Raw genomic sequence first — 57,671 nt, 5'->3', positions numbered from 1 at the left:
CTTTCGGCGCCAACGCCGGCTTGCTGGTCTGGTCGATCGTGCCGATCGCGCTCGCCTATCACATCGCGCATTACCTTGCCGTGCTTCTGGTCGACGGTCAGTACGCGCTGGTCGCCCTCTCCGATCCCTTCGCACTAGGCTGGAACCTGTTCGGCACCGCCAATAGGATGGTCGAAGCGGGGGTCGTCGCCGGCGCACGGTCGGCCTGGTGGCTGTGGAACGTGCAGGCCGGCGTCATCATCGCCGGCCATGTGCTGGCGGTGCTTGTCGCCCATGGCCTTGCTTGGCGTCTCCACAAACAGCCGTCGCGCGCAACGCTCAGTCAATTGCCGCTTACATTGCTTATGATCGCCTACACGATCTTCGGCCTTTGGTTGCTTGCCACGCCGACCGCCGGATGACACAAGAGCGTGCCAATAATGCCGTCGGGTAAAGCTCGCTTGCCAGGCCAAAGCTTTGGTGATTTAGTTTGTACACATGCAATTTTTCCATCCTTCGGAACGGGATGGATTAGCCGCCTTATCGCTGGTCAAGACTGAAAAAACAGGGGAACGGACATGGCTGACAAGAACGGATTTTTCGACCTCTCCAAGACGACGCTTTCGCGCCGCACCGCGCTGAAGGGCATTGCCGCCGGGGCGGGCCTGGCGCTGGCGCCCGGCTTCGTCCGCTACAGCCAGGCGCAGAGCTCGGCGCCGATCAGAATAGGTTTCCAGTCCCACCGCACCGGCATCGGCGCCGCCTATGGCCGCTGGTACGAGAAGACGAGCGCCGCCGCCGTCAAGGCGATCAACGACGCTGGCGGCATCGCCGGCCGCAAGGTCGAATTGGTCATCGAGGACGACGGCACAGATCCGGCGCGCGGCGCCGAGGTTGTCAACAAATTCGCCAAGCAGCACAAGACCGACATCGTCTTCGGCACCTTGTTCTCGCATGTCGTGATCGGCTCGGCGCCGGCCGCCGGCGAGAACAAGATCCCCTATTTCGTGGTCAGCGAAGGCCATCACGTCGCCTCCACCAAACTCAACCGCTACGTCTTCCAGCCCGGCATCACCGACGTGAAGAGCCAGATCCAGTCGATGGCGCCGTGGATCGCGGCGAACGCTGGCAAGAAGGTGACGCAGATCTTCCCCGACTTCGCCTTCGGCTACGACCATCGTGACTACCTGCCGCCGGCGCTGAAGGCGCAAGGCGCCGACGTCATCGCCCAGATCGCCATCCCGCCGACGGAAAGCTCCTTCACAAAATACTTCCCGCAGATCCCGGCCGAGACCGAGGTGATTTACCACGTCATGGTCGGCCCGGCCGTGCTCACCTTCGTGAAGGAGCTCGGCGAGTTCTACGGTTCGCAGCGACCGCAGCTCTTCGGCTTCATGGATTCGCTCGAGGCTACCGACATCAACAGCCCGGGCCTCGAATTCCTCGACGGCAGCCATTTCTGGGAGGGTTCGCCGCGCTACGCGCAGCCCGACGATTCCGCCGCGCAAAAAGCCTACCGCGCCGCCGTCGGCATCGATGACAACGGCGCCGCCGTAGGCGATCCCAAGGACGTCTCCACCGCCTCGCACATGTTCGGCTGCTGGGAAACGCTCTATGTCGTCAAGAAGGCGATGGAAGATGCCGGCTACAAGGGACCCGAAGACCGCGCCAAGCTGGTCGAGGCGACCGAGGCGCTGAAGGAATTCGCCGAAGGGCCGGAGCATCCGCAGGGCCCGAAAACCTTCAACGGCAAGATCCACCAGTGTTTTGGTATTCAGAACATCTCGAAGGTCGAAGGCGGCAAGCTCAAGGTCGTCCACAAGACCAAGATCGAGGACGGCCTCTACGAGCCGGAAGGCGATTACACGACGCAGGCGCTGTAGGCGCCTTACCCTCCCCCTTTGTAGGGAGGGTCGGCGAACTGGCTTCGCATTTCGCGAAGCCAGTGAGACGGGAAGGGGGCCGCGATGGCCCTTGCCCCACCCCCCACCCGACCGCTACGCGGTCACCCTCCCCACGAGGGGAGGGCAAGGGCGCCCTGAATGCATTTCGGACCCCACCTTCTCCTCGCCGCCCTCGAAGGCCTCGTCACCTCCGCCGTGCTGGCGCTGACGGCGCTTGGCCTGTCGCTGGTGTTCGGCGTCATGCGCATCGTCAATGTCGCCCATGGCGAATTCTTCATGCTGGGCGCGGTGCTCGCCTGGGCGATCTCGACGGCGATTTCCGGCCATCCGGCGATCGGCTTCGCGGCAGCGCTGGTGATCGCGCCTTTGCTCGTCGGGCTGGTCGCGTTTCTCGCCGAATGGCTGGTGTTGCGGCGGCTGAACTACAACCCCGAAAGCACCATCGTCGCCACCATCGGCATGCTCTACATCATCCAGCAACTGGCGCTGACCTTCTATGGCCCCGAGGCGCGCCCGGTTGAGCCGCCCTTCAGCTATCGTATCCTTCTGCCGTGGTTCGGCTATTCCGGTTACAAGCTGTCGGTGGTCGCCGCTTCGGCCATTTTGCTCGTCATCACCTGGCTTGTGCTGACCCGCACGAAGATCGGCATGATCATGCGCGCCACGCAATATGACCGCGAGACGGCGCAGGCCTTCGGTATCCCGGTCGAGCGCGTCTATGCCGGCGTTTTCGCGGTCGGCGCCATGCTGGCCGCGATCGCCGCGGTGCTGATCGTGCCGATCAGCCAGGCACATTATTTGATGGGGCAGGACCCGCTGCTTCTGTCCTTCATCGTCGTCATCATCGGCGGCTTGGGCTCGCTGCGCGGCACCGTCGTCGCGGCTGTCCTGATCGGCCTCTCCGACGGCATCATCTCGATGTTCTTCTCGCCGACGCTCGCCAAGATCATCGCCACGCTGGTGGTCGCCATGGTGCTGGTGTTCCGCCCGCAAGGCCTGTTCGGAACCGCGCCGCGATGAGGGATGCTTCGCCGGCAAAGACCTACGCCCTGCATATCGGCGTCATCGCGCTCCTGTTCGCGCTGAACTTCGTCCTGCCGGATTACCATCAGGGCCTGTTTGCCCGCATCATGGCGCTGGCGGTCTTCGCCATGGGCTACAACCTGCTCTTCGGCTATGTCGGCCTGCTCAGCCTCGGCCACGCCATGTTCTTCTCGGCCGGCCTCTACGGCGCGGGCCTGACCGTCTACCACCTCGGCTGGGGTGTGCCGGAAGCCTTCCTTGCCGGCGTCATTTGCGGCGCGCTGCTCGCTTTGGTCGTCGGCCTGCTGGCGCTGCGCACCTCGGGCGTGGCCTTCATGATCGTCACCATGATGTTCGCCCAGGTCTTCTATCTGCTCATTCTCTATTTCGCCGCCTGGACCGGCGGCGACCAGGGCCTGGTCATCCAGCAGGCATCGCGGGTGTTTTCGATCGGCGGCGCTTCGTTCGATCTGACCGATCCGATCGTGCGCTACATGAGCGCGCTGTCGCTGTTCGCGATCGTGCTGCTCGTCACACTTGCCGTGGTCCGCTCTCGCTTCGGCCGCGTGCTGGTCGCCATCCGCGAGAATGAGGAGCGGACAAAGATGCTCGGTTATGACACGGTCGCCAACAAGCTTGCCGCCGTCGTCGCCTCCGGCGCCATCTGCGCGGCTTCCGGTGCGGCCTATGCCTTGCTGTTCGGCTATGTCGGCTCGAATTTCGCGTCGATCCAGTATTCGATCCTGCCGCTGCTCTGGGTGCTGCTCGGGGGTGCTGCGACCACGCTCGGGCCGCTCATCGGCACGCTGTTCATGTATTATGTCACCGACATCACCAGCGGCTTCACCTCCGCTTATCTGCTGATCGTCGGCGTCGCGCTCATCCTGCTCGTCCTGTTTGCCCCGAAGGGCATCATGGGCAGCATTCGCCAGCGCTGGCTGGGATGGCTGCCATGACGCCGCTGCTCACCACCAAGGGCCTGTCTCGCCAGTTCGGCGGGCTGCGCGCCGTCGACGGCGTCGACTTCGCGCTGATGCCGGGCGAGATTCGCGCCGTCATCGGCCCGAACGGTGCCGGCAAGACGACTTTCGTCAGCCTGCTCAGCGGCCGCATCCGGCCATCATCGGGTGCCGTTGTCTTCGACGGCGTCGACATCACCGCCATGCCGGCCTACCAACGGGTCAGGCTCGGCGTCGCCTACACGTTCCAGATCACCAGCGTCTTCGCCAACCTCACGGTCTTCGACAATGTCGCGCTGCCGGTGCAACGCACGCTGACGGACGGCCGCACCAAGGGGCAGGTCAGGACCGGCGTGATGGCGGCGCTCGAACGCACCGGCCTTGCCGACCGCGCCGGCACGCTGGCCGCGCATCTTTCCTACGGCCATCAGCGTCTGCTCGAAGTGGCGATGGGCCTGGCGCTGAAGCCGCGCCTGCTAATCCTCGATGAGCCGACACAGGGCCTGGCCGACAGCGAGATCGACAATTTCATCACGCTGGTGCGCGGGATCGCCAGGGACGCAACGGTTCTTCTGATCGAGCACAACATGCCGGTCGTCATGGGACTCGCCGACCGTATCACCGTCTTCAATTCGGGAAGGATCCTCGCCGAAGGCACGCCGGGCGAGATCCGCGCCAACACGCAAGTCCAGGACGCCTATCTCGGAGCGACCCATGGCTGATACGGGATTGCTCACCGTTGCGGGCCTCGACTGCTACTATGGCGAAGTGCAGGTGCTCTACGGTCTCGACCTCGTCCTCAACAAGGGCGAGGTGCTGTGCCTGTTCGGCCGCAATGGCGCCGGCAAGACGACGACGCTGAAGGCGATCATGGGCCTGGTGCCTGCGGCGGCCGGCTCGATCAAGCTGGACGGCAAGGAACTGACCGGGCTCGCCGCGCATGACGTGCCGAAGGCCGGCGTCGCCTATGTGCCGCAGGGCCGGCGCCTGTTCGCCGAGATGAGCGTGGCGGAAAACATCGAGATCGGCCTGATGGCGCGCGGCAAGGGCAAAGAGACGCGCGACAACGTCCTCGATCTCTTCCCGCTGCTGCGCGAACGGCTGAAGCAGCGTTCCGGCACGCTCTCCGGTGGCGAGCAGCAGATGCTGGCCATGGCGCGCGCGCTCTGCCTCGAACCCCAGGTGCTGCTGCTCGACGAGCCGACCGAAGGGCTGATGCCGTCGATGCTTGCTAGGATCCGGGAGACGGTGGCCAAGCTGCGTGAGCTCGGCGTCTCGACCATCCTGGTCGAGCAGCGCGTCGACGCCGTGCTGTCGGTTGCCGACCGGGTCTCCTTTATCGAGAACGGCCGCAACCGCGAGACGGTCGATGTCGAGGCGCTGCGCGCCGACCCGTCGGCGGTGCGAAGATATGTTGGGGTGGGATAGAGCGCTCGATTCGCCATCCGAGCCAAGGCATCCGACCCGTCGCGCCGCCCCTCATTGCCCTGCCGGGCATTTCTCCCCGTAAACGGGGAGAAAGATGCTGGCCGCGGGCCTCGGCGCTCATTCTGCAACGTTGAAAATTGGCGAAATCGGCCATGACAGCCCCTTCTCCCCGCTCACGGGGAGAAGATGGCGGCAGCCAGATGAGGGGCGGCGCCGACGGTAGAAAATTGAGTAGCTCAGCTCATCGAAAAAAGAGAAACCCCGCGATCAAAAAAGTCGGGATCAGCACCAGGCCCGACCAAGCCATGTAGCCGAAGAAGCCCGGCATCTTGAAGCCGCGGTGCCTGGCGATGGCGAAGACCATGAAGTTGGGCGCGTTGCCGATATAGGTGTTGGCGCCCATGAACACGGCGCCGGCCGAGATCGCCGCAAGCGTCGAGGCGGCCTCGGTCATCAGGTGCTGGGCGTCGCCGCCGGCAAGCTCGAAGAACACCAGATAGGTCGGCGCGTTGTCGAGGAAGGAAGACAGTGCCCCGGTCAGCCAGAAATAGGCGAGGTCGTTGGGCTGACCGTCGGCGGATGTGACCAGTGCCACCAGCGGCGCCAGCGCGCCGTCGTGACCGGCCCTGAGAATGGCGATGACCGGCACGATGCAGATGAAGATGCCGGCAAACAATTTCGCCACCTCGGCGATCGGCCCCCAGGTGAAGCCGTTCGCTTCGCGGTGGCTCTTGTACGAGACTTTTAAGGACAGGAAGGCGAGCGTCAGGATGATGGCGTCGCGCACCAGGTTCTGCAATTCGAGGCCGACGCCGAGGATCGGGATGCTTACACCCGGCTTCCAGCTCGCCGAAAGCAGGATCGCGCCGATCACGCCGGCGAGCAACGGCAGGTTGGCCAGCCCGCGCAGGCGCACCTTTGTGTCGGGTGTCGGATCCTTGATCTTGGGCATGCCGGCCTCGCGGCGATGCAGGAAGATGTCGATCGCGAGAAAGATAGCCAACACCAGGCCACCGACGAAAAGCGTGTCGGGCAGGATGTGCACCGTCGTCCAGAAGAAATCGACGCCGCGCAGGAAGCCGACGAACAAGGGCGGATCGCCGAGCGGCGTCAGCGAGCCGCCGATGTTGGAGACCAGGAAGATGAAGAAGATCACCACATGCGCATTGAACGGCCGGTTGTCGTTGGCGCGCAGCATCGGCCGGATCAGGATCATCGAGGCGCCGGTCGTGCCGATGACCGAGGCGAGCAGCGCGCCGATCAAAAGCAGCCCGGCATTGACGAGTGGGGTGCCATGGATGTTGCCGGCAAGCAGGATGCCGCCCGAGATCGTGTAGAGCGCGAACAACAGGATGATGAAGGACATGTATTCGGTCAGCAGCGTGTGCAGCACCGCTTCGCCCGCGGTCGCGATGCCGAAGGCGACTGCCAGCGGGATGACCACCAGCGCCGCCCAGCCAGCGGCAATCTTGCCGTAGTGATGTTCCCAAAGATGCGGGAAAAGCAGTGGCCCCGTCGCGATCGACAACAGCAGGCCGGCAAAGGGGAGCGCCCACCAGAACGACATGGCGGCACCGGGCAGTTCGTGGATTTCGGCGGCGAGCGCCTGCGCTGGGAACAGCACCGCGATGGCAAGCAAAGCGAATGAGACAAACCCCTTCGACCGGCCGCCGCGCGCCTTCCCCTTCTCCCCTTGTGGGAGAAGGTGGATCGGCGCGTAGCGCCGAGACGGATGAGGGGTGCTCCAGCGGAGCGAGACGCTGGCTTTCCCTGGAACACCCCTCATCCGTCGCCTTCGGCGACACCTTCCCCCACAAGGGGGGAAGGGGGAACCCGCATTCCGGCGCTGCAAACTAGCCATCTCCTCTCCCCTCGGGGAGAGGTCGGATTGCCCCGAATTGCATTTCGCAATTCGGTCGGCAATCCGGGTGAGGGGGCCCTTCCCCACAATCCGGTCAGTCCGCCGAATGGTCTTCAAGCGTCACGCCGGCGTCGCGCATGCGCTTCAGCATCGCCTCGACCGAGCCGTTGAGGTCGATGCCGCGGCAGGCGTCGAGCCTAACCGTCGTCCTGAAACCCTGCTTCACCGCGTCGAGCGCCGAAAAGGCCACGCAGAAATCGGTGGCGAGCCCAACCAGCGTGATCGTGTCGATGCCGCGTTCCTTCAGGTAGCCGCCAAGGCCGGTTGGCGTGGTGTGGTCGTTCTCGAAGAACGCCGAATAGGAGTCGATCGCGGTGCGGAATCCTTTGCGGATCACCAACTCGGCCTTGGTCCAGGCGAGCCCGGAATGGAAATCGGAACCGAGGCTGCCCTGGATGCAATGATCCGGCCACAAGGTCTGCGGCCCATAGGGCATCTCTATGGTTTCGAAGGGCTGTTTGCCCGGATGGCTGGAGGCGAAGCTCGAATGTCCGGCGGGGTGCCAGTCCTGCGTCAGGATTACATGGTCGGTCCGCCGGATCAGGTCGTTGACCAAAGGCACGATCTCGTCGCCGCCGGCAACCGCCAGCGCGCCGCCGGGGCAAAAATCGTTCTGCAGGTCGATGACGATGAGCGCTTCGTCGGCCATGCGGTTCCCTCTCGTTTGGGCCCCCTCGTATCGGCTTGAGGCTCCAGTCCAAAAGCCGCTGACGCGACCGGACACGGAACCTTGACCAGATGGCCGGCGCCGTCAACCTCCAAGGCCATAACAATTGCGTTCAGGCCGGCACGCCGCCGCGGCGGCACGAACTCTTGCTTTGACAATTCCAGTCCGCCTGATATCATTTGCATACGAATGAATTTGACCGGTGTGAAACCGGCAGAAAGCCCGAAGCCAGATGCTTTGGGAGGGCCAAGTGGGAATGGTCCGTTTCTGGGAAGGTTCTGGAAGGCAGAGCGTGATCCGTTACGCGAAACCCACCACGGTCGACGAGGCGCTCGCTCTGCTTGGCGAGGATCGCTGGCGCATTCTCGCCGGCGGCACGGATTTCTATCCAGCGCAGGGCGCGAAACCTTTCCGCGACAACATCCTCGACATTAATGGTCTAGCGGAACTGCGCGGCATCGCCGAGACCGGCGAGCATTGGCGCATTGGCGCCCGCACCACCTGGACCGATATCGTCCGCCACAAGCTGCCGTCGGCATTCGACTCGCTGAAGGCCGCCGCGCGCGAGGTGGGTTCCGTACAGATACAGAATGTCGCCTCGGTCGCCGGCAATCTCTGCAACGCCTCGCCCGCCGCCGACGGCGTGCCCGCCCTATTGACGCTCGACGCCGATGTCGAGCTGCGTTCGGCGAAAGCCACCCGTCATCTGCCGCTCGGGGCGTTCATTCTCGGCAATCGCCGCACGGCTTTGCAGCCGGGCGAGATGGTCACCGCCATCCGCGTCCCGAAGCATTCCGCTGTCGGCACCTCGGCCTTCGTCAAGCTCGGCGCCCGTCGTTATCTCGTCATCTCGATCGCCATGGCCGCGGCGCGGCTGGTGGTCGAGGATGGCGTGATCGCCGAAGCGGCGATCGCGGTCGGCTCCTGCTCGGCAGTCGCCCGCCGCCTCGCCGGCGTCGAGGCGGCCCTGCGCGAGCGTCCGATCGATGAGGCGCTTGCCGACGCGGTGCTGTCGGCGCCGTTCGATGAATTGTCGCCGATCGCCGATGTGCGCGGCAGCGCCGAGTACCGGGAGCAAGCGGCGCGCGAAATCGTCGTCCGCGCCGTGCGCTCTGCAACTGGCCTCGACCAAGCCAAGGTGGCCGCATGAACATGGCCCAATCCGGCATGGCCCAGTCCGGCATGGAACGCGCCGACATTGCCTTTGAAGTCAACGGCGCGGCTGTCAGCGTCTCCGTGCCGCCGGTGCGGCGCCTGTCGCAGGTGTTGCGCGACGAGTTGCGGCTCACCGGCACCAAGGTCGGCTGCGACGCCGGCGATTGCGGCGCCTGCACGGTTCTGGTCGACGGCAATCCGGTCTGCGCCTGCCTTGTGCCGGCGGCGTCCGTCACCGGCGCTTGCGTGACCACCGTCGAAGGCCTTGCCAATGGCAGGCTTTCGGCCCTCCAGACCTCCTTCCTCGAACATGGCGCCGCGCAATGCGGCATCTGCACGCCCGGCCTGCTGGTCGCGGCCACCGCGCTTTTGGAGCGCAACCCGACACCCAGCGAGGCCGAGACACAGGACGCACTGGGCGGCGTGCTCTGCCGCTGCACCGGCTACCGCAAGATCATTGCGGCTGTCATGGATGCCGCTCGGTGCGAATCATCGACGGATGGCGCCGCCCCTCATCCGCCTACCGGCACCTTCTCCCCGTATAGTGACGGGGAGAAGGGAGAAGCTCCGGCGCCGGCGACCCCCTCTCCCCGTTTTTCACGGGGAGAGGGTAAGGGTGAGGGGCAGCGCCAGCCTCACGGGCTGTATCTCGACCTTGACCGTAGAATGCCGATCTCCGGCCACGCCGTCGGCGCCTCGCCGATCCGCCTCGACGGCCTGCCGAAGGTCAATGGCACCGAGAAATTCGGCGGCGATTCCTTCCCGGCTGACGCCTTGTCGGTGCTGGTGGTCCGCTCGCCGCACTATCATGCCGGCTTCAGCTTCGGCGATCTCGACGCGTGGACAAGCGCGCGCCCGGGCATTGTCGGTGTTTTCACCGCCGCCGACATTCCGGGCAAGAACTGCTTCGGCGTCATTGGTCCCTTTGCCGACCAGCCTGCGCTCGCCGAAGGCACTGCCCGCTTGCGTGGCGAGGCAGTGGCGCTGGTGGCGGGAGAGCGCGAGGCGATCCTCGATCTCGACCTGACGGATTTTCCGATCGCCTGGACCGAGTTGCCGCACGTGCTGCAGCCGCACGAGGCGAAGGCTGAAGGTGCCGAGCTGATTCACAGCCACCGCCCGGCGAACCTTTTGACCTCCGGCTATGTCGAGCGGGGCGATCCCGAGGGCGCGCTTGCCCGCGCAGCCGTCACAGCGTCCGGTTCCATCGAAACCTCCTTCGTCGAGCACGCCTATATCGAGCCGGAAGCCGGCTATGCTTACATGGATGGCGATACGCTGGTCGTCGTCGCCTGCACCCAGGCGCCCTATATGGACCGCGACGACACGGCCAAGGTGCTCGGCCTTCCGGTCGACAAGGTCCGCATCGTGCCGACCGCCACCGGCGGCGGCTTCGGCTCGAAACTCGATGTCTCGCTGCAGCCTCTCATCGGCCTCGTCGCGATGAAGACTGGGCGGCCGGCGGCACTTGCCTACACGCGCAACGAATCGATGATGTCGACCACCAAGCGCCACCCCGCCGAGATGAAGGCGACGATCGGCGCCGATGCCGAAGGCCGGATCACCGGCATGGTCTTCGAGGGCGACTTCAACACCGGCGCATATGCCAGCTGGGGTCCGACGGTCGCGAACCGCGTGCCGGTGCACGCCTCCGGCCCCTATGCCACGCCGAACTACCGCGCGACCGGCTACGCCATCCACACCAACGGCCCGATCGCCGGCGCCTTCCGCGGCTTCGGCGTGCCGCAGGCCACCATCATGCAGGAAACCCTCTATGACGAGCTCGCCGGCAAGCTCGGCATGGATAGGCTCGATTTCCGCCTGAAGAACTGCCTACGCGACGGCTGCGAGACGGTCACCGGCCAGCGCCTGGACTCGGGCGTCGGCATTGGCGAATGCCTGGAGCAGCTTCAGCCGCACTGGGCGCGCGCGCTGGCCGAGGCGGAAGTTTTTAACGCCACCAACACGGCAAGCAAGCGCGGCGTCGGTGTCGCCTCCTGCTGGTATGGTTGCGGCAACACCTCGCTGCCCAATCCCTCGACCATCAAGGTCGGCATCTCGGCCTCGGGCGACGTTGTCCTGCACCAGGGCGCCGTCGATATCGGCCAGGGCTCCAACACGGTCATCACCCAGATTTGCGCCGACGCGCTCGGCCTGCCGCTGGAAAGATTCCGGTTGAAGAGCGCCGACACCGCCATCACGCCCGATGCCGGCAAAACATCCGCTTCGCGGCAGACCTTTGTCACCGGCAAGGCAGCCGAAAAAGCCGGCCGCGCATTGCGCGAAAAGATCCTGCGCTACGCCAATGTCTCTGGCGAAGCGACGATCGCGCTCGACGGCGCGAACCTTTCCATCCGCGAGGGCGACGCGGCGCGGCGCATCGATCTGTCCGAGCTTGAGGCCAATGCCGACGGCCTCGTCTTCGTCGCCGAGGAAACCTACGATCCGCCGACGCTGCCGCTCGACGCCAAGGGGCAAGGCAAACCCTACGCCGTCTATGGCTATGGCGCGCAGATCGCCGAGCTCGAAGTCGATCTCAAGCTCGGCACCATCAAGCTGATCAAGATCACCGCCGCGCACGATGTCGGCAAGGCGATTAATCCGGTGCTGGTCGAGGGCCAGATCGAGGGCGGCATCGCGCAAGGCATCGGCATGGCGCTGATGGAGGAATACATCCCCGGCCGCACCGAGAATTTGCACGACTATCTCATCCCGACGATCGGCGACGTGCCGCCGGTCGAGCACATTCTGGTCGAGGTTCCGGACCCGGAAGGACCGTTCGGCGCCAAGGGCCTGGGTGAGCATGTGCTGATCCCCACCGCGCCGGCGATCCTCAATGCCATTCGCCACGCCACGGGCGTCCTGGTCACCAAGGTGCCGGCGACGCCGAGCCGCATCCTGGCGGCGATCCGCGAGAAGGAGGCACGCCGATGAGCGAGCTTGCCGAACGTTTCGAAACCCATGATCCCGGCGAGAAGCAGGTGGCGGAGAAGATCCGCTGCGATGCCTGTCCGGTCATGTGCTACATCGCCGACGGCCGCACGGGCGCCTGCGACCGCTACGGCAATATCGGCGGCCGCATCGTTCGCATGGACCCGCTGACCATTCTCGACCACGCGGCCGAGACCGGTGGCGCAGTCGTGCCTTTTGTCGCCGAGGGCGAGGCCTGGAATGGCGAGCTCGTCAACACCGGCCGACGCTTCGTCACCGCGATCGGCGCCGGCACGACGTATCCGGATTACAAGCCGGCGCCCTTCATTGTCAGCCAGGAGGTCGAGGGCGTCGACCTCGTCACCGTCGTCACCGAAGGCATCTTCTCCTACTGCGGCGTCAAGGTGAAGATCGACACCGACCGCCATATCGGCGACGAGACGGCGACGGTGCGCTCGCAAGGCGAGGCGATCGGCCATGTGACGACGGGCGAATATGGCTCGCAGATGCTGTCGCTTGGCGGCGTCCATCACCTCACCGGCGGCTCCAAGCAGGAAGGCCGCGCCACCTGCGACGCGCTGCTCAATCTGTGCAATCGCAAGCCCGTCGAGCTCGCCATCGACGGCGGCGCGACGGTTATCGTCGAAGCCGGCAAACCGCCGGTTATCGACGGCAAGGTCGAACACCGTATGCGCGTCGGCTGCGGTTCGGCCACCATCGGCATGTTCGCCACGCAGTGGCGCGGCCTCGTCGACGAGGTGGTGGTGGTCGACGACCACATCACCGGTGTCGTCTCGGAGCACCAGGCCGGCAAGGTGCTGGGCTGGGAAGACACCGGCATAAAGATCATCGGCCGCCGTTCGACGCCCGGCCGCTACTTCAAGGTATCGGAGCCCGGCCTCGGCTGGGGCGGCACGACGATTTCCGATCCGCTGTCGATCCTCGGCGACTGGAACGCCAAGAAGGGCGCGCGTCCCGGCCTGTCGCTGCTGATGGTGTCGACCACTGGCGAGCAGTTCGCCTATTACGAGCTGGACGACGCGTTGAAGCCGGTCCAGAAGCCATTTCCCGATCGGCTGCAAAAGTCCGTCGGCCTGATCGAGGACAATTGCGAGCCGGCTCTCTGCACCGTTCTCTTCATCGGCGGCGCCGGCGGTTCACTGCGCGCCGGCGTCACCGAAAACCCCGTCAACCTCACCCGCTCGGTTCAGGGTCTGAGGACCTACGTGACGGTGGGCGGCGCGCCGGTCTATGTCTGGCCGGGCGGCGGCATCACGCTGATGGTCGACGTCACCCGGGTGCCGGAAGGCGCCTTCGGCTATGTGCCGACCCCGGCTTTGGTCGCGCCGATCGAGTTCACCATGCGCCGCGACTACTATGTCCGGCTCGGCGGCTACGAGAACGAGATCCGCAGCGTCGAGGATATCCTCGCCAAGGGCGGCGAATATCTCAACCCGCGCCGCGGCACCGGCGCGCCGGCCAACAATCCCTGGCCGCCGCTGGCGCAGCTGCGGCGCGCCGCGGCGAATGGTGCCGGGTGATGAACGGCCCGCAGGCGCATTGGCTGGCCGATGGCCGGCGGCTCCATCTCAACCATGGGCCGATCGACCTCATCGTCGAAGCCTTTGGCTCTGACGACGAACGTCGCGCCGCCTACGAGCAGGCTGTCGCGCGCTTCCAGACGATCCTGATCGAGCTGGTCGAGGAGCTTCCCGAGTTGCGCCTGCCCGCCTTCTTCCTGGCGCCGCGCGATTTCGCCGGCCCGACGGCGCGCCGCATGGAGGCGGCCGTCATGCCGCTGGCGGAATGCTTCATCACGCCGATGGCGGCGGTTGCCGGTTCGGTAGCCGACGAAATTCTTGCCGCGATGCTCTCCGACCGCAGGCTCGACCGTGCTTACGTCAACAATGGCGGCGATTGCGCCCTCTATCTCGGCAGGGACCAGTCGATGACGGTGGCGATTGCCGGTACCGGCAATGGCATGGCCGATCGCGTCGGCATCCGCGCCGAGGATGGCGTGCGCGGTGTTGCCACCAGCGGCTGGCGCGGCCGGTCGTTTTCCTTCGGCATCGCCGATGCCGTCACCGTTCTCGCGCCGACCGGCGCCGAGGCCGATGCGGCGGCAACGCTGATTGCCAACGCGGTCGACCTGCCCGGTCACCCTGCCATCGCGCGCGTTCCGGCGCGCGACCTGGCGCCCGACAGCGATCTCGGAGAGCAACTGGTGACGCAGAGCGTCGGCGCGCTTTCGCCGGGCGAAGTTGCCCGGGCGCTGGACAAGGGCCTCGCCGTCGCCGAAGATTTTCGCCGGCGCGGCCTGATTGCCGCTTCGGCGCTGTTTCTGGCGGGCGAAGCCCGCGTCAGTGGTTCCGTGGCGCTCGCCGCGCCCAACAAGCATCAAGCGAAGGAAACTGCCCATGCCTGACTTTCCGATCCGCAAGGTCGCGGTCCTGACCGAAGAGATTTTCCATGACGGCGGGCCCGTGGCGAAAGAGCCGCGCCTGCGCGCCGCCGCGCTCGCCGTGGTCAAGAACCCGTTTGCCGGCCGCTATGTCGAAGATTTGCAGGGCGCGATGGAAGATTTGAAGCCGCTTGGGCTTCTGCTTTCCGACAGGCTTGTCGCGGCGCTCGGCGGCGACGTGAAGAAGATCGACGGCTACGGCAAGGGCGCCATCGTCGGCTCCGCCGGCGAGCTGGAGCACGGCGCGCTTTGGCATGTGCCGGGCGGCTATGCCATGCGCGAGCGCCTCGGCGACGCCAAGGCGATCGTGCCGTCGGCCAAGAAGGTCGGCGCTTTCGGCTCGAAGCTCGACGTGCCGCTCGGCCACATCAACGCCGCCTATGTGCGCAGCCATTTCGACGCCATGGAGGTCGGCATCAGCGACGGCCCGCGTCCCGACGAAATCCTGTTCTGCCTTGCCATGACCTGCGGCCCGCGCGTCCACAACCGCATGGGCGGCCTGGCGGCCGAGGATATCAAGGCATGGGACGGCCTCAGATGAGCGGCGAGGACAATCTGCTGCGGCTGGTCGAGGCCGAAGAGCCGGACGAAAACAGCTACCACCTGCAGGACCAGGTCGGCTTCATCCTGCGCAAGGCGCATCAGCGCCATGTCTCGATCTTCGCCTCGCATATCGCCGACCTGACGCCGCCGCAATTCGCCGCCTTGGCCAAGCTCTACGATATCGGCGAGACCTCCCAGAACCAGTTGGGAACACTGATCGCCATGGACGCCGCCACCGTGAAGGGCGTCATCGACCGGCTGAAGGCGCGCGGCCTTGTCGAGGTATCCAAGCACGAGGTCGACAAAAGGCGTCTGCTGGTCAATCTGACGCCGGCAGGCCGCGAGGCGATCGAGCGCCTGATCCCGCTTGCGCGGGCCATCACCGACGAGACGTTGGCGCCGCTCACCGCCAAGGAGGCCGCGACATTCCTGCGGCTGCTGGCGAAGCTGGCGTAGAAGGTGCTTTCGATAGGGTGGACATCCTTAGACGCTGGAGAGACAGCACCCCCCTCTGGCCTACCGGCCATCTCCCCCGCTAGGGGGAGATTAGATGTCACCCCGGCCTTCGCCAATCTCCGGCGTTGAAGAAAGAGCGCCAAGGCGGAAGCTGCCAATCTCCCCCCTTGCGGGGGAGATGCCCGGCAGGGCAGAGGGGGGTTGGCGGGAACTCGACCTAGGCGTTTGGCCTATCCGCCACGTCGATCAGCTACAAGTCCACCCCAAACATCCCCCTGGCCTGCTCTGCCGTATAGTACCCCAGCCGGACATCCTCGGCGACCTGCTTCGGATCGCGCTGGCTGGGATCGCCATAGCCCCCGCCGCCCGGCGTGCCGACGCGCACGCGGTCGCCGGCCTTGAGCGCGATGTCCTGCTCCTTGGAAAGATGCGGCGGCACATGCGCCTCGCCGCCCCGGAACACGGTCACGCTGTTTGGCGCGCCGTCCTTGCCGCCGAGCGCGCCTTGCGGGCCGAAGCGGCCGTGATCCATGACGAAGGACGCGCGCGCCTCGCCGCGCAGGATCTCGACCTCATAGGCAAGCCCGAAGCCGCCCCGGTGCTTGCCTGCGCCGCCGGACCCTTCGCGCAGCGCGTAGTGCCGGTAGAGCACCGGAAAAGCCTGCTCCATGATCTCGACCGGCGGCGATTTCGAGATGCCGATGGTCGAGCAGCCATTGCTCAAGCCGTCATGGCCGGCATTGCCGCCATAGCCGCCGCCGGAGATCTGGTACATGACATAGTCGCGGCCGCGCGCCGGGTCGTTGCCGCCGAGCGCGAAATTGCCGCTGGAGCCGGCGGGCGCCGCCGTCACCTTCTCAGGCAATGCCTGCACCATCGCGGCGAACACGGCTTCCGCGATGCGCTGCGATACTTCGGCAGCGCAGCCAGAGACCGGGCGCGGGTATTTGGCGTCGAGGAACGTGCCCTCCGGCCGCTTGACGTTGAGCGGCTCGAATGCGCCGGCGCTGATCGGCACTTCCGGAAAGATGTGGCGCATGGCGAGGTAGACGGACGACAAGGTCGTCGCCAGCACGCTGTTCATCGGCCCGGCGCAGGGTTTTGACGAGCCGGCAAAGTCGAAGGTCAGCGTGTCGCCCTTTTTCTCGACGGCGAGATTGATGGTGAGCGGCTCGTTCACCACGCCGTCGGAATCGACGAAGGCCTGCGAGCGGTAGACGCCGTCCGGTATGACGGCGATCGACGCACGCATCTGCTCGGCGGCGCGGCGACGCAGTTCGGCGATCGCTTCCACGACGGTTTCGTCGCCGTAACGATCGAGGATTTCATTGAGCCTGTCCTGGCCGATCAGCAATGCGGCGGCCTGCGCGCGGATATCGCCGATGCGCTGGTCGGCGACCCGGATGTTCGAGCAGATGATGGCGTAGATCTCGGGATCGAGCACGCCCTTCTTGAACAGTTTCACCGGCGGCAGCCGCAGGCCCTCCTGCTCGACGGCGGTGGCCGAGGCGGAAAAACCGCCCGGCACCGAGCCGCCGATATCCGGCCAGTGCCCGGTGTTGGACAGCCAGCAAAAGATCTTGCCGCCGCGATAGACCGGCATGACGAAGCGCACATCCATCAGATGCGTGCCGCCGAGATAGGGATCGTTGACGATGTAGATGTCGCCCGGTTCCGGCGCCAGGCAACGACCGTCGGCGATCATCTCGATCACCGTCTTCGTCGAGTATTGCATGACGCCGACGAAGACCGGCAGGCCCTGGCTGCCTTGCGCGATCAGCGAGCCGTCGACGGCCGAATAGATGCCGTCCGAGCGGTCATTGGCTTCCGCAATGACCGGCGAGAAGGCCGCTCGCGAGAAAGTCAGGTCCATCTCGTCGCAGACCTGCTGCAAGGCCGCCTGCAGCACCGAAAGCGTGATCGTGTCGAGCTTCGCCATTTCAAGCCTCGCCGATGTCGATGATGATGTTGCCGTCCGCGTCCGAGCGCGCCCGGTCGCCGGGTTCGAGCACGGTGGTGGCGTCCATTTGTTCCAGGATCGCCGGCCCTTCGATCACGGCATCGAGCGGCAGCTTTTCGCGGGCATAGACCGGCGTGTCGTGCCAGGCGCCGTGATACCAGACCGGCCGGATCTCGCGCCGCGCCTCGTCGAGCGTCGCCGCGCGGCCCGCAGGGTCGATCAGTCGCGACAGGTCGATCTGCGGCCGTACGCCGGTGACCGAGGTGTTGAGGTTGACCAGGTTGGCGCGGATTTCCGGCAGCTCGACCTTGAAGCGGGCGAAATAGGCTTTCTCGAACAATTGCTGCAGCGTTTCTCGTGAAACCGAGGATGACGGCAGCGGCACGTTGATGATGTGTGTCTGGCCAACGAACTGCATGTCTGCGGAATGCGTGACGCGGATCGCGTCCGGCTTCACCGCTTCCTTGGCGATCAGCGCCTCGCCTTCGCTACGGTGCCGTTCCAATAACTCGTGAAGCGAAGCTTCATCGAGCAGCCTCACAGGCTGGTTGATCGTGTTGACGAAGTCATGCCGCAGATCGGCGACGACGCAGCCGAGCGCATTGGTGATGCCGGGGCGCGCCGGCACCAGCACGCGGGGCAGGCCGAGCTCGCGGGCAAGCGCCGTCGCATGCAGTGGGCCGGCGCCGCCAAAGGCGAACAGCGCGAAATCGCGCGGGTCATGGCCGCGCGACACCGAGACCATGCGGATCGCGCCCGCCATCTTCATGTTGCCGAGCCTGAGCACGGCGCCCGCGGCCTCGACGCCGGAAAGGCCGGTGCGCTTGCCGATCTTCTCCTCGAAAATGCCGGTCACGCGCTCGACGGTGACCGGATTGTCGACCGCCAATAACTTCTTCGGCGCCAGGCGGCCGAGCACCAGATTGGCGTCGGTGATGGTCGGTTCCGCACCGCCGCGCCCGTAGCAGATCGGGCCTGGATTGGCGCCGGCGCTTTCCGGGCCGATCTGGATCAGCCCGGCCGCATCGACGCGCGCGATCGAGCCGCCGCCGGCCCCCACGGTGTGCACCGCCACCATCGGCACATGGATCGGCATAGCATATTCGATCTCGATCTCGTTCGACACGGCGGGCTCTGCATTGCGGATCAGCGCCACGTCGGTCGAGGTGCCGCCCATGTCGTAGGTGACGAGATTGCCGAAGCCGGCGCGCTTGCCCGTATAGGCGGCGGCGATGACGCCCGAGGCCGGGCCGGACATCACGGTCTTTGCCGATTCCAGCGTGACGAAACGGGCCGAGATCATGCCGCCATTGCCGTTCATGATCAGGAAGTCGCGGGCATAGCCCTTGGACGCCAGCTCCTTGCGCAACCGCTCGACATAGCGTTCGAGGATCGGCTGCACCGAGGCGTTGACCGCCGCGGTCACGCCGCGCTCGAACTCGCGCGCTTCCGACAGCAGCGCATGTCCGGTGGTGATGTGGCCGTTGGGCCAAAGTTCCGCCGCGATCTCGGCCGCGCGCCGCTCGTGCGACGGGTTGGCGTAGGAATGCAGGAAATGGATGACGAGGGATTCGCAGCCCGCGTCGAGCAGCTTCTTCACGGCATCGCGCATCTCGGCTTCATCCAGCGGAATGCGCACGGCGCCGGACGCCTCGACCCGTTCCGACACTTCGAGCCGGAGGTCGCGGGGAATGACGGGGACAAAAGTGCCCGTCATGCCATAGGCCTGCGGCCTTGTGCGGCGGCCGAGTTCGATCACGTCGCGAAAGCCGCGCGTGGTGATCATGCCGGTTCGTGCCAGCCGGCGTTCCAGCACGGCGTTGGTGGTGGTCGTCGTGCCGTGCACGATCAGGTCGATGCCGTCTATCGGAAAGCCGGTCGCGCCAAGCGCGGCGACCACGCCGAACGCCTGGTTTTCCACCGTGGTCGGCGTCTTGGCGATATGGACCTTGCCGCCTGCCTTGCCGTCGATCAGCAGCAGGTCGGTGAAAGTCCCGCCGACGTCGATACCTGCTACGACGCTTCCCGCGGACGCCGAAAATTTCTCAATCATTGCCGAAACCCGAAATAGCAGGACTACGGATATGCCTTGGTTTGGAAAGGCATTTTACGTCGCCATCTTGACCTCAAGATCATTTGTATACTAATAAGTTTCGGACACAAGAGCTTACCGCTTGGCAATGTGTAGCGGGCACGTCGGAACCTGACCGTTCGGCGCGCAGGAGAAAGTTTGGCGCCCAGTGCGTTTGTCTGGGCCGGAAAGTTGGGTTTGATGAACACGACATCCGCGTTGAACACCGCCGGCGCAAGGCCGCTTCAGTTCCCGATCCCGGCCAATGTCTACGCCGAGACCGTGGTGTCGGTGAAGCATTACACCGACCGGCTGTTCTCCTTCCGCATCACCCGCCCGCAGTCGCTGCGCTTCCGCTCCGGCGAATTCGTCATGATCGGCCTGCCCAATGCCGAGAAGCCGATCTTCCGCGCCTATTCGGTTGCCAGCCCCGCCTGGGACGATGAGCTCGAATTCTTCTCGATCAAGGTGCCGGATGGCCCGCTGACCTCCGAGCTGCAGAAGATCCAGGTCGGTGACACCGTCATCATGCGCCAGAAGGCGACCGGCACGCTGGTGCTCGACGCGCTGACGCCCGCCAAGCGCGTGTTCATGATCTCGACCGGCACCGGCATCGCGCCCTTCGCCAGCCTGCTGCGCGATCCCGACACCTATGAGAAGTTCGACCAGGTCATCCTCACCCACACCTGCCGCGACAATGCCGAGCTGATCTACGGCCAGGAACTGGTGGCGGCGCTCGAGAACGATCCTCTGATCGGCGAGCTGACCGCCGGCCGCGTCACGCTCTACAATTCGACGACCCGCGAGGAATCGGCGCGCATGGGTCGCATCACCGCGCTGATTGGCTCCGGAAAATTCTATTCCGACCTCGGCATCGACAAGCTCAATCCCGAGACCGACCGCATCATGATCTGCGGCTCGATGCATATGCTGAAGGACGTCAAGGAGCTCGCCGAAAGCCTCGGCTTCCAGGAGGGTTCCTTGAGCCACCCGGCTAGCTTCGTCGTCGAGCGCGCTTTCGTCGGCTGAGGCTCGCCGCAGTCCGCGAACATCGGTGCTTTGACCATACGGTCAAAAATCTGCTGCCTGAGCTGCCTTTTTCCGCTATGACGCTTTGAAAGACTCGTGAAGCATCGCTTCGCGGGCTATCTTCGTGCCTGTCGGCCAACGACGCGCATGCAGGTATGAAGCGCAACCGCGCTGAAACGAAAGGGCAGGAGATGAGCAGCACGATCCGCGAAGCAGGCACCGGAGCGTCCAAGGTGATGCCGCTGCCGGCGCGCGCCGCCGCCAACACGCCGCTGCCGCTTGAACATGGCATCGCCCGCAACCCCGGCATGAAGCTCGATCTCGGCTTTCTGGAATCCGTGCGCAGCGTCAACCGTTCGGCGCTGGAGCGCCGTGTGGCGACCCTGACCAAGCGGCGCTCGATCAAGGCCGACAACCAGGCCGCCTGGCTGTTGCGCGCCATTGCCTGCATGGACCTCACCACCCTCAACTCCAACGACACCGACGAGCGCGTGCGCCGGCTCTGCGCCAAGGCGATCAACCCGCTGCGCAAGGACATCGTCGAGGGCCTCGGCATATCGGGTGAAACCATCCGGCCGGCCGCGGTCTGCGTCTATCATCCCTTCGTCGCCACCGCGGTCGATGCATTGCGCGGCACAGGCATCCATGTCGCCGCGGTCTCCACCGCCTTCCCGCACGGCCTGGCGCCGCTGTCGACCCGCCTGCAGGAGATCGAGGCCTCGGTGAAGGACGGCGCCGACGAGATCGACGTCGTCATCCCGCGCGGGCTGGTCTACGGCGCCAAATGGCGCGAGCTGTTCAACGAGATCGTCGCTATGCGCGCCGCCTGCGGCGAGGCGCATCTGAAAGTCATTCTCGGCACCGGCGACCTCGCCACTTTGCGCAATGTGATGCTGGCTTCCATGGTAGCGATGATGGCCGGCGCGGATTTCATCAAGACCTCGACCGGCAAGGAGAGCGTCAACGCCACGCTGCCCGTCGGCCTTGCCATGGTGCGCGCCATCCGCGCCTATTTCGAGGAGACCGGCTATCTCATTGGCTTCAAGCCGGCCGGCGGCATCTCCACCGCCAAGGTTTCGCTCGACTGGCTGGTGCTGATGAAGGAAGAGCTCGGACGGCCCTGGCTCGAACCGGAGCTGTTCCGTTTCGGCGCGTCCAGCCTGCTCACCGACATCGAACGCCAGCTCGAGCATCATCTGACCGGTCACTATTCGGCCAACCATCGCCACGCGATGGCGTGAGGCACCCACCCTCCCCCTTGTGGGGGGGCGCCGCAATGCGGCGGGGTGGGGGTCGTAAACCAGAATCTGCCTGTCCAATGAACAGAACCATCAGCAACTTACCCCCACCCGGATCGGCTCTGCCGATCGACCCTCCCCACAAGGGGGAGGGTAAAGGAGGCGCCCCATGAACATCCTCGAACGCTATCACGCCATGGAATACGGCCCGGCGCCGGAAGCCCGCAACGAGGCCGATGCCTGGTTGGCCTCGCGCGATTTCTCCAAGGCGCTGTTCATCGACGGCGCCTGGAAAGCGGCGGCCGGCGGCAAGACGTTCGAGACCAGCGAGCCGTCCTCCGGCAAGCTGCTTGCCAAGGTCTCGGATGCCGGCGCCGCCGACATCGATGCCGCAGTCCAGGCCGCCGCCAAGGCGCTGCCGAAATGGTCGGCTTCCTCCGGCTACGCCCGCGCAAAAATCCTCTACGCCATCGGCCGCGCCATGCAGCGCCACCAGCGCCTGTTCGCCGTGCTGGAATCGATCGACAACGGCAAGCCGATCCGCGAAAGCCGCGACATCGACGTGCCGCTGGCGATCCGCCATTTCATCCATCATGCCGGCTGGGCGCAGACGGTTGCGAAGGATTTTCCCGACCACAAGCCGGTCGGCGTCGTCGGCCAGGTCATCCCGTGGAATTTCCCGCTGCTGATGCTGGCCTGGAAGATCGCGCCGGCGCTGGCCGCCGGCTGCACGGTGGTGCTGAAGCCGGCCGAATTCACACCGCTCACCGCCATATTGTTCGCCGAGATCTGCGAGCGCGCCGGCGTGCCGAAGGGCGTCGTCAACATCGTCCAGGGCGGGCCCGAGGCGGGCGCCGCGATCGTCAATCATCCGGGCGTCCAGAAGATCGCCTTCACCGGCTCTTCGGAAGTCGGCAAGATCATCCGCAAGGCCACCGCCGGTTCGGGCAAAAAACTGTCGCTGGAACTCGGCGGCAAGTCGGCCTTCATCGTCTTCGAGGATGCCGATCTCGACAGCGCCGTGGAGGGTCTGGTCGACGGCATCTGGTTCAACCAGGGCCAGGTCTGCTGCGCCGGCTCGCGCCTGCTGGTGCAGGAAGGCATCGCGGAAGCTTTTATTGCCAAGGTCAAGGTCAGGATGAGCCGGCTGCGCGTAGGCAGCCCGCTTGACAAGAACACCGATATCGGCCCGCTGGTTGACCGCACCCAGCTCGACCGCGTCAAGGGCCTGATCGCCGAAGGCGCCAAGCAGGGCGCCGTCTGCTGGCAGCCGGACGCCGCTTTACCGTCCTCCGGCCACTATCACCTGCCGACACTGGCGACGGGCGTTTCGCCGGCTAACATTCTGGCGCAAGAAGAAGTGTTCGGCCCGGTGCTGGCGACCATGACCTTCCGCAACACCGAGGAAGCGATCGAGCTTGCCAACAACACGCGCTATGGCCTTGCAGCCTCGGTGTGGAGCGAGAACGTCAACCTTGCGCTGCATGTCGCGCCGCAATTGAAGGCCGGCGTGGTGTGGGTCAACGGCACCAACATGTTCGACGCCGCCTGCGGCTTTGGCGGCTATCGCGAAAGCGGCTTCGGCCGTGAAGGCGGCCGTGAGGGCATGTTCGAATATCTGGCGGCAAAGCTCCCCGTTGGCCCGGCCATCAAACCGGCTGCGGCCGGCTCGGCCCAGCCGGTCGAGCAGGCCGACGGCACGGCGATCGACCGCACGGCAAAATTGTTCATCGGTGGCAAGCAGGTCCGGCCGGACGGCAATTATTCGCTCGCCGTCGCTGGCGCCAAGGGCAAGCTGGCCGGCGAAGTCGGCCTCGGCAACCGCAAGGACATCCGCGACGCCGTCGCCGCTGCCCGCGCCTGCAAGGCCTGGCCGGACGCAACCGCGTATAACCGCAGCCAGGTCCTCTACTATTTCGCCGAAAACCTTTCGGGCCGCGCCGACGAATTCGCCGCGCGCCTTGTTCAGCTGACCGGCGTGACGGCCAAGGCCGCGCGCGAGGAGGTCGAGCAGTCGATCGAACGGTTGTTCCTCTATGCCGGCCTCGCCGACAAGTTCGAGGGCCGTGTCCATCAGCCACCGGCCCGCGTCGTGACATTGGCGCTGCATGAGCCCGTCGGCGTCATCGGCATCGTCGCGCCGGACAACCAGCCGCTGCTCAACTTCATCTCGCTGGTAGCGCCGGCGCTCGCCATGGGCAACACCGTGGTCGCCGTTCCGTCGGAGCGGCATCCGCTTTTGGCCACCGACCTCTACCAGGTGATCGAATATTCCGACTTGCCTGCCGGCGCCATCAACATCGTCACCGGCCGCAGCGCCGAGCTTGCCGGCGTGCTGGCCAAGCATGACGATGTCGACGGGCTCTGGCTGTTCGCCGATGCCGACACCTGCGCCAAGGCGGAGGCTGACTCCGTCGGCAACCTCAAGCGTGTCTGGACCGGCAATGGCCGCACGCTCGACTGGGCGTCGGGGGAGGCCGCCGGCGAGCCCTTCCTGCGCCGCGCCATTGAGGTCAAGAACGTCTGGGTGCCTTACGGCGACTGATGCCTCTCGTGTGAACCACGCTGCGCGAAGTCATTGCGGCCGCTGTCGCGAAGGTGATGGCGTTCGGGCTTGACGCTCGTGCGCGTGCTCTTTAACGAGAAAAAACATCTTTATCTGTGAAGCGGAAGCCTGACCGCACGATGCCGGCTGTCTGGCACACGACACCGGGGCCGGCCATCGATTAGAGGCGGACGCTCCAGGCAAGCGAGGAGAAGAAACATGGCGGATCTGGCGGGTAAGGTGGTTGTCGTCACCGCGGCGGCGCAAGGTATCGGCCGGGCGAGCGCGCTGGCTTTCGCCAAGGCGGGCGCGACCGTTCACGCCACCGATATCAACGAACCGCTGCTGGCCGAACTGGGCAAGACGCCCGGCATCCAGACCCGCAAGCTCGATGTGCTGAACGACGCGGCCGTCGCCTCCGCCTTCGCCGAGATCGGCCGGGTCGACGTCCTGTTCAACTGCGCGGGTTTCGTCCATGGCGGCTCCATTCTGGAGATGAAGGACGAGGATCTCGACTTCGCGATCAACCTCAATGTCCGTTCGATGATCCGTACCATCCGCGCCGTGCTGCCCGGCATGCTGGAGCGCGGCGACGGCTCGATCATCAACATGGCGTCGCTGGCAAGCTCGCAGAAAGGCGTGCCGAACCGCTTCGTCTACGGTCTGACCAAGGCGGCCGTGGTCGGCCTGACCAAGGCGGTCGCCGCCGACTATGTCGCCAAGGGCATCCGCTGCAACGCCATCTGCCCCGGCACGGTCGAAAGCCCGTCGCTGCAGGACCGCATGCATGCGCAGGGCGACTATGAGGCAGCGCGCGCGGCCTTCATCGCCCGCCAGCCGATGGGCCGGCTTGGCACACCGGAGGAGATCGCCGATCTCGCCGTCTACCTTGCCGGCGCAACCTACACGTCGGGGCAGGCCTACAACATCGACGGCGGCTGGTCGATCTGACGAAAGGCGCGGATGTCGGCGGGGCTATCGGATCGAAACGTCTGAAAATCTCGACGATTTGGCCGGCATCGCAGCAGGCTCGCTTGCCGCCGGTGTGGTCGGCGACTACGGTCCGCTGGCTTTGATGGGAATTTGCAAAACCGGCCTTTGGCCGCAAGGTGGAGAACGTTGAGATGAAGTTGTTGCGCTATGGCGAAGCTGGCAGCGAGAAGCCCGGCCTGCTTGATGCGGATGGGAATATCCGCGACCTTTCCGCTCATGTCGCCGATATCGCCGGCACGGCGCTTCATCCGGCCTCGCTGGAGATGCTCTCCAAGCTCGATCCCAAGTCGCTGCCGGTGGTCTCCGGCAAGCCGCGCCTGGGCGCCTGCGTCGCCGGCACCGGCAAGTTCATCTGCATCGGTCTCAACTATTCCGATCACGCCGCCGAGACCGGCGCCACCGTGCCGCCGGAGCCGATCATCTTCATGAAGGCAAGCTCGGCGATCGTCGGGCCCGATGACGACGTGCTGATCCCGCGCGGCTCGGAAAAGACCGACTGGGAAGTCGAGCTCGCCGTCATCATCGGCAAAACGGCGAAATATGTCTCGGAGGACGACGCGCTGGATTATGTCGCCGGCTACGCCGTCGCGCATGACGTTTCCGAGCGCGCCTTCCAGGCCGAGCGCCAGGGTCAGTGGACCAAGGGCAAGTCCTGCGACACCTTCGGCCCGACCGGCCCGTGGCTGGTGACCAAGGACGAGGTCACCGACCCGCAGAACCTGAAGATGTGGCTGACCGTCAACGGCAAGACCATGCAGAACGGCTCGACCAAAACCATGGTCTATGGCGTGAAGTATCTGGTGTCGTACCTTAGCCAGTTCATGTCGCTGCATCCCGGCGACATCATCTCCACCGGCACCCCGCCCGGCGTCGGGCTGGGCATGAAGCCGCCGGTGTTCCTGAAGGCCGGCGACGTCGTGGAGCTCGGCATCGAAGGGCTCGGCCAGCAGAAGCAGACGTTCAAGGCGGATGAGTAAGCGCCAGCTTACCTTATCTCCTTGTTTGGGGGAAGGCGGATTGGCGCGCAGCGCCGAGACGGATGAGGGGTGTTGGAAGAAATGAGGCGCGCGGAGATAAGGCGCTTTAAGCACCTATTCTGCGGCTCCGAGATCCTTCCAACACCCCTCATCCGGCCGCGTCGCGGCCACCTTCTCCCGCAAGCGGACAAGGAGAAGTCGCACCACCTACCTCAACACCTTCCCATCCGCGCCAAACCGATACGTCTTCGCCGCATCCGGCGTCGCGTAGAGCGTCGCGCCCGGCTCGGCATTGTACACGCCAAAAATGCGCACAGTGATCAGACCGGCCTTCTCGCAGTCGAGATAGAGGTTGGTGTCAGCGCCCAGATGCTCGGCATGCACCACCGTGCCTTTCCAGGCGCCGGACTTCGTATCGACCGTCAGATGCTCCGGCCGCACGCCAATGGTCTTCGCCGTTTCGCCGAGCCGCGCGCCGTCGATGAAGTTCATCTTCGGCGAGCCGATGAAGCCGGCGACGAACTCGTTGGCCGGCGCATTGTAGAGCTCCATCGGGCTGCCGATCTGCTCGATCCGGCCGGCGTTGAGCACGACGATCTTGTCGGCCAGCGTCATCGCTTCGACCTGGTCGTGGGTGACGTAGATCATCGTCGCCTTTAGCCGCCGGTGCAGCTGCGCGATCTCCAGCCTTGTGTTGACGCGCAGGGCCGCGTCGAGGTTCGACAGCGGTTCGTCGAACAGAAAAAGCTTCGGCTCGCGGACCACGGCGCGGCCGATGGCGACGCGCTGGCGCTGGCCGCCTGACAGCTCCGCCGGCCGCCGCTCGAGATAGGGCTCGAGCGACAGCATGGCGGACGCGATCTTGATGCGGCGCTCGATCTCGGCCGCCGGCGTGCCGGCCTGCTTGAGGCCCAGCGCCATGTTGTTCTTCACCGTCAGATGCGGGTAGAGCGCGTAGGTCTGGAACACCATGGCGATGCCGCGTTTCGCCGGCGGCGTGACGGAAACGTCCGCCCCGTCGATCAGCACGCGACCGGAGGTCGAATCCTCCAGTCCGGCGATGACGCGCAGCAGCGTCGATTTTCCGCAGCCGGACGGGCCGACGAAAACGACGAATTCGCCGTCATTGACCTGAAGGTCGATACCCTTCAGCACCTCGACCGGCCCGAAAGCCTTCTTCACATTCTCGATCTTCAGCGAGCCCACGGCTTCGTTCCTGTTCTAGAGTTTGACGGCGTTGCCGCTGCGCACGCTCTCGTCGGCGGCAAGGCAGACGGCGAGCGACTTCACGGCATCGTCCATGTGGCGGGTGAGGTCGATATTGTCGCGGATGGCCTTGAGCAGGAAGGCCTGCTCCAGGTCGCAGAGTTCCTGGTGGCCCGGCTCGCCCTCCATCGACAGCAGCTGGTCTTCCTTGGCGAAGCTGCCGTCCGGCCCGGTCGCGGCGCTGTGCAGGCGGATGGTCGAAGTCTTGGTGTGGGTGTCGATGTCGTCGGACTTCACGCCCTCCTTGATGACGATCGACACGCAGCCCCTGGGCGACATCACGTCCTTCACGAAGAAGGCGGTCTCCGAGATCATCGGCCCCCAGCCGGCTTCGTACCAGCCGACCGAGCCGTCCTCGAACAGCACCTGCAGGTGGCCGTAATTGTACATCGACAGCGCCACCTCGTCGGTCAGGCGCACGCCCATGCCGCGCACCTCGACAGGCCTCGCATCGGTGATCTGAAGCATCACGTCGAGATAATGCACGCCGCAATCGACGATCGGCGAGGTCGTCTGCATCAGTTGCTTGTGCGTCTCCCAGGTATGGCCGGAGGACTGCTGGTTGAGGTTCATGCGAAAGACATATGGACCGCCGAGCTTGCGCGCCTCGGCGATCAGCCGGATCCAGGACGGGTGGTGGCGCAATATATAGCCGATCACCAGCTTCCTGCCGTTGGCCTTGGCGGCGTCGACGACACGCTTGGCGTCGGCCACGGTCGTTGCCAAAGGCTTTTCGACGAAGACATGGCAACCGGCCTCGAAGGCTCTAACCGCGTAATCGGCATGGCTGTCGGAATAGGTGGCGATCGCAGCCACATCCGGCTTCTCGTCGCGCAGCGCATCCTCGAAGGAGCGCCTGATGCCGTAGCCGCCAAGCCCGTCCGGCAGCGGCACGTCGGAGCGGTTGACCAGCGCGGCGATCTCGAAGCCTGGATTGGTGTGATAGGCCAGCGCATGGCTGCGGCCCATATTGCCGAGACCGGCGACGACAACGCGAAGGGGTTTATCGCTCACAGACTGCTCCACTTTCTCTTGAGACGGTGTCACCCCGCCCGGCGCTTCGCGCCGACCTCCCCATCAAGGGGAGGTAGGGCGTCGGCGCGAACGTACCCATCGTCGAGGGAGCTGCTCCGAACTCAAGCCAGCGGCTGTCGAAAATAGAGCGGCGACCTCCTACCTCCCCTCGATGGGGAGGTCGGCGCGCAGCGCCGGGTGGGGTGAAGCGCTGACCTAGTAGGAATTGCACCCCCTCGCTCACTTCACCGCTCCCGAGGTGATGCCGCGGATCAGCTGCCGCGAGAAGATGACATAGAGGATGAGCACCGGCAGGATCGCCAGCGAGAGCGCCGCCAGGATCGCGTTCCAGTTGGTGACGAACTGGCCGAGGAAGAGCTGCGCGCCGAGCGTCACCGTCTTGGTCTGTTCCGAAGGCGCCAAAATCAGTGGGAACCACAGATCGTTCCAGATAGGGATCATGGTGAAGACGGCGACCGTCGCCATCGCCGGGCGCACCAGCGGCAGCACCAGCCTGAAGAAGATCGTGTATTCCGAAAGCCCGTCTATGCGGCCTGCATTCTTCAGATCGTCGGACACCTGCTTCATGAATTCCGACAGGATGAAGATCGCCAGCGGCAGGCCTTGCGCGGTGTAGACAAGGATCAGCGCCGCCAGTGTGTTGACCAGCCCCGTCGCCACCATCAGCTGCAGGATGGCAACGGTGCCGAGGCGGATCGGGATCATGATGCCGAGCGCCAGGTAGAGCCCCATCAGCGTGTTGCCGCGGAAGCGGTATTCCGACAGCGCGAAGGCGGCCATGGCGCCGAACAAAAGCACGAAGAACAGCGACAGCACGGTGACGACGAGGCTGTTCTGGAAATAGTGGAAGAAATCGCCCTGACCGAACACGGTTGTGTAGCCGATCAGGTCGAAGGTCTTGGGCGTCGGCGGCGTCAGCGGCGCGCCGAAGATGCCCGCGCGTGACTTGAACGAATTCATCACCACCAGGATCACCGGGAACAGCGCGATCACCGTGTAGGTGATAAGGATCGCGTGGGCGCCGATGGTGCGGGGAAGCGAACGGGTGGCTGTGCTCATGACGCGCCTCAGAACTGGTAGCGACGCAGGCGCGTCTGCACGAGGAACAGGTAGACGCAGACGCCGGCCAGGATGATCAGGAACATGATCGTGGCGATCGCGGCACCCATGTTGGGATCGCCGACCTGCAGCTGGAAACCGAAGAAGGCGCGGTAGAGGAAGGTGCCGAGAATGTCGGTCGAATAGTTCGGTCCGGCGAGCGCGCCCTGCGCGGTGTAGATCAGGTCGAAGGCGTTGAAATTGCCGACGAAGGTCAGGATCGAGATGATGCCGATGGATGGCAGGATCAGCGGCAGCTTGATCTTCCAGAACTGCGCCATGCCGGTGACGCCGTCGCACTCCGCCGCCTCGATCACCTCGTCGGGAATCGACAGCAGGGCTGCGTAGATCAGCATCATAGGGATGCCGACGAATTGCCAGACCGAAACCAGGCTGAGCGCGGTGAGCGCATATTGCTCCTTGCCGAGCCAGGGCGTGAAGAAGCTCTTCAGTCCGACGAAATCCATCAGATGCGGCGCCACGCCCCAGATCGGCGACAGGATCAGCTTCCAGGCGAAGCCGACGATGACGAAGGACAGGATCGTCGGCACGAAAATGGCCGTACGGTAGAAGGCTGTGAAGCGCAGTTTCGGGCTGGAGAGAAGCGCGGCCAGAAGGATGCCGATCGGGTTCTGCACCAGCATGTGGATGATGAAGAACCAGACATTGTTGCGCAGCGCATTCCAGAAATTCACCGACCAGTTCGGATCGCCGAACAGCGTGCGGAAATTGCCAAACCCGACAAAGACCTGTGACTGTTCGATGTTGCGGAACAAGGACAACTGGAGCGTGCCGAACAGCGGCAGGATCATGAAAGCCGTGTAGACCAGCACTGCCGGCGCCAGGAAGACGCCGACATGCCAGCGGATCGGTCTTTTCGCTCGCGTTTCTTCAGCCATGGTTTCGGTGTCCATGAGTTCGGGTTCCCCGCCGTCTCTGGGTTCCAGTTCGGTGATGCTAGCTGATGCCTCGATGCACGGCCTGACTGTCCCCTCCGGGGCAAGACAAGGCCAGCGACAGATCGGCTCCGTCTTCCCCGCGAGATCGAGGGTAGGACCGGGAGGCTGCGCCGACAATCGCTATCTGGACCTGTTTGAACGCCGGCCGGGCCTGGGCCCGGCCGGCATCGCAATCAATGCTCTTACTTCGCCGGCTTGTACCAGCTGTCGAGACCGTCCTGCAGCTTCTTGGCCGCGGCTTCCGGCGTATCGGTGCCGTTGATCACATTGGCCGATTCAACCCAGGTCTCGTTCTCGAGGTTCGGCGTGCCGCGCGACAGGATCTGGTAGGTCGAGCGGATCGTCGACTTGCACTTGCCGCGCCAGGAGACGAATTCCTGCGCCAGCGGGTCTTCCATCTTCACCGGCGTCGAGTTCAGGCTGAAGAAGCCCGGCAGTGCGTTGGCATAGATGGTGGCGAAATCCGGCGAAGCGACCCAGGACAGGAACTTCTTGGCCTCTTCCGGATGCTTCGACGCCGCGTTCAGGCCCATGCCGATATCGGTATGGTCGGAGATGTAGCAGGTGTCGCCGGCCTTCTCGACCGGCGGCGGGAAGGCGCCCATCTTGAACTGCGCCTGCGTGTTGAACAGGCCGATCTCCCATGAGCCGGCCGGGTAGATCGCGGCGCGGCCAAGCGTGAACAGGTTCTGGCTATCCGGATAGGTCTGCGCTTCGAAGCCATCGCCCAGATAGGGCTTCCACTTGGCCAGTTCCTTATAGGGCTCGACCCACTGCGGATCGGTCAGCTTCTGCTCGCCCTTGATCAGGGCCGAGCGGCCTTCCTCGCCCTTCCAGTAGTTCGGGCCGATATTCTGGTAGCCCATGGTCGCAGCTTCCCAGAGATCCTTGGTGCCCATCGCCATCGGGATGTAGGTGCCGTCGGCTTTGATCTTGTCGAGCACGGCGAAGAACTCGTCGCGGGTCGTCGGCACCTTGAGGCCGAGCTTGTCGAACGCGTCCTTGTTGTAGATGAAGCCGTGGATGACCGAAGCCATCGGCACGCAGAAGCTCGACTTGCCGTCGTCGGTCTGCCAGGCGGCCTTGGCGACGGGCGAGAAGTTCTCCATGCCGGGCAGCGAGGAGATGTCGGCAAGGTTGCCCTTCTTGAACAGCTCGAGCGACTTGTCGAAGGGGCGGCAGGTGATGAGGTCGCCCGCCGAGCCGGCGGCGAGCTTGGCGCCCAGTGCTGCGTCATATTCGGTCGGGGCCGAAGGCGCGAACACCACCTTGATGCCGGGGTTCTTGGCTTCGAAGGCCGGGATCAGCTTGTCCTTCCAGATGGTCAGGTCGTCGCCGCGCCAGCTTTCGATGTTGAGCGTCACGTCCTCGGCCAGTGCCATCCCGGTGGTGCCGAGGATGCTTGTGCCGAGCAGAAGGGCCGTCAGTAGTTTGGTCTTCATCGTCAGTCTCCCTGTTGACCTTTTTCAGGTTCGGTTTTGATGAGAACAGAGGCTCAGCGCCCCTTGCTCCCCTCGCAAGCCCGTTTCAGCCCGATGGAAATCGGGATGAAACAGGCCCTACTTCTTTGTTAGGGCATGATCTTTTCCGAAAAGCGGGTTCCACTTTTCGGGATCATGCCCCAGCGCGGAAAGCGCCGGCCGAAGCTTCTGGCCGGTTCCTTCCAGTATCTTCTCGGCCGCGTCGGCGCTGGCGGCGCCCGCGGCGAGCAGAATGGCGGTCTTGACCACGCCGCCGCTCTCCTCGAGCAGGCGGATGGCGTCGTCGCGGCTCTTGCCGCTGATGGCGGCGACCATGCGCACGGCGCGGTCGCGCAGCTTGATGTTGTCGGCGCTGAGATTGACCATGTAGCCGTCATGGACATGACCGAGATGGATGGCGGTCAGCGTCGACAGCATGTTGAGCGCGATCTTCTGCGCGGTGCCCGCGCCCATGCGCGTCGAGCCGGCGATCAGCTCGGGAGGCGTTTCGAGCAGGATGGCGACGTCGGCCTGCTTGAACAGCGCCGCGCCCCGGTTGTTGGCAATGGCGATGGTCGCCGCGCCCCGGCTGCGCGCGTCCTGCAGCGCCTGGACCGCGTAAGGGGTCGAGCCGCTGGCGGAGATGGCGATCAGGCAGTCGCCGGTGCCTATATCGGCGGCGGCAACGGCCGCCGAGGCTTCCCCGGTGTCGTCCTCCGGCCCGCCGGCCAGCGTGCGGAAGGCATCGTCGCCGCCGGCAATCAGTATGGCGATGCGGTCGCGCGCAATGCCGAACGTGCCGGGCAGTTCCAGCGCGTCAGCCACTGCCATCAGGCCGGAGCTGCCGGCCGCCGCATAGGCAAGCCTGCCGCCGCTCTTCAACTGCTTCGCGATGAGTTCGGCTGCAACGGCGATCGCCGGAATGGCCCCGTGCACGGCCTTGGCGGCCTCGATCTGGGCATTGGCCAGGAACGCCAGAATGGCTTCCGGGGCCTGGACATCCAGCCCCTCGGCATTCTGGTGGAGCGCTTCCGTGCGCGTCTCGGCCATCCATTTTCCTCCGACCTGAACAAACAATACCAAAAAAATACCACTTGTCCACACGCATTAACGAATTTCAGCCGGCACGCCTCGACTGCCGGCAAATTAGCGTGGTTTTTCAATAAAGTACGGCTTAATCTTTTTTGAACAGAAATTAACCCTTGGCTATTGGTATTTTATTGGTATTATCCGACCCCGAGGAGAAATCGCGTGAAATTCGTGCTTGGCATCGATGGCGGCGGCACCAGCTGCAGGGCGGCCCTTGCGACCGTCGACGGCACAGTCGTCGGCCGCGCCAAGAGCGGCGCCGCCAACATCCGCACTGATCTGACCGGCGCCCGCGCCAACATCGTCGAGGCGGCAAGGCAAGCTTTCCTCGCGGCCGGCGCGGACCCGCAGCTGATCCCGCACACGCCGGCCATTCTTGGCCTGGCGGGCGCCAATGTCGGCACCTACCGGCAGCAGCTCGAAACGATCCTGCCTTTCAGCCGGAGTCGGGTCGAGACCGATGCCGAGATCGCGCTCGAGGGCGCTGTCGGTTCCGGTGATGGCGCCATGGCGATTCTGGGCACCGGCACCGCCTATATGGCGCGCAAGGGCGGAAAATCGCGCGCCATCGGCGGCTGGGGTTTCCAGGTCGGCGACCAGGGCAGCGGCGCCCGCATCGGCCGCGACCTGCTGGAGCAGACGCTGCTCGCCTATGACGGCATCCGTCCGGGCTCGCCGCTGACCGATGCCATGCTCGCCGTCTTCCGCAACAATCCGGAAGACGTGGTCGAATTCACCACCAACGCCAAGCCCGGCGATTTTGGCGGCTTCGCGCCAAAGGTCTTCGAACATGCCGAAAAGGGCGACCTCGTCGCCAACTTCATCCTCACCAAGGCAGTGGCCGATGTCGAGGCTTCGCTCGGCGCGCTCGATCTCGCCGACGCCGCTCCGCTCTGCCTGCTCGGCGGCCTGGCGCCGCTTTACGCGCCGCGCCTTTCGGCACGCTACCAGGCGCTGCTGAAAGCGCCGCTCGACGATGCGCTGGGCGGCGCCGTGCAGATGGCCGTGCGCCTGTTCGCAGGTGGCTCGGAGGCGCCGCGATGAGCGCCGCCGACCAGATCTTCGCCATGTTGCCGGAGGCGCGGCAATGAGCGCCGCCGACCAGATCTTCGCCATGTTGCCGGAGGCGCCGCGATGAGCGCCGCCGACCAGATCTTCGCCATGTTGAAAGAATCCTCGCAAAGCGGCGCGCCGCTTTACCTGCAGCTCAGGCGCAGCATCGAGGAAGCGGTCAATCGCGGCCTGATCGGCCCGGGCGACGCGCTGCCGTCCGAGCGCGACATCGCCAGCAAGGCCGATATCTCGCGCGTCACCGTGCGCAAGGCAGTGCAGGACCTGGTCAAGGGCGGCATCCTGGTCCAGCGCCACGGCTCGGGCACTTTCGTGGCGCCGCGCATGGAGCGCGTCGAGCAGTCGCTGTCGCGGCTCACTTCCTTCACCGAGGACATGGCGCGCCGCGGCATGACGGTGCGCTCGGTCTGGCTCGACCGCGGCCTCTATGCGCCGTCACCGGACGAGATGATGGTGCTTGGCCTGTCCTCGACCGAGCTGGTGGCGCGCGTCGCGCGCCTGCGTATCGCCAACGACACGCCGCTGGCGATCGAGCGCGCGGCGCTTTCGGCCAGCGTCCTGCCCGATCCCGAAGCGATAGGCTCCTCGCTCTATGCCGCGCTTGGCACGACCGGCAATCGCCCGGTGCGCGCCGTGCAGCGCATCTCGGCCACCAATCTCGGCGATGCCGATGCGCGCCTCCTGGAGGTGCCGCCGGGGGTTGCCGGGCTGCAGATCGAGCGCATTTCCTATCTGGCGAGCGGCAAGGTGATCGAGTTCACCCGCTCGGTCTACAGGGGCGACGCCTATGATTTCGTCGCGGAACTCCGGCTGACCGGGCCGGGAGAGGAGATTCGGCCATGAGCGCCAACACCACCCATATGCGGCGCGAGATCGACGAGATCCCGGAAGCCGCCGCCCGCCTGCTCGACGGCTCGGCTTCGGCTTTGGCCGAGGCCGGTCGCGGCCTGCGCGAGCGTGACCCGCATTTCGTCGTCACCGTGGCGCGCGGCTCATCCGACCATGCCGCCACCTTCATGAAATATGCCGTCGAGCTGACGGCCGGCCTTGCGGTCGCTTCCGTCGGGCCGTCGATTGCTTCCATCTACGGTGCAAAGCTCAGGCTGCGCGGCTCCGCCTGTCTGGCGATCTCGCAGTCCGGCAAGAGCCCGGACATCGTCGCCATGGCCGAAACGGCGCGGGCCGGCGGCGCGCTCACCGTCGCCATCACCAACACCGCCGACTCGCCGCTCGCGCGGGCTTCCGATTACGCCATCGATATCCTCGCCGGCCCGGAACGCTCCGTCGCGGCCACCAAGACCTTCGTCAATTCGGCCGTCGCCGGCCTCGCGCTGATGGCGCATGCCACCGACGACCAGGCGCTGCTCAGCGCGCTCGCCGGCCTGCCCGGCCATTTCGAAAAGGCGATCGCCTGCGACTGGATGGCGCTCGCCGGCGCTTTGGAGAACCCGCAGTCGCTGTTCATCCTCGGCCGTGGCCCATCCTTCGCGATCGCCAGCGAAGCGGCACTGAAATTCAAGGAAACCTGCGCCATGCATGCCGAGGCCTACAGTGCCGCCGAGGTCATGCATGGTCCGCTGGCGCTGGTCGGACCGGGTTTTCCTGTGCTGGCGCTTGCCGCGCGGGATGCATCGGAACCCTCGGTCGCCGAGGCGGCTGATGGTCTGACGGCCAAGGGCGCCGCCGCCTTCATCACCTCCGACAAGGCCAAGGCCGCGAGGCTTCTACCCCATGTCGCCACCGGCCATCCGCTGACCGATCCGCTGCCGCTGATCGTGTCCTTCTATGGCTTCGTCGAGGCCTTCGCGCGTCATCGCGGCCTTGACCCCGATACGCCGCGCAATTTGCGCAAGGTGACGGAAACCGTATGAGCGACCGTTTCGCACTCACCGGCGCCCGCATCTTCGACGGCGCCGACTGGCATGACAACGCCGCCCTTGTCGTCAAGGGCGACGTGGTCGAGGCCATCCTGCCCGCCGGCGCCATTCCGACCGGCGTTCCGGCGGTCGAGACAGGCGGTGGCCTGCTGGTGCCCGGCTTCGTCGACATCCAGGTCAATGGCGGCGGCGGCGTCATGCTCAACGACCATCCCGACGTCGCTTCGATCGAGACCATATGCCGGGCGCATGCGCCCTTCGGCACCACGGCGCTGCTGGTGACGCTGATCACCGATACGCCGGCGATCACCGCCGCGGCGGTCGCTGCCGGCGCCGAGGCGGCCCGGGAAAAGGTGCCGGGTTTCCTCGGCCTGCACCTGGAAGGGCCGCATCTTTCCCTGGCCCGCAAGGGCGCGCATGATCCGGCGCTGATCCGGCCGATGACCGACGCGGACCAGGCAGCGCTCATCGCCGCGCGCCAGGACCTGCCGGTTCTGCTCACCACGATCGCGCCGGAATCGGTCGAACCGGTCCGTGTCACCGCGCTGGCCAGGGCCGGCGTTATCGTGAGCCTCGGCCACACCGACACAAATTACGCGACAGCCAGCGCCTACGCCGCCGCCGGCGCCACGGTGGTCACGCATCTGTTCAACGCCATGAGCCAGATCGGCAACCGCGAGCCTGGCCTTGCGGGCGCGGCGATCGACACCGGCGGCTTGTATGCCGGCATCATCGCCGACGGCATCCATGTCCATCCGACAACGATGACCCTCGCCCTGCGCGGCAAGCAGGGACCGGGCAAGATCGTATTGGTCACCGACGCCATGGCGACGATCGGTACCGACATGCCGTCGTTCACCCTTAACGGCCGCACCATCTACCGCAAGGACGGCAGCCTCAGGCTCGCCGACGGCACGCTTGCCGGCGCCGACCTCGACATGATCTCCGCGATCCGCTTCGTCCATCGCGTTATCGGGCTCGATCTCGACGAGGCCCTGCGCATGGCCTCGCTCTATCCCGCCGAGGCGATCGGCCAGGCCCATCGCCTCGGTCGCTTCGCCAACGGCACCGCCGCCGACATTGTCGGGCTGTCGGATGGGCTGGACGTGAAGAATGTCTGGATCGACGGCAAGAAGGTTTTTGGCGCGTAGGCACTCGATCCACCCGCTGATCGGGAAACCAATGCAAACGTCCGTGATTGGCCGGAGCCCCTCGCGCGTCGTCATCCTCGGGCTTGACCCGAGGATCCATTCCGTGGCCTGTGGCGAAGGGTGCAGCGGTGCAGAATTCTACAACGTTAGCAATACCTTAGCGTCACGGCATGGATCCTAGGGTCTGCGCGCGTCGCTTCGCTCCTTGCTCCGCCCTAGGATGACGAACGCGCGATAGGGTTTGGCTAACGTCCAAGGTCCGCGATCCTTCCCCGGGCAAGCCAGCCGAGGTTCGGCCAACCGGTTAGCCGGCTTTAGCGTAGATATCCCTATACGCCTCGCGCAGCACGTTCTTCTGCACCTTGCCCATCGTATTGCGCGGCAACTCCTCGACGAAGATCACCTGCTTCGGATGCTTGTATTTCGCCAGGCGGCCGGCGATGGCGCCGGCAATGTCGGCGGCGCTGATCGCGGATCCCGGCTTGCGCACCACGACCGCCGTGACGCCTTCGCCGAAATCAGGATGCGCGACGCCGATCACCGCGCTTTCGGCCACGCCGTCGAGCGCGTCGATCTCGCTCTCGATTTCCTTCGGATAGACATTGTAGCCGCCCGAGATGATCAAGTCCTTGCCGCGCCCGACGATGTGGACATAGCCGTCGGCATCGATCAGCCCGAGGTCGCCGGTGATGAAGAAGCCGTCATCCCGGAACTCGGCCTTTGTCTTCTCGGGCATGCGCCAATAGCCGGCAAACACGTTCGGTCCCTTGACCTCGATCATGCCGATCTCGCCCTGGGCGAGTGGCCTTCCATCCTCGGGATCGGTGATGCGCAGCGAAACGCCAGGCAGGGGAAATCCGACCGTGCCGGCGCGCCGCTCGCCGTCATAGGGGTTGGATGTGTTCATGTTGGTCTCGGTCATGCCGTAGCGCTCGAGAATGGCGTGGCCGGTGCGCTCGCGCCAGGCTTTGTGCGTCTCGGCCAAGAGCGGCGCCGAGCCGGAGATGAACACCCGGATGGTCTTTGCCGCCTCGCGCGTCAGGCCCTCCTGCTGCAACAGCCGCACATAGAAGGTCGGCACGCCCATCAAGGCCGTCGCGCGCGGCATCAGCGACAGGATGCGCGCCGGGTCGAATCTCTGCTCGAACAACATTGTCGCGCCGGCCATCAGGATGACGTTGGTGGCGACGAACAAGCCGTGCGTGTGGAAGATCGGCAGCGCGTGGATCAGCACATCATCGGCGCCGAAGCGCCATTGCTCGACCAGCACGCGGGCATTGGACGCAAGGTTCTCGTGGCTGAGCATCGCGCCCTTGGAACGGCCGGTCGTGCCGGAGGTGTAGAGGATGGCGGCAAGATCGTCCGGTCCCCGCGCGACATCGCTGAAGTCCGTCGCCTGCCGCGAAGCCTGGCTGGCCAGCGTTCCTTGTCCGTCGCGGCCGAGCGTGAGCACCGTGGCGCCGAGCGACGCGGCAAGCGGCTCGACGCCGGAAAGCCGGTCCGGATCGCACACGATCAGCTTCGGCTCGGCGTCACGGAAGAAATAGTCGAGCTCGGGCAGCGTGTAGGCCGTGTTGAGCGGCAGGAAGACCGCGCCGGCGCGCAACGAGGCAAGATAGAGCAGCGCCGCCTCCGGGCTCTTCTCGACCTGGACGGCGACGCGATCGCCGGGCTCGACGCCCGCCTGCGCCAGTGTATGCGCCAGCTGCGCCGACTTTGCCAGCATGTCGCCGTAGGTGATCGAACGGCCGTCATCCGTCTCCATCAGCAGCCGGCTAGGCGCCGGCATGCGGGAACGGAACGCATCGAAAAGATGATTGGTCATGCAATGTTCCTCACGAGCCGACGCCGCATGGCACATGCGTTGCGCTCGCCTGAGCGAATACCAGATTTGGCGGCCGGAGCAAAAACTGCGGGATGGTTGTCAGTCGCTATCTGCGGCGCGCCTTGGCACCGGCCCTCGGGGCATAGCCCTGGGCGAAGCGTTCCATGCACATCGCGGCAGTGAGGCGGTAGTGGTTGAGAAGCGCTTCGACCGCGCCGTCGGCGTCCCCATCCAAGGTGCGCTCGGCGATGATGCGGTGCTCGCCAAGATCGTCGCGCCCCATCCCGGGCGCACTCTGCGAGATCAGCCGGTAGCGCGAGGCCTGGTCGGAAAGCTGGTCGCAGAAGCCGATCAGCCAATGCGAGCGACATGCCGCGATCAGCGCGCGATGAAAAGCGCGATGCAGCTTCTCCCATTCCGGGTTGTTGGTTGCCGGGTCGTCGGGCAACCGACGCTCGGCGCGGGCCAGGCGGTGGAGGGCCAGCACGAGCTGTTCTTCCCATTCGGCTGTGCGGTGAGCAATGGATTCGCGGAGCGCCCGTTCTTCCAACCAGCACCGCGTCCGCGTCAGTTCCTCCAGTTCCGCGGCGCTGACGGGCATGAGGAAGAAGCCGCGCTGGTCATGCCGCCCGAGCAGGCCTTCGGCGGCAAGGCGGTTGAGGGCCTCGCGCACCGGTGACGCGCCCGCCCCATAGCGGGAAACGACCCACTCGACACGCAGCTTGCTCTCGGCCTCCAGCGCGCCGCGCAAGAGATCATCGCGGAGCTGTTGGTACACTGAACTGGCCAGGGTGCTCTTGGCGCCCTTGCCGTCGCCCGGATCGGCAGTTCCGTGTGTCAAATGAACTCCTATTGCTTGCCCAGTTTTGTCAGGGCCCCTCGGTCAAGCAATTTCCCGTACATGTATCATACAGCCGGGCAAGGGGGGCTCAAGCGGAAGACGATGATATTCGACTTTAATACAAGGCGGTTGGTTTGTTGAATGTGTGAAGTAGAATCTCGATAAAGAAACCGCTATTGCTGCAATGCATCATATACTGAACAGTCGTTCAATGAGCGCTGCGGCTTTGCAGCTCTCGCGAGAGGCGGGACGGTTGTGTGTACTTAGCTGGAGGCCTTGTCGGCGGCCGCGCGAATTGCTTCGATATTTGCCCTATAGGCTTCGACGCTGCCGCCCTTGAAGACGGCGGCGCCCGCCACCAGCACATTGGCGCCGGCCGCGGTCACCAGGGGCGCCGTCTCGGCCGAGACGCCGCCGTCGATCTCGATATGGATCGGACGGCTGCCGATCAACGCCTTCACCCGCTTCACCTTGTCGACGATCGACGGGATGAAGGCCTGCCCGCCGAAACCCGGATTGACGGTCATGATCAGGATCAGGTCCAGCCGGTCGAGCACATATTCGATCGCCGTCTCCGGCGTCGCCGGATTCAGCGAAACACCGGCCTTCTTGCCGAGGCTCTTGATGGTCTGCAACGAGCGGTCGAGATGCGGCCCGGCTTCGGCGTGCACAGTCATGCCGTCGCAGCCGGCCTCGGCGAAGGCCGCCAGGTAGGGATCGGCCGGCGCGATCATCAGATGGCAGTCGAAGAAAGCCTTGGTGCGGTTTCGGATCGCCTTGATCACCGGCGGGCCGAAGGTGATGTTGGGCACGAAATGGCCGTCCATCACATCGAGATGGATCCAGTCGGCGCCGGCCGCCGCGACGGCCTCGACCTCATCGCCCAGCTTCGAAAAATCCGATGCCAGCACCGAAGGCGCGATCAGGGTTTTTTTGCTCATGGGTCGGGCTCGTTTTTGTTGCAGACGCGAATGTCAGGACTGCCGAATGCATGTCGCCCAAAAGTGTCCTCGGTTTTGGGAAGACGACATGCATAAAAATCAAGACCTAAAGCGCGTCGCATGAATCCGGTTCAATGCGACGCGCTTTAGAGCATTTTGCGGTCAAGTGGACAAGAAAAACCCGCCGGATCGCTCCGGCGGGTGTTCGTCTTCAGCTGACAAGCATCACGGCTTGAAGTTCTGGATGTTGGCGCCGCTCGGGTCCTGAATGATCCGTCGCGGCTGGCGCTGCGGCACCAGTTGCTGCAGCACGTTCGGATTGAGCAGGATGCCGGGGTTGATCTCAATGCCCGGCCGCCTGCGGATCGGCGTGCAGTCAGGGAACCGTCCGGTCGTGCCGACCGGGCAGCGCTGCCGGGTGAAGACCGGCTGGCACTGTCCGTCGATGAACTCCGCACCCGGCGCGCATTCCGCTTGCAGCTTGCGGCAGGCGCCGTTGCGGATTTCGGTCCCGCGCGGGCAGACGCAATCGCCCCGCTTGTTGTGGACCTGGCCGCGGATGGTGCACTGCTCCTGGCTCGGCTTCGGCCGCTGGCAGGCCTTGCCGCGCACTTCCAGGCCGTCCGGGCAGGCGCAATTGCCGTTGGCGTCGCGCAGCTGGCCGCGGATCGGGCATTGCCTCGACACGATCGGCCGGCAGGCGCCGTCGCGCAACTCCGTGCCGTTCGGGCAGACGCAATCGCCGTCACCGTTGCGGACCTGACCGCGGATGCGGCACTGGGCAGGCGGCTGCCTGTCAGGCACGCAAGCCTTGGCCGCGCGGTCCACATGCGTGCCGTCCGGACAGGTGCAGCCGTTCGATGTCGGCACCGCGCCACGGATCGTGCACTTCGGCGGGACGACCTGGCACACGCCGTTCACCAGCTCGCCGCGGCGGCACACGCAATTGCCATCCTGGTCGCGGTACTGGCCTGGACGCAGCGTGCATTGCGGCTCCTGCGGCTCTCCGCCCTTAACGCATTTGCCGTTCTCCAGATCGGTACCGCGCGGGCAGACACAGCGTCCATCCTCGGTTCGGATCTGGCCCTGCAGCAGGACGCAGCGCGGCGGTGGCGGCAGCGGCAGGAGCTTGGTGCCACTACTCGAGCATTGGCCGTCACGGAAGGTGGTGCCTTCCGGACAGACACAGCGGCCGGCCGAGTTCAGCACCATTCCATACAAGCACTGGTTCTTCACTTCGTGCCGGATGGTGAAGGGATGGCACGCATAAGCCTTGCCGCGATCGCCCTGGACGTTGGTCAGGTCGCGCGACAGCGTGTCGCCGCCGCCTTGTACCGGCGTGTTCGGAGGAAGCACGCCGACGCAGTTCTGCCCGTTGACCGTGCCCTGCAGAGCAGCGAGACGCCCATCCTCCGGAAGGATTACGGTGACGTGGTGGCTGTGGCTTTCGCCGGCGCCCAGCGTCAGGTCAGCGATGCAGGATGCCGGCAGCGTCGTCGGTTCCGGCGAGCAGCCGAAAGGCGGATCGATCGAGGTGATCTGAACGCCTTCCAGCCGGCCGAGACCCTCCACGCCGATCGCATCGCCGATGCGGACCGGACCGGAGAAGGGATTCGACCCGTCATTCGTGATGGTGATCTCGAATGAGCAGGGTTGTCCCGGCTGGCACTCGGCATCGCCGGTCTTCTCGACACGGATGGTGGAGGCGCCGCCGCCCTTCGCGCAGGCCTGGCCGATCGGGTAGACGATGTCGTCGCCCGGCGCCGGCCCGAAGCTGCCGCGCGCGCAGTTTTCGAACGCGCCATTGCCGCTCACCGTCACGTCGAAGTGCCGGCTGGTTCCGGGCGCCAAGACGGCGCCGGGAATCTGGCACGACAGCGTGTTGGCCGGCACCGGACCGCAGGTCCACTCCGCGCCGTCAGGGGCGACGGTCTGGATCTGGACGGGCGCTCCGCCCGACACCAGCACGGCGGCATCGCTGACCCGTACCGGGCCAGTCGGGGCGGCAGTGCCGGCATTGGTGACGGTGATCCGGCAGGAAACAGCCGCGCCACCGGCCAGCGAACCGTCGCAGGTCTTGCTGATGCGTAGGCCGGGCTGGCCGCCATTCGGATGGCGGATGCGCTCGGTTGCGCAGGCCTTGTTGTTGGCGAGGTCGACCTCGCCGGGAATGCCTTCCACCTCGGCGCAGTTCTCGACCGTGTCGGGCCGGTAGCTTGCCGGCATCACCGCCTTGACGACGATCGGCGTCGAGGCGCCCGGGGGCAGCGAGATGCCGGCATTGTCGCAGCGGAACTGGCCGGGGCCGCTCGGTCCGCAAGCCCATGGCGGGCTCGGCCCGAAGGTCGACGAGGTCGGCGCGCCGCCCGGATAGGTGTCGATCACCGTCAGCGGCCCGCTATAGGTGCCGGTGCCGTTGTTGATGATGTCGATCACGAAAGTGCAGACGCCGTCCGGCGTGCAGACCGGGGCGCGGGCGCGCTTCTTCAGGATCAGATCGACCTTCTTCTCGACCGGGGGATTGCACTGCCGATCGCGATCGCCAGGGCGGCAGATCGGGATCGAGGCGCAGCCGCGGTCGTTCTGCTGGCTGCCGAACAGCGGCTTGCCGCTGGCCTGGTAGTCATAAGCGGCGCAGTTGCGCAGCGCGCCGCCCTGCCAGCCGCCAGCCGGCTTGAAGCCGAGCTTGAGATTGACCGAGGCGCCGGGGTTGAGCGTCGTTACCGGATAGGTGCAGGTCATCGGCGTCGTGCCGGGCACGCAGACCCAGGGCGCATTCGGCCCCGAGGTCAGCACCGAGCCCGCCGGCAGCGTCACCTCGTCGAGCACGATCTTGCCGTTATAAGGCGCGTCGCCGACATTGGTGACGGTGATGGTGAAGTCGCAGCCGCCGGCCATCGTGCAGCGCGGCACGTCGGCATGTTTCTCGACTTTGAGGTCCGGCTCCTTATCCTTCGGCGGGCATCTCAGATCACGCGGGATGACGATGTCGATGACCTGCGTGCAGCAGAGCCCCCAACCCTCCTTCGGCCCGGCATAGGTCTCGATGCCGGTGACGATGAGGTGAATGGCCTCGCCGGGCGAGGCGCCGATGATCTTCCAGTTCAGCACGCCGCCGCCGACCGGCACTTTCTGCGTGTCGGGAACGATGGTGACGCCGGGAGTGGTCGTCGACACCTGCACCCATTTGCCGCCCATCTCGGGTCCGACCGGCATGTGGTAGATGAAGGCGCCGCCGCCGGGCACGCAATCGACCGTGCCGTGCTCGACCTTGAAGCATTCCTTGCTCGGAGGCGGAGGCGGCGGGTTGCATTTGGTCGGATCGATCCTGATCGAGGTTTTCACCCCGGTGAGGAAATCGCCGTCGTCGGGCTTGTCCGGATCCTGCGAGGGGATGGGCGTTGCCGGCCCGCCCCGCAGCGAAACCTTGATCTCTCCCTGGTTGTCGACCGTCACCGGCACGGGAAAGGTCGCATGGTCTATCTTGGCGGTGATGCGGAAGGTTATGACGCGCTCGTTCGCAGCACCCGTGCCATCGAGGTCGGCGGCGCTGATGCGGAAGTTGGAAACACCCGCCGTGTCGTTCGGGTCGGCCGACGCGCTGATTGAAGCAGCCGGCAGCGGTCCGCCGGAGGCGCCGATGCCGTCGCCGGCGACATCGACGCTGACGATCCGCAGGCCGTGCGGCAGTTGGTCCCTGAAATCGAGCCTTGTCGCTTTGAGCAAGGCAGCCACGCTTGGCCTGTCGAAGTCCTGCGGGTCGCCATGGATGCCGAAGCTCAGGACATATTCGACCGTATCGCAGCTTCTCTGGCCGCCCTTCTTGGTGAAGAAGGGCACGATCCGCGGAAGCTCCGCGTTGATGCCGCGTGATGCCGGGTTGGCGGCCTGGCTGGTCGCGGCCGGAGCCTGATCCTGGGCGAGCGCCGGCAGAGCCGGCATCATGGCGACCGCGACACCGGCCGCCATCAGCCAGCGCGCGCCGCGCCTGGCATATGACAGGGGTTTCACGATCGTCTCCATGACGGTTATGCGCGGGGCGAAGCGGGAATGAACGAGATCGCTCATCTTTCCCTCCTCGGCGCTTCGCAGTCGACGGCTGGCGTTCTGAGCGGCAGCGTCATCTTGCAGCAAGGATAGTAGCCACCCTTGTCCTGGTCGGACTTGCGGTAGAAGCAGAGCCCGACATTGACGGTGTCGCCAGGATCATGGCCGGTGATGTCGACCGTGTAGGGCTTGCCCGGAACATGCGACATGGGGGTGGTCACCCCGACGCCGGGCGTCCTGGACTGCGCCTTGATCGAATCGCCGCCAAAGCCGGCATGGTCATGGAGAGTGAGTTCGGCCCGCAGCCCGCGCGGCGTGCAGTAATAGTGCACGTCCTCGACGTCGACGCAGGGCGGCAGATTGCCGGGCGGCGGGAAGTCGGGCGGATAGAACGGAGGCAGATAGCCGCCGGGGATTTCCTCGTAATAGCCGGCGCGGCCCTCGCAGGGGCGCCAGACCCTGACGTCGCCGACATGGCCTTGCACGTCCGGGTCCTCGAAATAGCCGTCGAAGTCGACGAACCATGAGCCGAAGGGCGGCACGTTGGCGGGCTTGACCAGCGCGCTCGGCGTCAGCTGCACGCCATGCACGGCGAGCGGTCCGCCGGCGGCGAGCCGCTCGGCAAGCTCCAGGTTGTCGCGCAGCTTGTCGCCGGTGTTGACGACTGTGTCGGTGCAGACGGACGTGTCGAGATTGCCTTCGGGGTCGTAGCGATACTGCAGATCGACGCCGCCGGCCGACTGGCGGTTACCCTGCGGGAAGCCGACCGCATATTCCTCTGGAACCTCGACCCAGGCCGATTCCGTCGCCGGATCGTCCGGGTCCTCGCGCCAGTAGCGGATCAGCTCGCCCTTGCCGGAATCGGCGAAACGGCTGTAGTCATAGCGGTTTTCGACCGGACCGCGCTGGGCGAGATACATGAAGCCCTTGTTGTCGAAGGCGATGTCGGTGACGGCATAGTCCTGGTCCGCCTTGACTGTCAGCTCCCAGCGCGGATCGCCGGCAAAGCTTCCGTCGCTCGCAATGCCGACCGACCAGATTTCGGCCTTCTCGCCGACGGAATAGTAGAGCCGGCCGCCATGATAGGAAACGGCCCAGACGCGGCGCGCATCCTGCGTGTAGCCCCAGGTCGTGGGGTTTTCGGCGTCGAAGGCCGCGCCCTGGATGTCCATTACGGCGCCGTCGTCGGCGACCGGGGCAAGCCCATGCGCCGGGCGCCCGGCAACGCCATGGTCGAAGCTGTCGATCAGATTGCCCTCGATATCGATGCGGTGAATGAGCCCTGTGTCGAGATCCGAAGCGAAGAACTCGCGATGGGTCGGATCGAAGGCGAGGTTGCCGATGCCCGGCCCGCTGTTGGTGTCGATGTCGGCGAATTTCGAGACAGCGCCCGTGATGCCGTCGATCTTCCAGATCGTGCCCGGACCACCGCCATTCTCGGTGCCGAACTGGCCGTCCATGAAGACCGCGCCCGCGGCGCCGCGGCGCTGCCGTTCCGGTCTTCCGTCATTGTCGGCGTCCGGCGTGACGATCTCGATGCCGTGCAGCGAGGTCGCGGCCGCATAGAGGTTGGGAACGCCCGATGGCACGCCGTCGCGCACGCCATCGTCATAGGTGAGGCCGAACACCTCACCGATCTGCCCAGCCGTCACCTCGAAGGGAGGCGGCGTGTTGACCAGTTGGCCGGAGGCCGGCCCGCCGAGATTGGAAACATTGAAGACGCGCAAGGATGCGCGCGACGTGTCGATGAAGGTCTCGTCGACTGGGTCGACGCCGGGCGGCAGACCCTGATCGAAATCGGGAATGGTGGTGCCCGGAAAGCCGGTGACCGCCATCGATCCGGGATAGACGATCTCCTGCGCCTTCGCCATGCCGCCAAGCCACAGGCCGGCGGTCAGCGCCAATGCGAGAATTCCGCTGCCTGTCGCGATTGCGCGGCGCAAACAGACGCCGCGAGAACGCAGGAACGAGCCGCGAACGCCAGACATTGAACTTCCCCCGAAGCCGCTGGGAGAAACGTCCATTCCTGCCGCGCCAACCAGGGCAAGGCGCGGCGTTGCGGCACGTTCTTCCCCGATCGAATTGTCTGCCTTCCTCTTTGCGACGATACGACGGGTCTTCCGCAGGGTCAACGGAATCAGCCGGAAGCCCAGCGCGTCAACGCCATCCCGAAGGCGGTGATCGCGCTGGACTCCCGTTGTTCCCGGAGACCGCGAAGTCTCTGGGTTTCTGGTCATGGCGGCTTTCCTTTCCGGGCCGCATCATTGCGGCGCCTGGCCGTCAGTCGCCCGCCGGCGGGGAAAGGTTCATCGGAGGGTAGCGGAGCGGAAAGCGTCCTGGGGTGTCACCAGATCCAGTCGCCGTGGCCGAGCGCCGAAACCGCCTCGACGATGCGGGTGAAGCTGGTCCGCGCCCGGCCGACCATGTGCCGGGCCCTGAGGTAGCCATGCACCAGCCCCGGCTCCTCGAACCAGGTGGCGCGTCCGCCTGCCGCGACGATGCGGTCGCGATAGGCTTCGCCGTCGGACGACAGCGGGTCGCATTGGGCGGTGATCAGCACCGTCGGCGGCAGGTTCGCGAACTCGGCGTCGGCGAGCGGGTAGAGCGTGATGTCGCCGGTCATGTCGACGCCGCCGGTGCGGACATGCTTGTAGAAGTCGAGGTCGCGCACGGTCAGCATTGGCGCCTCGGCATGCGTAACGTAAGAGCCCTTCGAGTGGTCGCCGCCGAGGCCGGGATAGATCAGCACCTGGCCGGCGGGCTTCTTGGCATGGCCGCGCGTGGCGTGGGCGACCGCGGCGCAAAGATTGCCGCCGGCGCTGTCGCCGCAGAGCAGGACCGGGCAGTCGTAGGTCTTGGCGGCCCATTCGAAGGCGTCCATGGCGTCGTCGAAGGCCGCCGGGTGCAGATGCTCCGGCGCCAGCCGGTAGTTAAGCGAGACCACCTCGAAGCCGGTGCGGGCGCAAAGCTCGGCGCAGACATCGTCATGGCTGTCCAGCCCGCCAAGGATGAAGCCGCCGCCATGGATATAGAGCACCATCGCGGCTCCGTCCGGAATGGCGTTGCGGTAGATGCGGATCGAAATGCTGCTGGTTGGTGCGGCAACGGCAGTCGTCTCCGCCGTCACCCCTTGCGGATAGCCGGCAAAGAACTCCCGGCACATCCGGTCGTAGATCGCCCGCTGCTGGGTGATCGTGTAGTCGATCGTATCCGGCGGATAGTAGGAGTTGGTCTTCTCGATGAAGGCCCAGGTTTCGGCATCGATCAGGGTCTTGTAGTCGGTCATCGGCACTCCTTGCCTCCCCTCGATGGGGGAGGTCGCCGCGAAGCGGCGGGTGGGGTGGCGGCGCTTCACCCCACCCCGGACCTTCGGTCCGACCCTCCCCATCAAGGGGAGGGTAAGGCAGCGTCACCTGCCCTTCCACACCGGGTCGCGCTTCTCCGCGAACGCCCGGAAGCCTTCCATGTTGTCCTCGGAACCGTAGAGGATATCGACCGTCGGCAGCTGCCGGCGCGTCACCTTGTTCATGGCGTCCTGGAAGGTCAGCGCCTCGGCCACCCGCGCCGTCTCCTTGATCGACGCGAACACCAGCGGCGGGCCGCTGGCCAAAAGCCTTGCGATTTTCCAGACGCGCTCCTCGAGCTTGTCCTTGGGCAGCACCTCGTTGACGAGGCCCCAGCGATGCGCTTCGGCGACATCCATCCAGCGGCCGGTGAACAGGAGGTCCATGGCGATGTGGTAGGGGATGCGCTTCGGCAGCTTGATCGTCGCCGCATCAGCCAGCGTGCCGGCGCGGATCTCCGGCAGCGCGAAGGAGGAATGATCCGAGGCGTAGATGAGGTCGCAGGACAGCGCCAACTCGAAGCCGCCGCCCACCGCCATGCCGTTGACGCAAGCGATCACCGGCTTGTTGAGGTCGCGCAACTCCTGCAGGCCGGCAAAGCCGCCGACGCCGTAGTCGCCGTCGACGGCGTCGCCGGCGGCGGCCGCCTTCAGGTCCCAGCCGGCGCTGAAGAACTTGTCGCCCGCCGTCTTGACGATGGCGACGCGCAGCTCCGGATCGTCGCGAAACGCCTTGAAGGTCTCGCCCATCAGCCGCGACGTCTTGAGGTCGATGGCGTTGGCCTTCGGCCGGTCGAGCGTGACCTCGAGGATCGCGCCTTCACGACGGGTGGTGATGACGTCAGCCATTCTTCTTTTCTCCAAGCACGAGCAGGGCGTCCGCGATCCAGGCGCCCTTGCCTTCGGCGCAGACGATCAGCGGGTTGATGTCGAGTTCCTCGATCTCGCCTTCGTTCTTCTGCACGAAGTCGGCAATGCCGGCGATGGCGTCGATGGCAGCGTTGACGTCGGCCTTCGGCCGGCCGCGATAGCCTTCCAGGAGAGGATAGAGCCTCAGCCCACGCAATGCCGCCTCGATGTCGTCGCGCGTCGCCGGCAGCATGAGCGTCACGCTGTCGCGCAGCAGCTCCACCAGAACGCCGCCGGTGCCGAGCGTCATCACCACGCCGAACATCGGGTCGCGGGTGAAGCCGACGATCAGCTCGGCGACGCCGTCGCGCACCATGCGCTCGGCATAGAGCCCGGTGCCGAGCGGCAAAAGGTCATGCGCGGCGGCGCTGACGGATTCGGCGTCCTTGAGGTTCAGTCGGACGGCGCCGACTTCCGATTTGTGCGTCACGCCAAGCGCCTTGAGAGCGACCGGGAAACCCAGCGTCATGGAGGAGATCACCGCCTCGACCGCATTCGAGGCGCGCTCGCCCTTCGGTACAGGCAGTCCGGCCTTGATCAGCCTTTCCTTTGCTTCGGCCTCGTCCGGCGTGACGCGCTTGGCTTCGGACGCGCCTGCTGCCGTGGTGTCGACCGGCTGCGCCTGCGGCTCGCGCCAGGCCCAGCCGATGAAGGCGGCGGCCTGGGCGGCGTCCATCGCTTCGGAAATGCCGAACAATGGCACCATGCCGCGCGCCATCAGCCCGGCGGTGTATTCCTCCGGCAGGTTCTCCGGCAGCGAGGAGACGATCGCGCCTTGCGCCTTGTTGGTCTTCAATGCGGCCTCGAAGGCGCGCAGCGTCGTCCACCAGTCGACGTCCGAGCAGCGGTCGGGGCGTGGGAAGTCGAGCACCAGCATGTTGAGGTCGAAGCCGCCCGACACCATGGCGGTGAAGGTGGCCGTCATCGCCGGCTCGTTGTTCCAGATGAAGGTGTGGTAGTCGAGCGGGTTGGCGACCGCGACCAGCGGCCCGAGCGTCGATTTGACATGCGCGCGGTGTTCGGCCGTCAGTGCCGGGAAATGTACCCAGCGCCCCTCGGCGCTGTCGGCCATCACCGAAGCTTCGCCGCCCGAGCAGCTCATCGAGGACAGCTTGTAGCCCGGCAACGGTCCGGTGATGTGCAAAAGCTTCAGCGCCTCGATGAAGGCGGGGATAGAATCGACGCGCGCGATGCCGAGCCGCTTCAGGAAAGCGCCGGAGGCGGCGTCGGAGCCGGCGAGCGAGGCGGTGTGCGACACCGTCGCCTGCCTTGCCTGTTCGGAGCGGCCGACCTTCATGGCGATGATCGGCTTCTTCAATTCGCGCGCCCGTGCCGCCAGCCTCTCGAAGCCGGCTACCGAGTCGAAGGCTTCGATATGCATGCCGAGCGAGGTGACGCGCTCGTCCTCGATCAGGCCGAGCGCCATTTCGGAGAGCCCCGTCTGCGCCTGGTTGCCCGCTGTCATCAGGAAGGCGATCGGTAGGCCGCGCTTTTGCATCGTCATGTTGATGGCGATGTTGGACGATTGGGTGATGATGGCGACACCCTTGCCGCCCTCCGGCAGCCGGATGCCGCCATGCTGGTCGGGCCACAACAGCGCGCCGTCGGCATAGTTGATCAGGCCGTAGCAGTTCGGCCCGATGATCGGCATCTGGCCGGCGGCGGCGACGAGCTCGGCCTGCAGCCGCTCGCCGTCCTCGTCGTAAGCCTCCGTTTCCAGGAAACCCGCCGCGAAGCAGACGGCGCCGCCGGCGCCGCGCTCGGCCAGCGCATTGACCACCTCGATGGTGAGATGCCGGTTGACGCCGACAAAGGCGGCGTCCGGCGCGCCAGGCAGGTCGGCGACGGAGCGGTACGCCTTGCGGCCCGCGACCTCATCCTTGGTCGGATGCACCGGCCAGATTTCGCCGGCAAAGCCCATCTTGATCGATTGCGCCACGACGGCGGCGGCCTGCGCCCCGCCGAACACGGCGATCGATTTCGGGCGCAGGAGACGTTCGAGTTTATGCATGGTCATCTTTTCGTTTGAGCATGATCCCGTCCAAAGCCGGATCCCGGCTTTGGCGCATCATGCTCTAAGCTCCGAACGGACGCAGCAGCGCCCGCGAAATAATATGTCGCTGAATCTCCGACGTGCCTTCCCAGATGCGCTCGACGCGCGCGTCGCGCCAGATGCGCTCCAGCGGCAGGTCGTCCATCAGCCCCATGCCGCCATGGATCTGGATGGCTTCGTCGGCGACGAAGGCGAGCATCTCGGTGGCCTTCAGCTTGGCCATCGCCATGTCCTGGTCGGTGACCGTGCCCTGATCGTACTTCCAGCCTGCTTCGAACACCATCAGATCGGCGGCCTTCAGCTCCGTCGCCATGTCGGCGAGCTTGAAGGAAACGCCCTGGAATTTGCCGATCTGCTGGCCGAACTGCTGGCGCTGCGCGGCATATTCGATGGCATGCGACAGCGCGCGCTCGGCACGGCCGAGGCAGGTGGCGCCGACCTGCAGGCGCGTGGCGCCGAGCCAGGAGTTGGCGACGTCGAAGCCCTTGTGCACTTCGCCGAGCACCTGGGAAGCCGGCAGCCGGCAGTCGTCGAATTCGAGGATCGAGTTGGTGTAGCCGCGATGCGAGACGTTGCGGTAGCCGTCGCGCACCGTGAAACCCTTGGTGCCCTTGTCGACGAAGAAGGCGGTGATCTTCTTGCGCTTGCCGCGCGGCGAATCCTCTTCGCCCGAGGCCATGAAGACGATGGCGAAGTCGGCGATGTCGGCGTGGCTGATAAAATGCTTGGTGCCGTTGAGCACCCAGTCCGAGCCGTCCTGCACGGCGGTCGCCTTCATGCCGCGCAGGTCGGAGCCGGCGCCCGGCTCGGTCATCGCGAGACAATCCCATTTCTCACCGCGAATGCAGGGGAAGAGGTATTTTTCGCGCTGCTCCGGCGTGCCGGCGAGCAGGATGTTGGACGGGCGCGCCACGCAGGTCCAGTGCAGCGCGTAGTTGGCGCGGCCGAGCTCCTTCTCGTAGAGCAGCCAGCTCACCGTATCGAGCCCGGCGCCGCCGACATCGGCCGGCATGTTGGCGGCGTAGAGGCCGGCTTCGATCGCCTTCGCCTTCAACTCGTCGATCAGCTCGCGGCGCAACTCGCCGGTGCGCTCCACCTCGCGCTCATGTGGGTAGAGCTCGTTCTCGACGAAGGCGCGGGTCGTCTCGACGATGAGCTTCTGCTCTTCCGAAAGACCGAAATGCATCGCCTCAGCCCTTCTTCTTGCCGCTCTTCTTCTTCGGCTTCTCGACCTTCACCGCCTTGGCCGGTTTCGCAGCCTTTGCCGGCTTCGCGGCCTTCTTCACCGGCTTGGCCGCTTCTGCTTTAGCCGTAACCTTGGCGGAAGCCTTCTTCGCCGCCAGCTTGGCGAGCTGCCTGGTATAGTCCTTGTGCAGCGCGCCGGCGCCCCAGCCCTTGCCCTTGTTCTGCTTCGACAGCGCTTCCATGATCGCGACCAGATTGTCGTCGCGGATTTTCTCCAGCTCGCGGATCGAAAGCCCGTGCGCCTGCTCGTCCGACTGCGTGGCGATCAGGTCGACCAGCTCGTCGTTGAACTCCGGCACGTCCATCAGCTTGGTCCACGCCCATTTCAGGCAGGGCCCGAACTGCGCCATGAAGTGGCGCATGCCCGCCTCGCCGCCGGCGACGCGGTAGACCTGGAACATGCCCATCTGCGCCCAGCGCAGGCCGAAGGAATAGCGCATGATGTCGTCGAGTTCCTCGACGGTGCAGATGCCGTCCTTGACCAGCCACAGCGCCTCTCGCCACGCGGCCTCGAGCAGGCGGTCGCCGACAAAGGCCTCGATCTCCTTGCGCACCACCACCGGCTTCATGCCGATCGAGGCGTAGAGCTCCTTGGCCACCTCGATCGCCTCGGGGAAAGTCTGCTCACCGCCGACGATCTCGACCAGCGGCAGAAGATAGACCGGGTTGAACGGATGGCCGACGACCAGTCGCTCAGGGTGCTTCTTCATCGCCACCTGCATGTCGGTGGGCTTGATGCCGGACGTTGAGGAGCCGACGATGGCGTTGGCCGGCGCATGCGCGTCGATCTCGGCCAGTACCCTGTGTTTGAGGTCGAGCCGCTCCGGCACGCTTTCCTGGATGAAATCGGCGTCGGCGACTGCTTCGGCGATGGTCTTGGCGAAGGTGAGCTTGCCTTCCTTGGGCAGGCCGCCCGGCAGCATCTGCTTGTAGGCGCGGCGCGCGCCCTTCATCACTTCGCCGACCTTGCGGGTGGCTTCCGGATCCGGGTCGAAGATCGACACGTCGATGCCGTTGAGCAGAAGCCGCGCCACCCAGCCGGCGCCGATGACACCGCCGCCGATGGCGGCTGCCTTGTTGATGATGCTCATGGTCAGGCTCCGGTTCTTGTCTTGGCTGTATCGGGATCGGTAAGGGCGACGCGCTCGCCGGCGCGGATCACCGCCGGGTCGTAGGCCTTGCGGGCAAACACTTCGAGCACGAAGGGCCGGAAGAACTCGACCGGCAGCGTCTCGTAGTCGGGGTCGAAGCTCGACTGGTCCCAGCGCTCGCAGAACTGGTCGCAATCGTCGAAATAGGCATGCCCGGCGAAACGGTCGCGGGCGTGGCGATTGCCGCCCAGATGATGCGCGTAATAGAGGCGCTGGAAATCGCCGTGCTTTTCCACCACCCAGGTGCATTGCTCGCGCACGAACGGTTTTAGAATCGTGGCGGCATATTCGTCGTGGTTGTAGGGCGCGTAGATGTCGCCGATGTCGTGCAGCAGCGCCGAGACGATCCAGTCCGTATCGGCGCCGTCCTGCCAGGCGCGCGTCGCCGCCTGCAGCGAATGGCCGAGCCGGGTGATCTTGTAGCCGGAAAGTCCCTCGTCGAGCTGCACCAGCGCATCGAGCAGCCGGTCGCCGGTCTTGGCGGCATAGTCGATCTCGTGGGCGGTCAGGAATTCGTAGTCTTCCTTGTCGCCATCCTTCATCGCGGTGAATTTGACGGTGGCCATTTTCAGCTCCCGCTCAAGCTGCGGCAGCTAAAGGTGCCCGTTTGGTGAGATTGAGCTTCTTGCGCACTTCCTCAGGCCCGAGGATACGGGCGCCGAGATTGGTGACGATGCTGGCCGCACGCTCGACCAGCTGCGCGTTGGTGGCCAGCACGCCCTTGTCGAGCCAGAGATTGTCTTCCAGGCCGACGCGGACGTTGCCGCCGGCAAGCACGGCCGCCGCGGCATAGGCCATCTGGTTGTGGCCGATCGAGAAGGCCGACCAGTTCCAGGTCGAGGGCACGTTGTTGACCATCGCCATGAAGGTGTTGAGGTCGTCCGGCGCGCCCCACGGCACGCCCATGCAGAGCTGCACCAGCGCGTCGGCGTTGAGGACCTTTTCCTCGACCAGCTGCTTGGCGAACCACAGATGTCCGGTGTCGAAGGCCTCGATCTCGGGCTTCACGCCCAGCGCCGTCATCATGCCGCCCATGGCGCGCAGCATGCCGGGCGTGTTGGTCATGACATAGTCGGCCTCGGCGAAGTTCATCGTGCCGCAATCCAGCGTGCAGATCTCCGGCAGGCACTGGCGCACATGTTCCATGCGGTTGGTGGCCCCGCCCATGTCGGTGCCTTTTTCGTTGAGCGGCAGCGGAGCCTCGGGCGAGCCGAACACCATGTCGCCGCCCATGCCGGCGGTGAGGTTCAGCACCACATCGACATTGGCCTCGCGGATGCGCTCGGTCACTTCGCGGTAGAGATGCACGTCGCGGCGCGGCTTGCCGGTCTCGGGGTCGCGCACATGGCAATGGACGATCGCGGCGCCGGCCTTGGCCGCGTCGATCGCCGAATCGGCGATCTGCTTGGGCGAGCGCGGCACATGCGGAGAGCGGTCCTGCGTGCCGCCGGAGCCGGTCACGGCACAGGTAATGAAAACCTCACGGTTCATCGCAAGCGGCATCGTCTATCCTCCCAGGGTCGATCGGCCATGCATGCCGCCAAGAGCGGAAGCCTGTTGGGCTGTGCACGGGATGGACACAGAATGACCGACTTGCCGGAAACTGTTTTGCGTTTTACGAAGCACTCATGATCAAAAGCGAAAAGCCGACCATCTTTCGTCCCGAGCGCGAAACCCTCAAGGTAACGTTCCTCGTGTTCTCGGGCTCGTCGATCATGTGCGTCGCTTCGGCTGTCGACCCGTTGCGCGCCGCCAACCGCATCTCCGGCGAGACCTTGTTCGATTTCAAGCTGGTCTCGGTCACCGGCGAGGCGCCGGTCACCACCTGCGGCCTGCCGGTTGCGGTCAGCGGCCGCTTTGACGCCGCCGAGCCGACCGACATGCTGGTCGTCGTCGCCGGCTTCGGCACGCAGAATTATGCCACCTCGGCGCTGCTCGCCGGTCTGCGCCGCGCCGCGCGCGCGGCCCGCGCCTGCGGCGGCGTCGAGGCTGGCACCTGGCTGGTGGCGCGCGCCGGCCTGCTCGAGGGCCGCAGCGCCACCACGCACTGGGAGGATATGGAGGATTTCTCCGCCGCCTTCCCGGGCGTCGACGTGCGGCCGGACCGCTATGTCATCGACGGGCCGGTCTTCACCTCCGGCGGCGCCTCGCCGACCTTCGACCTGATGCTGCATCTGGTCCGCACCAGGCTCGGCATGGCCGCGGCGCTCGATGTCGCCAGCGTCTTCATCTATGATCAGGCGCGCGCCGCGACCGACGCGCAGCCGTTGGTCTCGCTCGGCCGGCTCGACGGCTACGACCCGCGACTCGCCCAGGCGATCCGGTTGATGGAAGCCCATGTCGACCAGCCGCTCACCATCGACGCCGTGGCCAAACGCGCCGGCGTCACGGCAAGAACGCTGGAAAGCATCTTCCGCAAATCGATCGGCGAGACGCCGGGCGCCTATTATCTGAGGCTGCGCCTCAGCGCCGCCCGCCGCCTGGTGGTCGACACGCGCATTGCCATGGCCGATATTGCCGGGCGTACCGGCTTCTCGTCCGCAGCGGCGTTTTCCAGGGCGTTTTCTCGGGCTTTCGGCGAAGCGCCGGTCAGGCTGCGGCGCGGTTGAGTATCCACTCAGCTGCCGCCGCGAGATCGTCGACCAGCGCCGTCGGTGCCGGGTCGAAGCGGGTTTCATCGCCCGGACGGTATTTGCCGGTCCGCACGAGCAACGCCTCGCCGAGCCCGGCGCGAAGCGCGCCTGCGACGTCGCTTTCCGCATCGTCGCCGACCATGACAGCGTCATCTGCAGGGCAGTTCAAACCGGCAAGCGCAGACAGGAAAAAATCGGGCGAGGGCTTGCCCACCACGATGGGGCTTCGTCCGCTGGCGAATTCCAGCGCTGCGACGAAGGCGCCGGTATCGAGGCTGAGCTGGCCGTCGGCATCCTTGAAGGTGCGATTGACGGCGAGCGCCACGAAATCGGCACCGGCGGCAAGCGCGCGGAAAGCTTGGTTCAGGCTCGCATGGTTGAAGCCCTCGCCGGCATCGCCGACGACCAAGGCATTGCCGCTCCCACCTTCCAGTCCGGAAAACTCGCCTTCGAGGTCGGGATGGACGAACAGATGCGGCCGGCGGTCGTGATTGCGCAGCCATTCGACCGCGGCGCGCGCCGGCGTCAGCAACTCTTCGTCCGTAACCTCAATGCCCATGGCGGCAACCTGCGCGATGATCTTGCCGCGCGGCGAGCGTGTCGTGTTGCTGACGAAACGTAGCGGCAGGCCGGCGTCGCGCAGACGTTCGATAGCCGCGGCCGCGCCTGGTATCAGGGTATCGCCATCGTAGACGACACCCAGAAGATCGAGCAGTACCGCGCGTATCATCGGCGCAGGATGGAGAAACAGTCTCCGTTCGTCAAACCAGGAGAAAATCAGGCCACGAGAAAATCAGGCCACGGAAGAATCAGGCCGCGTCGCGGCCTTCGCCGACGATGCGCGAGCGCATGCTCCTGGCCAGCGCCGTTTCGAGCCGCGCGGCAACCGCGCGATCCCATTCATTTGCCTTGCGCACGCTGTCTTTCGAGTACGGCAATGCCATCAGCCGGTCAATGATCGATCCGGTTTCGCCGGACGAGAGCAGGGCGTCGATTTCGCGTTCGTGCTGCATATCGGTTCGCCTCCTTCTTCTTCACCCGCCACAGGAGCCACGTTTATACGAAATCCGTGACGGCTGTTTGAAGGCAAGAACGAGGTCATTGAGGGGCAGCGCGGGGCAGAACCGTGTTATCGATTCTGCCCATCGCGCAAAGCCTTTCCGGGCAGCGATCCCCCTTATTGAATCGTCGGGGGGCACGATATTAGACAGGCAGTTTGGCTCAGACGTAGCGGTTGACGATGTTTTCGAGCAGCTCCTGCCGGCCGGAGCGCGGCTGCGGCTCGATCTTCTTCTTCACCACGCGTTCGGCGATTTCTTCCAGCGTGCGCTTGCCCGCAAGCATCGCCTTGCCTTCGGCGGTGTTCCAGCCGGCATAGCGTTCGGCGAGCGGGCCGGACAGCGCCTTGTCCTCGATCATCTTCGCCGCCGCCTTCAG

General features: G+C 65.4%; 47 protein-coding genes (2 of these 47 only partly in view). 22 read left to right on the top strand and 25 right to left on the bottom strand.

Features of this window, described 5'->3' with window-relative positions:
- The 6 genes from DPM35_RS17090 to DPM35_RS17065 all read left to right on the top strand — a co-directional run.
- Window positions 1-401: the 3' portion of a hypothetical protein gene (locus DPM35_RS17090; RefSeq protein ID WP_112128409.1), read on the top strand. 1,048 nt of this gene lie to the left of the window's left edge; only the last 401 of its 1,449 coding nucleotides appear in the window; its start codon lies beyond the left edge, outside the window; the stop codon is at window positions 399-401.
- Between the two features lie 156 nt (window positions 402-557).
- Window positions 558-1,862 carry an ABC transporter substrate-binding protein gene (locus DPM35_RS17085; protein WP_112128408.1) on the top strand — a complete coding sequence of 435 codons (1,305 nt, stop codon included), beginning with the start codon at window positions 558-560 and terminating at the stop codon, window positions 1,860-1,862.
- 159 nt (window positions 1,863-2,021) lie between these two features.
- Window positions 2,022-2,903: a branched-chain amino acid ABC transporter permease gene (locus DPM35_RS17080; protein ID WP_112128407.1), complete on the top strand. Its 882-nt coding sequence runs from the start codon at window positions 2,022-2,024 to the stop codon at window positions 2,901-2,903.
- A complete protein-coding gene (locus tag DPM35_RS17075) occupies window positions 2,900-3,862 on the top strand; it encodes a branched-chain amino acid ABC transporter permease (protein ID WP_112128406.1) in 963 nt (320 codons plus the stop codon). The genes DPM35_RS17080 and DPM35_RS17075 overlap by 4 nt, the downstream gene beginning before the upstream one ends.
- A complete protein-coding gene (locus DPM35_RS17070) occupies window positions 3,859-4,587 on the top strand; it encodes an ABC transporter ATP-binding protein (RefSeq protein WP_112128527.1) in 729 nt (242 codons plus the stop codon). The genes DPM35_RS17075 and DPM35_RS17070 overlap by 4 nt, the downstream gene beginning before the upstream one ends.
- Window positions 4,580-5,293, top strand: coding sequence for an ABC transporter ATP-binding protein (locus tag DPM35_RS17065; protein ID WP_112128405.1), 714 nt, complete (start codon window positions 4,580-4,582; stop codon window positions 5,291-5,293). The genes DPM35_RS17070 and DPM35_RS17065 overlap by 8 nt, the downstream gene beginning before the upstream one ends.
- A gap of 241 nt (window positions 5,294-5,534) precedes the next feature.
- Here DPM35_RS17065 and DPM35_RS17055 read toward each other — a convergent pair whose 3' ends face one another.
- Both DPM35_RS17055 and pncA read right to left on the bottom strand, forming a co-directional pair.
- On the bottom strand, window positions 5,535-6,860 hold the full coding sequence (locus DPM35_RS17055) for a sodium:proton antiporter (protein ID WP_425373383.1): 1,326 nt from the start codon (window positions 6,858-6,860) through the stop codon (window positions 5,535-5,537).
- Window positions 6,861-7,248: 388 nt separating this feature from the next.
- Entirely contained in the window at window positions 7,249-7,863 is a 615-nt protein-coding gene (gene pncA / locus DPM35_RS17050; RefSeq protein ID WP_112128403.1) for a bifunctional nicotinamidase/pyrazinamidase, read from the bottom strand.
- Between the two features lie 310 nt (window positions 7,864-8,173).
- On the opposite strand from pncA, the gene DPM35_RS17045 reads away from it, so the two are divergent.
- The 6 genes from DPM35_RS17045 to DPM35_RS17020 are packed head-to-tail and all read left to right on the top strand — an operon-like array spanning window position 8,174 to window position 15,427.
- Entirely contained in the window at window positions 8,174-9,031 is an 858-nt protein-coding gene (locus tag DPM35_RS17045; RefSeq protein ID WP_112128402.1) for an FAD binding domain-containing protein, read from the top strand.
- Window positions 9,028-11,970: a molybdopterin-dependent oxidoreductase gene (locus DPM35_RS17040; protein ID WP_112128401.1), complete on the top strand. Its 2,943-nt coding sequence runs from the start codon at window positions 9,028-9,030 to the stop codon at window positions 11,968-11,970. Before DPM35_RS17045 ends, DPM35_RS17040 begins: the two co-directional genes overlap by 4 nt.
- Window positions 11,967-13,508: a 6-hydroxynicotinate reductase gene (locus tag DPM35_RS17035; RefSeq protein ID WP_112128400.1), complete on the top strand. Its 1,542-nt coding sequence runs from the start codon at window positions 11,967-11,969 to the stop codon at window positions 13,506-13,508. Before DPM35_RS17040 ends, DPM35_RS17035 begins: the two co-directional genes overlap by 4 nt.
- A complete protein-coding gene (locus DPM35_RS17030; RefSeq protein WP_112128399.1) occupies window positions 13,508-14,392 on the top strand; it encodes a UPF0280 family protein in 885 nt (294 codons plus the stop codon). The genes DPM35_RS17035 and DPM35_RS17030 overlap by 1 nt, the downstream gene beginning before the upstream one ends.
- Complete coding sequence (locus DPM35_RS17025; protein WP_112128398.1) at window positions 14,385-14,969, top strand: amino acid synthesis family protein; 585 nt, start codon at window positions 14,385-14,387, stop codon at window positions 14,967-14,969. Before DPM35_RS17030 ends, DPM35_RS17025 begins: the two co-directional genes overlap by 8 nt.
- Window positions 14,966-15,427 (top strand): MarR family winged helix-turn-helix transcriptional regulator, encoded by a 462-nt coding sequence (locus DPM35_RS17020; protein WP_112128397.1) that lies wholly within the window; start codon window positions 14,966-14,968, stop codon window positions 15,425-15,427. The genes DPM35_RS17025 and DPM35_RS17020 overlap by 4 nt, the downstream gene beginning before the upstream one ends.
- 250 nt (window positions 15,428-15,677) lie before the next feature.
- On the opposite strand, the gene DPM35_RS17015 is transcribed toward DPM35_RS17020, so the two are convergent.
- Window positions 15,678-17,366: a hydantoinase B/oxoprolinase family protein gene (locus tag DPM35_RS17015; protein WP_112128396.1), complete on the bottom strand. Its 1,689-nt coding sequence runs from the start codon at window positions 17,364-17,366 to the stop codon at window positions 15,678-15,680.
- Window position 17,367: 1 nt separating this feature from the next.
- A complete protein-coding gene (locus DPM35_RS17010; RefSeq protein ID WP_112128395.1) occupies window positions 17,368-19,440 on the bottom strand; it encodes a hydantoinase/oxoprolinase family protein in 2,073 nt (690 codons plus the stop codon).
- Window positions 19,441-19,659: 219 nt separating this feature from the next.
- Here DPM35_RS17010 and DPM35_RS17005 point away from each other — a divergent pair, with 219 nt between their 5' ends.
- From DPM35_RS17005 to DPM35_RS16985, 5 genes are all read left to right on the top strand, one after another.
- Window positions 19,660-20,487: a ferredoxin--NADP reductase gene (locus tag DPM35_RS17005; protein ID WP_112128394.1), complete on the top strand. Its 828-nt coding sequence runs from the start codon at window positions 19,660-19,662 to the stop codon at window positions 20,485-20,487.
- Window positions 20,488-20,678: 191 nt separating this feature from the next.
- Entirely contained in the window at window positions 20,679-21,728 is a 1,050-nt protein-coding gene (gene deoC, locus DPM35_RS17000; protein ID WP_112128525.1) for a deoxyribose-phosphate aldolase, read from the top strand.
- A 166-nt stretch (window positions 21,729-21,894) separates the two neighbouring features.
- Window positions 21,895-24,270: an aldehyde dehydrogenase family protein gene (locus DPM35_RS16995; RefSeq protein WP_112128393.1), complete on the top strand. Its 2,376-nt coding sequence runs from the start codon at window positions 21,895-21,897 to the stop codon at window positions 24,268-24,270.
- A gap of 219 nt (window positions 24,271-24,489) precedes the next feature.
- The gene (locus tag DPM35_RS16990) at window positions 24,490-25,221 is read left to right on the top strand and encodes an SDR family oxidoreductase (protein ID WP_112128392.1); all 732 of its coding nucleotides are present in this window, start codon (window positions 24,490-24,492) and stop codon (window positions 25,219-25,221) included.
- Between the two features lie 173 nt (window positions 25,222-25,394).
- Window positions 25,395-26,240, top strand: coding sequence for a fumarylacetoacetate hydrolase family protein (locus DPM35_RS16985; RefSeq protein WP_112128524.1), 846 nt, complete (start codon window positions 25,395-25,397; stop codon window positions 26,238-26,240).
- A 207-nt stretch (window positions 26,241-26,447) separates the two neighbouring features.
- Here DPM35_RS16985 and DPM35_RS16980 read toward each other — a convergent pair whose 3' ends face one another.
- The 6 genes from DPM35_RS16980 to DPM35_RS16955 form a co-directional block, all read right to left on the bottom strand.
- A complete protein-coding gene (locus DPM35_RS16980) occupies window positions 26,448-27,446 on the bottom strand; it encodes an ABC transporter ATP-binding protein (RefSeq protein WP_112128391.1) in 999 nt (332 codons plus the stop codon).
- Between the two features lie 15 nt (window positions 27,447-27,461).
- Window positions 27,462-28,520: a Gfo/Idh/MocA family protein gene (locus tag DPM35_RS16975; protein ID WP_112128390.1), complete on the bottom strand. Its 1,059-nt coding sequence runs from the start codon at window positions 28,518-28,520 to the stop codon at window positions 27,462-27,464.
- A gap of 240 nt (window positions 28,521-28,760) precedes the next feature.
- Window positions 28,761-29,600, bottom strand: coding sequence for a carbohydrate ABC transporter permease (locus tag DPM35_RS16970; protein ID WP_112128389.1), 840 nt, complete (start codon window positions 29,598-29,600; stop codon window positions 28,761-28,763).
- Between the two features lie 8 nt (window positions 29,601-29,608).
- The gene (locus DPM35_RS16965) at window positions 29,609-30,538 is read right to left on the bottom strand and encodes a carbohydrate ABC transporter permease (RefSeq protein ID WP_112128523.1); all 930 of its coding nucleotides are present in this window, start codon (window positions 30,536-30,538) and stop codon (window positions 29,609-29,611) included.
- A gap of 242 nt (window positions 30,539-30,780) precedes the next feature.
- Window positions 30,781-32,040: an ABC transporter substrate-binding protein gene (locus DPM35_RS16960; protein ID WP_112128388.1), complete on the bottom strand. Its 1,260-nt coding sequence runs from the start codon at window positions 32,038-32,040 to the stop codon at window positions 30,781-30,783.
- Window positions 32,041-32,157: 117 nt separating this feature from the next.
- Window positions 32,158-33,108: an N-acetylmuramic acid 6-phosphate etherase gene (locus DPM35_RS16955; protein ID WP_112128387.1), complete on the bottom strand. Its 951-nt coding sequence runs from the start codon at window positions 33,106-33,108 to the stop codon at window positions 32,158-32,160.
- 201 nt (window positions 33,109-33,309) lie between these two features.
- Between DPM35_RS16955 and DPM35_RS16950 the strand changes: the two genes are divergently transcribed.
- The 4 genes from DPM35_RS16950 (at window position 33,310) to nagA (ending at window position 37,246) form a co-directional block, all read left to right on the top strand.
- Window positions 33,310-34,191: a glucosamine kinase nucleotide-binding domain-containing protein gene (locus DPM35_RS16950; RefSeq protein WP_112128386.1), complete on the top strand. Its 882-nt coding sequence runs from the start codon at window positions 33,310-33,312 to the stop codon at window positions 34,189-34,191.
- A 90-nt stretch (window positions 34,192-34,281) separates the two neighbouring features.
- A complete protein-coding gene (locus DPM35_RS16945; protein ID WP_112128385.1) occupies window positions 34,282-35,061 on the top strand; it encodes a GntR family transcriptional regulator in 780 nt (259 codons plus the stop codon).
- A complete protein-coding gene (locus DPM35_RS16940; protein WP_112128384.1) occupies window positions 35,058-36,089 on the top strand; it encodes an SIS domain-containing protein in 1,032 nt (343 codons plus the stop codon). The genes DPM35_RS16945 and DPM35_RS16940 overlap by 4 nt, the downstream gene beginning before the upstream one ends.
- Window positions 36,086-37,246: an N-acetylglucosamine-6-phosphate deacetylase gene (gene nagA / locus DPM35_RS16935; RefSeq protein WP_112128383.1), complete on the top strand. Its 1,161-nt coding sequence runs from the start codon at window positions 36,086-36,088 to the stop codon at window positions 37,244-37,246. The genes DPM35_RS16940 and nagA overlap by 4 nt, the downstream gene beginning before the upstream one ends.
- Before the next feature lie 304 nt (window positions 37,247-37,550).
- Here the strand turns inward: nagA and DPM35_RS16930 are convergent, their stop codons facing one another.
- The 12 genes from DPM35_RS16930 to bcoG all read right to left on the bottom strand — a co-directional run bounded on the left by DPM35_RS16930 (window position 37,551) and on the right by bcoG (window position 55,104).
- Window positions 37,551-39,071, bottom strand: a complete 1,521-nt coding sequence (locus tag DPM35_RS16930) for a malonate--CoA ligase (protein WP_112128382.1) — start codon at window positions 39,069-39,071, stop codon at window positions 37,551-37,553.
- Window positions 39,072-39,177: 106 nt separating this feature from the next.
- Window positions 39,178-39,912 carry a GntR family transcriptional regulator gene (locus DPM35_RS16925; protein WP_112128381.1) on the bottom strand — a complete coding sequence of 245 codons (735 nt, stop codon included), beginning with the start codon at window positions 39,910-39,912 and terminating at the stop codon, window positions 39,178-39,180.
- A gap of 263 nt (window positions 39,913-40,175) precedes the next feature.
- Complete coding sequence (gene rpe, locus DPM35_RS16920; protein WP_112128380.1) at window positions 40,176-40,853, bottom strand: ribulose-phosphate 3-epimerase; 678 nt, start codon at window positions 40,851-40,853, stop codon at window positions 40,176-40,178.
- A gap of 225 nt (window positions 40,854-41,078) precedes the next feature.
- The gene (locus tag DPM35_RS16915) at window positions 41,079-44,921 is read right to left on the bottom strand and encodes a DUF7929 domain-containing protein (RefSeq protein ID WP_112128379.1); all 3,843 of its coding nucleotides are present in this window, start codon (window positions 44,919-44,921) and stop codon (window positions 41,079-41,081) included.
- Window positions 44,918-46,888, bottom strand: a complete 1,971-nt coding sequence (locus tag DPM35_RS16910) for an NHL repeat-containing protein (protein ID WP_112128378.1) — start codon at window positions 46,886-46,888, stop codon at window positions 44,918-44,920. Before DPM35_RS16910 ends, DPM35_RS16915 begins: the two co-directional genes overlap by 4 nt.
- Window positions 46,889-47,244: 356 nt before the next feature.
- Entirely contained in the window at window positions 47,245-48,186 is a 942-nt protein-coding gene (locus DPM35_RS16905; protein ID WP_112128377.1) for an alpha/beta hydrolase, read from the bottom strand.
- Window positions 48,187-48,309: 123 nt separating this feature from the next.
- Window positions 48,310-49,092 carry a carnitinyl-CoA dehydratase gene (locus DPM35_RS16900; protein WP_112128376.1) on the bottom strand — a complete coding sequence of 261 codons (783 nt, stop codon included), beginning with the start codon at window positions 49,090-49,092 and terminating at the stop codon, window positions 48,310-48,312.
- Window positions 49,085-51,163, bottom strand: a complete 2,079-nt coding sequence (locus DPM35_RS16895; RefSeq protein WP_112128522.1) for an acetate--CoA ligase family protein — start codon at window positions 51,161-51,163, stop codon at window positions 49,085-49,087. Before DPM35_RS16895 ends, DPM35_RS16900 begins: the two co-directional genes overlap by 8 nt.
- A 64-nt stretch (window positions 51,164-51,227) precedes the next feature.
- Window positions 51,228-52,391: an acyl-CoA dehydrogenase family protein gene (locus DPM35_RS16890; protein ID WP_042637379.1), complete on the bottom strand. Its 1,164-nt coding sequence runs from the start codon at window positions 52,389-52,391 to the stop codon at window positions 51,228-51,230.
- A 4-nt stretch (window positions 52,392-52,395) separates the two neighbouring features.
- Window positions 52,396-53,541 carry a carnitine 3-dehydrogenase gene (locus DPM35_RS16885; RefSeq protein WP_112128375.1) on the bottom strand — a complete coding sequence of 382 codons (1,146 nt, stop codon included), beginning with the start codon at window positions 53,539-53,541 and terminating at the stop codon, window positions 52,396-52,398.
- 2 nt (window positions 53,542-53,543) lie between these two features.
- On the bottom strand, window positions 53,544-54,167 hold the full coding sequence (locus tag DPM35_RS16880; protein WP_112128374.1) for an HD domain-containing protein: 624 nt from the start codon (window positions 54,165-54,167) through the stop codon (window positions 53,544-53,546).
- 13 nt (window positions 54,168-54,180) lie between these two features.
- Window positions 54,181-55,104: a 3-dehydrocarnitine:acetyl-CoA trimethylamine transferase BcoG gene (gene bcoG, locus DPM35_RS16875; RefSeq protein ID WP_112128373.1), complete on the bottom strand. Its 924-nt coding sequence runs from the start codon at window positions 55,102-55,104 to the stop codon at window positions 54,181-54,183.
- Window positions 55,105-55,229: 125 nt separating this feature from the next.
- On the opposite strand from bcoG, the gene DPM35_RS16870 reads away from it, so the two are divergent.
- The gene (locus DPM35_RS16870) at window positions 55,230-56,210 is read left to right on the top strand and encodes a GlxA family transcriptional regulator (RefSeq protein ID WP_112128372.1); all 981 of its coding nucleotides are present in this window, start codon (window positions 55,230-55,232) and stop codon (window positions 56,208-56,210) included.
- Here DPM35_RS16870 and DPM35_RS16865 read toward each other — a convergent pair.
- From DPM35_RS16865 to xylA, 3 genes are all read right to left on the bottom strand, one after another.
- The gene (locus DPM35_RS16865; RefSeq protein WP_112128371.1) at window positions 56,191-56,964 is read right to left on the bottom strand and encodes a TIGR01458 family HAD-type hydrolase; all 774 of its coding nucleotides are present in this window, start codon (window positions 56,962-56,964) and stop codon (window positions 56,191-56,193) included. The genes DPM35_RS16870 and DPM35_RS16865 overlap by 20 nt on opposite strands.
- A 79-nt stretch (window positions 56,965-57,043) precedes the next feature.
- On the bottom strand, window positions 57,044-57,247 hold the full coding sequence (locus tag DPM35_RS16860; RefSeq protein WP_112128370.1) for a hypothetical protein: 204 nt from the start codon (window positions 57,245-57,247) through the stop codon (window positions 57,044-57,046).
- Window positions 57,248-57,455: 208 nt separating this feature from the next.
- Window positions 57,456-57,671, bottom strand: partial view of a xylose isomerase gene (xylA, locus tag DPM35_RS16855; RefSeq protein ID WP_112128369.1) — the 3' end only. It continues 1,110 nt past the right edge of the window; 216 of the gene's 1,326 nt are visible here — the last part of the coding sequence; the start codon falls outside the window, past its right edge; the stop codon is at window positions 57,456-57,458.

It is taken from the genome of Mesorhizobium atlanticum, from assembly GCF_003289965.1.
GTDB lineage: Bacteria > Pseudomonadota > Alphaproteobacteria > Rhizobiales > Rhizobiaceae > Mesorhizobium > Mesorhizobium atlanticum.
Note: the sequence above shows the minus strand (reverse complement) of the source record. Positions and strands in the feature narration are given on the sequence as shown.

Bases quoted from the DNA above. Each gene is read 5' to 3' on its own strand.
- DPM35_RS16995 (WP_112128393.1), top strand. From the start codon at position 21,895: ATGAACATCCTCGAACGCTATCACGCCATGGAATACGGCCCGGCGCCG.
- DPM35_RS17085 (WP_112128408.1), top strand. From the start codon at position 558: ATGGCTGACAAGAACGGATTTTTCGACCTCTCCAAGACGACGCTTTCG.
- DPM35_RS17020 (WP_112128397.1), top strand. From the start codon at position 14,966: ATGAGCGGCGAGGACAATCTGCTGCGGCTGGTCGAGGCCGAAGAGCCG.
- DPM35_RS17025 (WP_112128398.1), top strand. From the start codon at position 14,385: ATGCCTGACTTTCCGATCCGCAAGGTCGCGGTCCTGACCGAAGAGATT.
- DPM35_RS16970 (WP_112128389.1), bottom strand. From the start codon at position 29,600: ATGAGCACAGCCACCCGTTCGCTTCCCCGCACCATCGGCGCCCACGCG.
- DPM35_RS17040 (WP_112128401.1), top strand. From the start codon at position 9,028: ATGAACATGGCCCAATCCGGCATGGCCCAGTCCGGCATGGAACGCGCC.
- DPM35_RS17005 (WP_112128394.1), top strand. From the start codon at position 19,660: ATGAACACGACATCCGCGTTGAACACCGCCGGCGCAAGGCCGCTTCAG.
- rpe (WP_112128380.1), bottom strand. From the start codon at position 40,853: ATGAGCAAAAAAACCCTGATCGCGCCTTCGGTGCTGGCATCGGATTTT.
- DPM35_RS17070 (WP_112128527.1), top strand. From the start codon at position 3,859: ATGACGCCGCTGCTCACCACCAAGGGCCTGTCTCGCCAGTTCGGCGGG.
- DPM35_RS16900 (WP_112128376.1), bottom strand. From the start codon at position 49,092: ATGGCTGACGTCATCACCACCCGTCGTGAAGGCGCGATCCTCGAGGTC.
- DPM35_RS16905 (WP_112128377.1), bottom strand. From the start codon at position 48,186: ATGACCGACTACAAGACCCTGATCGATGCCGAAACCTGGGCCTTCATC.
- DPM35_RS16895 (WP_112128522.1), bottom strand. From the start codon at position 51,163: ATGCATAAACTCGAACGTCTCCTGCGCCCGAAATCGATCGCCGTGTTC.
- DPM35_RS16910 (WP_112128378.1), bottom strand. From the start codon at position 46,888: ATGTCTGGCGTTCGCGGCTCGTTCCTGCGTTCTCGCGGCGTCTGTTTG.
- DPM35_RS16960 (WP_112128388.1), bottom strand. From the start codon at position 32,040: ATGAAGACCAAACTACTGACGGCCCTTCTGCTCGGCACAAGCATCCTC.
- DPM35_RS16860 (WP_112128370.1), bottom strand. From the start codon at position 57,247: ATGCAGCACGAACGCGAAATCGACGCCCTGCTCTCGTCCGGCGAAACC.
- DPM35_RS17055 (WP_425373383.1), bottom strand. From the start codon at position 6,860: ATGTCGTTCTGGTGGGCGCTCCCCTTTGCCGGCCTGCTGTTGTCGATC.
- DPM35_RS17030 (WP_112128399.1), top strand. From the start codon at position 13,508: ATGAACGGCCCGCAGGCGCATTGGCTGGCCGATGGCCGGCGGCTCCAT.
- deoC (WP_112128525.1), top strand. From the start codon at position 20,679: ATGAGCAGCACGATCCGCGAAGCAGGCACCGGAGCGTCCAAGGTGATG.
- DPM35_RS17065 (WP_112128405.1), top strand. From the start codon at position 4,580: ATGGCTGATACGGGATTGCTCACCGTTGCGGGCCTCGACTGCTACTAT.
- DPM35_RS16865 (WP_112128371.1), bottom strand. From the start codon at position 56,964: ATGATACGCGCGGTACTGCTCGATCTTCTGGGTGTCGTCTACGATGGC.
- DPM35_RS16945 (WP_112128385.1), top strand. From the start codon at position 34,282: ATGAGCGCCGCCGACCAGATCTTCGCCATGTTGAAAGAATCCTCGCAA.
- DPM35_RS16940 (WP_112128384.1), top strand. From the start codon at position 35,058: ATGAGCGCCAACACCACCCATATGCGGCGCGAGATCGACGAGATCCCG.
- DPM35_RS17010 (WP_112128395.1), bottom strand. From the start codon at position 19,440: ATGATTGAGAAATTTTCGGCGTCCGCGGGAAGCGTCGTAGCAGGTATC.
- DPM35_RS17075 (WP_112128406.1), top strand. From the start codon at position 2,900: ATGAGGGATGCTTCGCCGGCAAAGACCTACGCCCTGCATATCGGCGTC.
- DPM35_RS16885 (WP_112128375.1), bottom strand. From the start codon at position 53,541: ATGAGCATCATCAACAAGGCAGCCGCCATCGGCGGCGGTGTCATCGGC.
- DPM35_RS16930 (WP_112128382.1), bottom strand. From the start codon at position 39,071: ATGACCAATCATCTTTTCGATGCGTTCCGTTCCCGCATGCCGGCGCCT.
- DPM35_RS16880 (WP_112128374.1), bottom strand. From the start codon at position 54,167: ATGGCCACCGTCAAATTCACCGCGATGAAGGATGGCGACAAGGAAGAC.
- DPM35_RS16915 (WP_112128379.1), bottom strand. From the start codon at position 44,921: ATGAGCGATCTCGTTCATTCCCGCTTCGCCCCGCGCATAACCGTCATG.
- DPM35_RS17015 (WP_112128396.1), bottom strand. From the start codon at position 17,366: ATGGCGAAGCTCGACACGATCACGCTTTCGGTGCTGCAGGCGGCCTTG.
- DPM35_RS17035 (WP_112128400.1), top strand. From the start codon at position 11,967: ATGAGCGAGCTTGCCGAACGTTTCGAAACCCATGATCCCGGCGAGAAG.
- DPM35_RS16985 (WP_112128524.1), top strand. From the start codon at position 25,395: ATGAAGTTGTTGCGCTATGGCGAAGCTGGCAGCGAGAAGCCCGGCCTG.
- DPM35_RS16965 (WP_112128523.1), bottom strand. From the start codon at position 30,538: ATGGCTGAAGAAACGCGAGCGAAAAGACCGATCCGCTGGCATGTCGGC.
- DPM35_RS16990 (WP_112128392.1), top strand. From the start codon at position 24,490: ATGGCGGATCTGGCGGGTAAGGTGGTTGTCGTCACCGCGGCGGCGCAA.
- bcoG (WP_112128373.1), bottom strand. From the start codon at position 55,104: ATGCCGCTTGCGATGAACCGTGAGGTTTTCATTACCTGTGCCGTGACC.
- DPM35_RS16955 (WP_112128387.1), bottom strand. From the start codon at position 33,108: ATGGCCGAGACGCGCACGGAAGCGCTCCACCAGAATGCCGAGGGGCTG.
- DPM35_RS17080 (WP_112128407.1), top strand. From the start codon at position 2,022: ATGCATTTCGGACCCCACCTTCTCCTCGCCGCCCTCGAAGGCCTCGTC.
- DPM35_RS16870 (WP_112128372.1), top strand. From the start codon at position 55,230: ATGATCAAAAGCGAAAAGCCGACCATCTTTCGTCCCGAGCGCGAAACC.
- DPM35_RS16890 (WP_042637379.1), bottom strand. From the start codon at position 52,391: ATGCATTTCGGTCTTTCGGAAGAGCAGAAGCTCATCGTCGAGACGACC.
- pncA (WP_112128403.1), bottom strand. From the start codon at position 7,863: ATGGCCGACGAAGCGCTCATCGTCATCGACCTGCAGAACGATTTTTGC.
- nagA (WP_112128383.1), top strand. From the start codon at position 36,086: ATGAGCGACCGTTTCGCACTCACCGGCGCCCGCATCTTCGACGGCGCC.